Raw genomic sequence first — 57671 nt, 5'->3', positions numbered from 1 at the left:
GGCGCCGCGCCGGACGCCTGAGCCTGCGCACTGCCAAGGGGCGCTGGCAGGTGCTCCACGAGATGGGTGATGCCCCCTTCGGCTACTCCGACCTCGCCCTGCTGTCCGACGGCGACTCCGACGGCGACGCCCTCGTCGTGTGGGAGGCTCCCGCCCCCGACGGCGGCGGCGCGCTGCACCTTGGGCGGGTGCCCCTCGCCGGGGTGGGGACGGCACGGGGCTGAGTCGTGCGAGGATGACCGGCGTGGATCACCCGAGCCCCCCCGCCCTCGCCGCCGCCCGCCACGTGCGCGCCTCGGGGCTGCTCGTGCTACCCACCGACACGGTCTACGGCATCGGCTGCCTCGCCAGTGACGCCGGGGCCGTGGCCCGCCTGCTCGCCGCCAAGGGCCGCGGCCGCCAGATGCCGCCCCCCGTCCTCGTCGCCGGCCCCGAGCAGCTCGACGCCATCGTCGCCCACGTGCCCGCCACCGCCCGCGCCCTCATGGAGGCCTGCTGGCCGGGTGCCCTCACCCTCGTGCTCGACGCCGCGCCCGGGCTCGGCTGGGACCTGGGCGAGACCGGCGGCACCCTCGCCGTGCGCATGCCCGACCACCCCCTGGCCCTCGCGCTTCTGCGCCAGGTGGGCCCCATGGCCGTCACCAGCGCCAACCCCACCGGTGAGCCCCCCGCCACCGACGCCGCCTCCTCCCGCGCCGCCTTCCCCGGCCGCGTCACCGACGCCGGAGCGCTCACTGGTGCCGACCTGCCCGCTGGGTCCGGACGGCCCTTAGACGTCGGAGCGCCCACCGACGGGGCTGTGGCCGACATCCTGCTGCTCGACGGCGGCCCCACCCCCGGCCCCGTACCCTCCACCATCGTCTCCCTAGCGGGCCGGCACGCCCTGGCCCCCCTCGTCCTGCGCGAAGGCGTCATCACCCGCGCCGAGCTCGCCGATGTGCTCAACCCCGTCCTCGCCGTCGCCGGCGCCGCCCCGCTCGCCCGCGAGGAGGGCGCCCAGGAGTGAAGGTCTACCTCCTCGTCATGCTCATCGCCGCCGCGGTCACCTACATCGCGGTGCCCGTCGTGCGGCACGTGGCACTCGTGTCCAACGCCCTGACCCCCGTGCGCGCCCGCGACGTGCACTCCGTGCCCATCCCCAGGCTCGGCGGCGTCGCCATGTTCGTCGGCTTCGCCACCGCCATCACCGTGGCCTCGCGCGTGCCCTATCTGGAGGCCTCCATTGACGACTCCGGCTGGGCCGTCGTCATCGGTGCCGGCATCGTGTGCCTGCTGGGCGTCGTGGACGACCTGTGGGACCTGGACTGGATGACCAAACTCGCCGGGCAGGTCCTGGCCGCGGGCGTCATGGCCTGGCAGGGCGTGCAGCTCATCACCTTCCCCATCGGCGGGCTCACCATCGGCTCCTCGCGCCTGTCCCTGGTCTCCACCGTTCTCGTGGTGGTCGTGGCGATGAACGCCGTGAACTTCGTCGACGGGCTCGACGGGCTGGCCGCCGGCATCATCGGCATCGGCGCCGTCGCCTTCTTCGCCTACGTGTACGTGCTCACCCGCGCCACCTCGCCGCAGTCCTACACCTCGCTGGCCGCCACCGTCGTGGCCGCCCTCATCGGCGTGTGCCTGGGCTTCCTGCCGCACAACTTCCATCCGGCGACGATCTTCATGGGTGACTCCGGCTCCATGCAGCTCGGGCTGCTGTCCGCCGCCGGGACCATCATCGTCACCGGTCAGGTTGACCCCGCCACCTTCGAGGGGACGACGGCGGTGCCCGTCTTCCTGCCCGTGCTGCTGCCCCTGGCCGTCCTCCTGCTGCCCCTGACCGACATGGTGATGGCCGTTGTGCGGCGCACCCGCGCCGGGCACAGCCCCTTCCACCCCGACCGCATGCACATGCACCACCGGCTGCTGGCTGCCGGCCACTCCCACCGCCGGGCCGTGCTCGTGATGTACGTGTGGGCCGCGGCCTTCTCCTTCCCGGCGGCGGCCCTGGCCTTCCTGCCCTGGCAGCGGGTCGCCGTTGGCGCCATCGTGGCGGCCCTCGCCGCCCTGCTGGTGACCGCCGACCTCATGCCCGGGGTGCGCCACGTCCTGCGCGGCGGGCGTGGCAGGCGCTCCGCCCCCACCCATCGCGAGAAGGAGGAGCCGTGAGCCGGTCTCCGCGCCCCGTCATCGAGACCCACGGGCAGGTCTTCCGCACCGCCGCCCGGCGCGTGGCCATTGTGGGCGGTGTCCTCGTCGCCCTCAGCCTCGCCGCCGGGGCCCTGAGCGGGGCAGGGGCCTGGACCGGGGCGCTGTGGGGCGCCGGAGCCGGGGCCGCCCTGACCGCCCTCACTGCGCTCGCCCTGTGGTTCCCGTGGGAGCGCTACCCCCTGCTCGCCTCCAGTGGCGTCATGCTCTCCTTCGCGGGCAAGGTCGCCGTCATGATCGCGGTTGTGCTCCTGCTCGGACCCCACCGCGAGAGCATCGACCCGGTGTGGTTCTTCGTGCCCCTGGCGGTGGTGCTGCTGGCCGTCACCGGTGTCGAGATCGTCACACTGGCGACCGGCCGGACCCTCACCGTCGAGCCCATGTCCCGTCCGCAGGACTGAGGTCCCAGGCGTCGGCTGAACCGTCCATTCACAGGCCTGCCGCACGGACGGTTGGGCCGTCGGAGGCTGTGTCACAGGGACCTGCGACCTAGGCTATGGTTGGCGCGGGCCGCCCCGAGAGACGACAGCGCCCATGAACAAGGAGGTCTGGTGATCACGAGCGCGAGCCTCACCGCGAGCCTGACGGCGGTCGTCGGTGCCCGCCTGCCGATGTCCCACGGTGATGGTGGCTTCACCCCGCCGTCGATCGACGACTTCTACCCCGAGCCCTTCGCCTTCCTCGGCACCCCCTTTGAGATGAACCGGGTCATGATGGTCCGCCTGGTCATGGCGGTGGCCCTCGTGCTCGTCTTCGGCATCGGTGCCGCACGCGCCCGGCTCGTGCCCGGACGCCTCCAGAACGTCCTGGAGATGATGATCGGCTTCGTGCGCGTCAACATCGCCGAGGAGATCCTGGGCAAGAAGTACGGCACCCAGTACGCGCCCGTGCTCACCGCCATGTTCCTGGGAATCCTCTTCCTCAACATCTCCGGCGTCATCCCCGGCCTTCAGATCGCCTCCACCGGCGTCGTCGGCATGCCCCTGATCTTCGCCCTCGTGTCCTACGTCGTCTTCATCTACGCGGGCATCCGGGCCAATGGGGTCGGCACGTTCCTCAAGGGCTCGGTCATGCCCTCCGGTGTGCCCGGCTTCCTGGCCCCGCTCATCATCCCCATCGAGTTCCTCTCCAACCTCGTCCTGCGACCGCTCACGCTCACCATCCGTCTGATGGCGAACATGATCTCCGGGCACCTGCTGCTGAGCCTGTGCTTCATCGGCACGAACTTCCTGTTCGTCTACGCCTCCGCTGAGTTCAAGGCCGCCGGTGTGGTCACCCTCGCGGCCGGCATCGCCTTCGTCCTGCTGGAGTCCTTCATCGCCGCCCTGCAGGCCTACATCTTCACTCTGCTCACCGCCGTCTACATCGACTCGTCCGTCCACGTCCACTGACCCGGTCGGGACCCGCCCGCCGGATCCCGACCGCCACGCCTCCCGCCCCCGGGCGGCCACCACTACAAGGAGACACCATGAACATCACCGGCTCGATCACCGTCATCGGTTACGCCCTCGCCACCCTTGGCCCTGGCCTGGGCATCGGCATGGTTGTGGCCAAGACCCAGGAGGGCACCGCCCGCCAGCCCGAGGTCGCCGGCGCCCTGCGCACCAACATGTTCATCGGTGCCGCCCTCATCGAGGCCCTCGGTCTGCTCGGCTTCGCCGCCGGCTTCGTCTTCTGACCGAAGGCCCCGCCGTGACCATCGCTACCGCGGGCCCCGTGCTCGCCACCGTGCTCCCGGCGAGCGGTGCACCCGAGGGCATCGGCCTGTTCATCCCCCACCTCCCGGACCTCATCTGGGGAACGGTCGCCTTCGCGCTCATCGCCGTCGTGCTCATCACGTACGCCCTGCCCCGTTTCAACGCGGTGCTCGACGAGCGCACCCGGACCATCGAAGAGGGCCTGGCCCTGACCGAGAAGGCCAAGGGGGACCAGAAGGACGCCGAGCTCCGGGCCGCCCGCATCGTCGAGGACGCTCGACGCGAGGCCTCCTCCCTGCGCGACTCCGCTCAGGCCGAGGCCAAGGAGATCGTCGCCGCCGCGCGCACCGAGGCCCAGGCCGAGGCCGCCCGCATCGTCGACGCCGCCAAGCGCCAGATCGACGCGGACAAGCAGGCCGCCCAGATCAGCCTGCGTACCGACGTCGGTCTGCTCGCCTCCACCCTCGCTGAGAAGATCGTCGGTGAGCAGCTGACGGACACCGCGCTGTCCGGCCGCGTCATCGACCGCTTCCTCGACGAGCTTGACGCCCAGACCACCTCGGTGGCCGCCGGCGCCACGGGGGAGTCCCGGTGAACACTGGCACCGCCGCCTCCAGGACCGCCGCGAGCCAGGCGTGGGACCCCGTCCTGCTCGCCGCCGGCGCGCAGGGCCTCGAGCTCGGTGAGCAGATCCTCCTGGTCGCCCACCTCATCGCAGTCAACCCCCTGCGTGGGCCCCTGACCGACCCCGGACGCTCCGCCGATGACAAGGCCGCCCTCGCGGCGCGCCTGTTCACCGACCGGGCCGACGAGCGTGTCGTCGCGCTGCTCCAGTCGCTCGTGCGCGGACGCTGGTCCCGGCCGGTCGACCTCGTCAGTGCCCTGCACGACCTGGGCATCGAGGCCATCCTGTCCGGGGCCCGCAGTGGCGGCACCATCGAGGCCGTTGAGCAGGAGCTCTTCGACGTCACCGACGTGCTCAAAGGCAACCGCGAGCTGCGCACCGCCCTCGCCCCCTCACGCCGCACCGCGACCGAGACGCGTGTGGCCCTGGCACACCGGGTCTTCGGCCCCCACCTGAGCGCCACGGCCCTGAGCCTGTTGACCTGGTGCGTGTACCACGGCGCCGAGGGCGGCGTGCCCGCCAACCTGCGTCGCGTCACCGAGCTCGCCGCCGCCATGCAGCAGCGCGTCATCGCCGACGTCGTCACCGCGGTGCCCATGACCACGGCCCAGGAGGAGCGCCTGCGCACCCTGCTGACCCGCCGTGCGGGCACAGAGGTCGAGCTCAACACCGTCATCGATCCGCAGGTCGTCGGCGGGGTCAAGATCACCATGCGTGACACCGTCATCGACTCCACCGTGCGCTCGTCCGTCCAGGGTCTGCGCAGCGCCCTGGTGGGCTGAGCCCACCGCCCCACAGACACCCGCCACACGGCATTCCACGAAGACAAGGAGACGACAGATGGCAGAGCTGACCATCAGGCCGGAGGAGATCCGCTCCGCGCTCGACGAGTTCGTCGAGTTCTACACGCCCGCCGAGGTCGCCGCCGAGGAGGTCGGGCACGTCGTCTTCGCCGCTGACGGCATTGCCCACGTCGAGGGCCTTCCCGGCGTCATGGCCAACGAGCTGCTGACCTTCGAGGACGGCACCTCCGGCCTGGCGATGAACCTCGACGAGCGCCAGATCGGTGTGGTCATCCTCGGTGACTTCACCGGCATCGACGAGGGCCAGGTCGTGCGCCGCACCGGCGAGGTCCTGTCCGTGCCCGTCGGCGACGGCTACCTGGGGCGCGTCGTCGACCCGCTGGGCCGCCCCCTCGACGGCCTGGGTGAGATCGCCTCCGAGGGCCGCCGCGCCCTGGAGCTCCAGGCCCCCGGCGTCATGGCCCGCAAGTCCGTCCACGAGCCCCTGCAGACCGGGCTCAAGGCCATCGACTCGATGATCCCGATCGGCCGCGGCCAGCGCCAGCTCATCATTGGTGACCGCAAGACCGGTAAGACCGCCATCGCCCTGGACACGATCCTCAACCAGAAGGCCGCCTGGGACACCGGCGACCCGGCCCAGCAGGTGCGCTGCATCTACGTGGCCACCGGTCAGAAGGGCTCGACCATCGCCTCCGTGCGCGCCACCCTTGAGGAGCGCGGCGCCCTGGAGTACACGACGATCATCGCCTCCCCGGCCTCCGACCCCGCGGGCTTCAAGTACCTCTCGCCGTACACCGGCTCGGCCATCGGCCAGCACTGGATGTACGCAGGCAAGCACGTGCTCATCATCTTCGATGACCTGTCCAAGCAGGCCGAGGCCTACCGCGCCGTGTCGCTGCTGCTGCGCCGTCCGCCGGGCCGCGAGGCCTATCCGGGTGACGTCTTCTACCTGCACTCGCGCCTGCTGGAGCGCTGCGCCAAGCTCTCCGACGAGCTCGGCGCCGGCTCGATGACCGGCCTGCCGATCATCGAGACGAAGGCCAACGACGTCTCCGCCTACATCCCGACCAACGTCATCTCCATCACCGACGGCCAGATCTTCCTGCAGTCGGACCTGTTCAACGCCAACCAGCGTCCCGCCGTCGACGTCGGCATCTCCGTGTCCCGCGTCGGTGGCGCCGCGCAGGTCAAGGCCATGAAGAAGGTCTCCGGCACGCTCAAGATCACGCTCGCGCAGTACCGCTCGATGCAGGCCTTCGCGATGTTCGCCTCCGACCTGGACGCGGCCACGCGCCAGCAGCTGACCCGCGGTGAGCGCCTCATGGAGCTGCTCAAGCAGCCCCAGTTCACTCCCTACCCGGTTGAGGAGCAGGTCGTCAGCGTGTGGGCCGGCACCAACGGCTACCTTGACGACCTTGACGTGGCGGATGTGCTGCCCTTCGAGGAGGCCCTGCTGGGCTCCCTGCGCCGCAACTCCACCGTGCTCGCCACCATCCGTGAGACCGGCCAGCTCAGCGACGAGACCGAGGAGCGCCTGCGCGCCGAGGTCGAGGCCTTCCGCGCCTCCTACATCGCGGGTGACCGTCTGCTGTCGGGCGAGGTCGTCATCGACGAGGGCTCGACCCCCGCCGAGCGCACGGCCGAGCAGATCGTCCGCACGAGGGGTTGACGTGGCAGGCAACCAGCGTGTCTACAAGCAGCGCATCCGGTCCACCAAGACCCTGCAGAAGGTCTTCCGGGCGATGGAGCTCATCGCTGCGTCCCGGATCGGTGCCGCGCGCCGCGACGCGCAGGAGGCCGGTCCCTACGACCACGCCTTGAGCCAGGCGGTCGCCGCCGTCGGAACCTACGCGCACCTGGACCACCCGATCACCCGGGAGCGCACGGACACTCGGCGTGTGGCGGTTCTTGTCGTCACCTCCGACCGCGGCATGGCGGGCGCCTACTCGGCGACCATCCTGCGCGAGGCCGAGCGGCTCATCGAGCAGCTGGTTGAGGAGGGCAAGGAGCCGGTGGTCTTCACCTCCGGCCGCCGGGCCGCCTCCTACTTCGCCTTCCGCGGCCGGCCGGTCGAGTTCGCCTGGACGGGGGAGTCCGACCGTCCCACCCAGGAGGTCATCGACTCGGTCTCCTTCCTCCTGCTGGAGCACTTCCTTGCCCCTGTTGAGGCCGGCGGCGTGGCCGAGGTCCACATCGTCTTCACGCGCTACGTGTCGATGGTCTCCCAGGTCCCGGAGGTCCGCCGCATGCTGCCGCTGACCGTCGTCGACGTCGACGGCCCGGGGCAGTTCAACCGGGAGGACATCGTCGCCGGCACTGAGAGTCAGCGTGCCGAGCTCTCCGGAGCCTCACCCATCTACGAGTTCGAGCCCAGCGCTGAGCAGGTGCTCGACGCCCTGCTCACCCGCTACGTCTCCAGCCGTATCCGCAACGCCCTGCTTCAGGCGGCCGCCTCCGAGCTGGCCAGCAGGCAGCAGGCGATGCACACGGCGACGGACAACGCCGAGGACCTCATCAACACCTACACGCGCCTGGCCAATGCGGCTCGGCAGGGTGACATCACCCAGGAGATCACGGAGATCGTCTCGGGAGCCGACGCCCTGGGCGTCGAGTAGTCAGACCACACGGGGAGCCACGGCCCCCTCGCCCCACCCACACGGACACGGAAGAACGCATCATGGCTGAGACCACCACCGCCACCGGGCGCATCACCCGGATCATCGGCGCCGTCGTCGACATCGAGTTCCCGCCGGACGCCATCCCCGCGATGTACAACGCCCTCAAGACCGCCGTTCGGGGCACCGGCGAGGGTGACGAGGACCACGAGATCACCCTCGAGGTCGCTCAGCACCTGGGTGACAACATCGTGCGGGCCATCTCCCTCAAGCCCACCGACGGCCTGGTGCGCGGCACCGAGGTGCGCGACACCGGCTCCCCGATCACCGTGCCGGTGGGCGACGTCACCAAGGGTCACGTCTTCAACGTCACCGGTGAGGTCCTCAACCTCAAGGAGGGCGAGACCCTCGAGGTGACCGAGCGCTGGCCCATCCACCGTCAGCCCCCGGCCTTCGACCAGCTCGAGGCCAAGGAGCAGATGTTTGAGACCGGCATCAAGGTCATCGACCTGCTCACCCCCTACGTCCAGGGTGGCAAGATCGGCCTCTTCGGCGGCGCCGGCGTGGGCAAGACGGTCCTCATCCAGGAGATGATCCAGCGCGTGGCCCAGAACCACGGTGGTGTCTCCGTCTTCGCCGGTGTCGGCGAGCGCACCCGTGAGGGCAACGACCTCATCGTCGAGATGGATGAGGCGGGCGTCTTCGACAAGACCGCCCTCGTCTTCGGCCAGATGGATGAGCCGCCGGGCACGCGTCTGCGCGTGGCCCTGAGCGCCCTGACGATGGCGGAGTACTTCCGCGATGTCCAGCACCAGGACGTGCTGCTGTTCATCGACAACATCTTCCGCTTCACCCAGGCCGGCTCCGAGGTCTCCACGCTGCTGGGACGCATGCCCTCCGCCGTCGGATACCAGCCCAACCTGGCTGACGAGATGGGCCAGCTCCAGGAGCGCATCACTTCCGCCGGTGGCCACTCCATCACCTCCCTGCAGGCCATTTACGTGCCCGCGGACGACTACACGGACCCGGCCCCGGCGACGACCTTCGCGCATCTGGACGCCACCACCGAGCTCAGCCGTGAGATCGCCTCGCGCGGTATCTACCCGGCTGTGGACCCGCTGGCCTCCTCCTCGCGCCTGCTCGCCCCCGAGTTCGTCGGCAAGGAGCACTACGAGGTCGCCACCCGGGTCAAGTCCATCCTTCAGAAGAACAAGGAGCTGCAGGACATCATCGCCATCCTCGGTGTTGACGAGCTCTCCGAGGAGGACAAGGTCACGGTCAACCGGGCCCGCCGCATCGAGCAGTTCCTGAGCCAGAACACCTACATGGCGGAGAAGTTCACGGGCGTGCCCGGCTCGACGGTCCCGCTGGCGGAGACCATCGAGGCCTTCAAGCGCATTGCCGACGGCGACTACGACCACGTCCCCGAGCAGGCCTTCTTCAACATCGGTGGCATCGAAGACCTTGAGCGCCGGGCCGCCGAGCTCGCGGGCGCCTGAGCACGGGGGCACGCAGATGAGCTCCTCCCGCACGCTCGTAGTCGAGGTCGTCTCCCGGCACGGCGGCACCGCCTTCGCCGGTGAGGCCGCCAGTGTCTCGGTGCCGTTGGCCGACGGCGAGCTGGGCGTCCTGCCCGGGCGCCAGCCGATCCTCGCCCTCCTGGGACGCGGCACCGTGCGCGTGACGCTGCTCGATGGCACCGTCGAGCGCCTCGAGGTGGCCGGCGGCTTCTGTTCGGTGGACCACGACGTCGTCACCGTCGCTGCGGACCGCATCGGGGACGAGATCACAGGTACCGCTGCGGACTTCGACCTCTTGGCCGAGCGCGTGGTGGACACCGCGTCCGGGGACCTGGACTGAGATGGCGACGGCGGGGTGGTGCGTGCTGGGGCTGATTGCCCTTGTGCTCCTGCTCGCCGTCGCCTTCCTCGTCAGGCTCCGCATCCTGGCTTCCAGGGTGGGCTCCTTCGAGTGTGCGCTGCGCCCGGCGGGGACCGAGCGGCTCATGAGCGGGGTCGCCGCCTTCGGTGACGAGGCCATCGCCTGGCACCGGCTTGTGTCCCTCAGCCCGTGGCCGCGCTACCGCTTGCCCCGCGAGGTCTTCGAGATCACCGACTCGCGCCCGCGGGGTGCGGACGGGCGCATCATCGACGTCAGCTGCACGGTCGGCGGCCAGAGGCTCGAGCTCGCCATGCTCGAGGACTCCCACTCGGCGCTGGTTGCCTGGCTCGAGGCCGCGGCCCCCAGTCAGCCGCGGCTCTTCTGAGCGGGGGCGCCAGCCCGCCCGGTGACCCGACGTGCAGGTCCCTGCCCGTCCATCTCGTTCCCCAGCGCTCCACCCGGCCGTCCATCTCGTGCCTCAGCGTTCCACCCGCCCGTTCATCTCGTGCCTCGCCCCCGTGCCTTGCCCATCCATCTCGTTCCTCGCCCCCGTGCCTTGCCCATCCATCTCGTTCCTCGCCCGTTCATCTCGTTCCTCAGCGCTCGATCTCGTTCGGTTGAGGAGCGAGATCGACTTGTGGGGAACGAGATCAGAACCTGAGGAACGAGATCGATGGCAGTAGTCGAGTCCTTTGCGGGCCACGACGGATGCCGGCTGAAGCGTCCTGGGTTTTGTTCCGACCTGCTTCCTCAAGGAGGATCGGAGCATGCCCCAGGTGTACGCCCTCGGGTTCAGGGCGGGGGCGTTGCGGCTCGTCGAGGAACGTGTTAGTGCCGGGCAGTGCTCCGGCTGGGTTGCTTGCACCGGAGTGGGCCAGGCCCTGGGCGGGATTCTGCGCGCACACCCTGCGCAGCTGGTGGAAGCACAACCGCCTCGATGAGGGCGAGGCCCCCCTGGTGTGAGCACCGGCGAGTCTGAACAGGTGTGCCGGCCGCGTCGGCTGGGCCAGGAGGACCCAGGGCTGTGGCGCGTGGGCGAGATTGTGCGCAGGGGCACCGGTGTTGTTCGCGGCGGAGCCAGGCCGCCCCACGAGGAGATGACCCGGTTCATCGACCACTCACCGTGATCGTCTCTTGGGGCCCGGGCCGCTCTGCCGCCCGCTGGGCGCGAGGGGGGTGTGGCCTCATCACCCCCCTGTGGGTGGCGGGCTGCCAGGACCCGCGCGCCATCAGCACGGGCACTGCCAGGTCAGGTCCTCGCAGCCGGGCTGGGCGGGTCCACGCGCACAGCTGCTTGCGTGCACGGGGTGCGCCACGCGGTGCTCCGTGCTGGCTGGGGTCCCGGCCGCCACCAGGCCACCGCGCGTGCGCACCGCCGGCTCAGCCACCAGCACTCCTTCGGTTGGCAACCACCGACAAGGTAGCGGGGTTGCACGCGCCGGGCGTAGTTACGCGGCCGAGAGGGAGTGGTCGTTCAAGGGGGTAGCGGGCTGCGTGCGCCGGGCGTAGTTGGTTGGAGGCGCCTGAGTAGTCCGTCGTGGTGCAGCGGGGCTGCGTGCGCCGGGCGCCGCTGACCGAGTGCAAGCGAATTCGTCGAAGGCCTTGCGAGCAGGTGTGAGATATGCTGTACTTAACAACACCTCAGAGCACTGACCTCAGAGAAATGTTCGTGACGTGCGTCGCGGCGCATCCGATCCCGGAAGGCCCCGTCGAGAGGCCAGAGAGCGCGGAACGATGAAGATCCTCGCAGTCAATGTCAATACCACTGCATCAATGACCCGCAGCATCGGTGCCGCTGCACGCTCGGTGGCGCGCGATGACACCCAGATCATCGAACTCACCCCGGCCGTCGGGGCGGACTCGGTCGAGGGCAACTTCGAGTCCTACCTTGCGGCCGTCGCAGTCATGGACGCCGTGATCACCTACGACGGCGACTTCGACGCCGTGATCCTGGCTGGCTTCGGCGAGCACGGCAAAGAGGGGCTCATGGAGCTCCTCGACGTCCCGGTCGTCGACATCACCGAGGCCGCCGCCCATATCGCCATGCTCCTGGGGTACCGCTACTCGGTGGTGACCACCCTGGACCGGGCGGTCCCCCTCATCGAGGACCGCCTGTTGAGCTTCGGCCTGCAGGAGCACTGCGCCTCGGTGCGCTCCACCGGCCTGGGCGTCCTGGAGCTGGAGGACGCCGACCGAGCGGCGCAAGCAATCATCCTCCAGGCCCGCCAGGCCGTCGAGCAGGACCGGGCCGAGGTCATCGTCCTGGGCTGCGGCGGCATGGCCGGTCTGGACGAGCGCCTCACCCAGGAGCTGGGGGTGCCCGTCGTCGACGGCGTCACCAGCGCCGTTGTGCTTGCCGAGAGCCTGGCGGCCCTGGGGGCGTCCACCTCCAAGTCCCGCACCTACGCGCCTCCCCGACCCAAGCGGATCAGCGGTTGGCCGCTGTCTGTCCGACACTCCGCCCAGCAGTAAGCAGGAAAGGAATCCCCATGAGCTCCAGCACTCGCGCCATCGTCATCGCCGTCGGAGGCAACGCCCTGATCAAGGACCCGAAGCGGATCTCCGTGGGGGACCAGGCAGAAGCCGTCCGGGAGGCCTGCGAGCGCATCGCCTCCCTGGTTGAGGAGGGCTACACCCCGATCATCACCCACGGCAACGGGCCCCAGGTCGGCTTCCTGCTTCGGAGGGCCGAACTCGCCCAGGCCGACTTGCCTCCCCTTCCCCTCGACGTCCTGGGAGCCGACACCCAGGGCGCCACCGGGTACCTGTTCTCCCGGAGCCTGCGCAACTGCCTGGCCCGGCGCGGCATCCATCGCGAGGTGGCGGCCGTCGTCACCCAGACGGTCGTGGACCCCCAGGACCCGGCCTTCGCCTCGCCCTCCAAGCCCGTGGGCTCCTTCATGACCGAGGCCGAGGCGCGCGCGCACCAGGAGAGGGACGGCTGGGAGGTCCGCGAGGACGCCGGACGCGGCTGGCGCCGGGTGGTCCCCTCGCCCTCGCCCGTGGAGATTATCGAGCGGGACGTCGTCAAGACACTCGTGGACTCGGGGAGCCTGGTCATCGCTTGCGGAGGCGGGGGTATCCCGGTGCGCCGCCAGGACGATGAGCTCGTCGGCGTCGAGGCCGTCATCGACAAGGACCTCGCCTCCGCGCTGCTGGCCTCCTGCCTGGGGGTCAAGGACCTCGTCATCTGCACGGCGGTGGACCAGGTCTGCCTGAGCTTCAACACCCCGGATCAGCGGGCCCTGGACACCATGACGGTCGAGGAGGCCGCGTCCTATCTGGCTGACGGGCAGTTCGGCGCGGGCTCCATGGCACCCAAGATCGAATCCGCGCTCAGTTTCCTGGCTGAAGGCGGCGAGCGCGCCATCATCACCTCTCTTGAGGCCCTCCAGGACGCACTGGAAGGCAACGCAGGCACTCGAATCACCCATTGACCACAAGGAGGGCCGGGCAAAGGTGCCCGGCCTGGTCAGCGATCACCTGAAAGGACACTGCCGTGGAACACAGTACTGCGACGCCGCAGTCGGAAAATGCGCCTGCGGAGATCGACCCCCATCTGATCAATGACGATCTCGCCCCGGCCAAGAGCCGGGAGTGGGGATTCTTCTCCCTCTTCGCCATGTGGATGTCGGACATTCACTCCATTGGCGGCTACACCTTCGCCGCCGGACTATTCGCCCTCGGGATCGGAGCGGCTTACGTCTTCACCTCATTGACGGTGGGGATCATCGTCGTCTTCTTCCTGATGAACCTGGTGGGATTCGCCGGGCAGAAGACCGGCCTGTGCTACCCCGTCTTGGCGCGCATCACCTTCGGAACCGTCGGGTCCAACCTTCCCGCCCTGCTGCGAGGCTTCGTGGCGATCTGCTGGTACGGCATCCAGACCTGGCTCGCCTCGAAGGCCGTCATCGTCCTGGTCGCTGGCATCTGGCCGTCCATCTTGGAGATGGGGCAAACCAGGTTCCTGGGCGAGAGCTTGCTGGGATGGGCCGCCTTCCTGCTCATGTGGTCCCTTCAGCTACTGCTGCTGCGCAATGGCATGGACACCATTCGTAAGTTCCAGGACTGGGCCGGCCCGGCCGTGTGGGTGGTCATGTTCATCCTGACCATTTACATCCTCAAGCTCGCCAACTGGCACATCTCCCTGGACCTGGCCACTGAGCCCGCCGAATGGGGGACGCTTCACGCGGTGCTGGCCGCCATCTCACTGACCGTGGCCTACTTCTCCACCCTCCTGCTCAACTTCTGCGACTTCTCGCGCTTCTCACCCACCCGTAAGGCCGTGTGGATGGCCAACCTGTGGGGCCTGCCCGTCAACTTCATCGCCTTCTCCGTGGTCTCGGTCCTCGTGACCGCGGGATCCTTGCAGATCTACGGAGAGTACGTCTTCGATCCCATTGAGCTGGTGGCCCGCATCGACCACCCCGTGGCCATCATCCTGGGGGCGGTGACCTTCACGGTGGCCACCCTGGGTATCAACGTCGTGGCGAACTTCGTTTCCCCCGCCTACGACCTGGCCAACGCCTGGCCCTCCAAGATCACCTTCGTGCGCGGCGGATTCATCTCCGCCTGCATCGCCCTACTCATCACCCCCTGGAACCTGTTCAACAACCCGGTCATCATCAACGTCTTCCTGGCGGCATTGGGCGCCGTTCTGGGGCCCCTGTTCGGCATCATCATCGCCGACTACTACATCCTGCGCCGCGAGAAGGTCCAGGTCTCCGAACTGTTCAAGGCCAGAGGCCTCCACTCCTTCCAGAACGGATGGAACCTGCGGGCCGTGTGGGCCTTCCTCATCTCCTCGATCCCCTCGATCGTGGTCGCGGTGGCGCCCTACGACGTGTGCCGCTTCCTCAGCCCCTTCTCCTGGTTCATCGGCGCGGCGCTGGGCTTCGGGGTGCATCTGCTCATGTCGCGTCACGACCCGCACGTGATCCGGGCCGTCGAGCGCGCCGAGGCCATCGACCTCGACGCCGACCGGGACTCCGTGGCCCGATGACCCCACCCAGACAACGCTTACGCAAGGAGTGCACGTCATGACACCCACAACACCAACGACCCACGACCTGCTGATCAGAGCCCGCCGAGTCGTTCTGCCCGAAGGTATTCGGTCCGCCTGCGTCGTCGTCGACGGCGAGACCATCACCGCCATTGAGGATTACGACGTCGACCTTCAGGCCACTGAGAAGATCGACGTACCGCAGGACCAGGTCCTCATGCCCGGCCTGGTGGACTCCCACGTCCACGTCAACGAGCCAGGCCGCACCCAGTGGGAGGGCTATGAGACCGCCACACGGGCCGCCCTGGCCGGGGGCATCACCACCATCATCGACATGCCGCTGAACTCCAGCCCGCCCACGACGACGGTGGCGGCCCTGGACGACAAGCTCGCCGCCACCGAGGGCAAGCTCTCGGTCGACGTCGGCTTCTGGGGCGGGGCGGTCCCCGGCAACGTCCAGGAACTGGCCCCTCTGTGGGAGCGAGGGGTCTACGGGTTCAAGTGCTTCACCGCCCACTCGGGGATCGACGAGTACGGCTACCTCGGCTACGAGGGGGTCCGCCAGGTCCTGGAGGTCCTGGCTGGGCTCGACTCCGTCCTCATCGTCCACGCCGAGGACCCCGAGGCGCTGGCCGCCGCCCCCCAGAGCATCACGGACGAGTACTCGACCTTCCTGGCCTCCCGGCCGCGCGCCGCGGAGAACATGGCCATCGAGCAGGTGCTCGCGGCCGCCCGCTCCACGGGGGCACGGGTGCACATTCTCCACCTGTCCTCCGCCGAGGCCCTGCCCATGATCCGCGCCGCCAAGGCCGACGGGGTGCGCCTGACCGTGGAGACCTGCCCCCACTACCTCACCTTCGCCGCGCAGGACATCCCCAACGGCGCCACCGAGTACAAGTGCTGTCCGCCCCTGCGTGAGGAGGACAATCGCCGCGCTCTGTGGGAGGGGCTCAAGGACGGCACCATCGACCACATCGCCTCCGACCACTCACCATGCACCGTGGACCTCAAGGCCAAGGACTCTGGCGACTTCGGCAAGGCCTGGGGAGGGGTCGCCTCCGTCCAGCTGGGCCCGGCGGCGGTGTGGACCGCGGGCCAGGAGTTCGGCATCGAGCTGACCGACCTGGCCCGCTGGTTCGCCTCCGCCCCCTGCCGGAGTTTCCACGTGGAGGGTAAGGGGGCCATCGCCGTCGGCAACGACGCCGACCTGACCATTCTGGCGCCCGAGGAGACCTTCGTCGTCGACGTCGAGGCCCTGGAGCACAGGAACAAGATCTCCCCCTACAACGGCAGGCTCCTGCGCGGCGTCGTCAAGCGGACGCTCCTGCGCGGTTGGAGCGTCGACCGCGACACCAAGGCCGGGCGCCCGCTCTTTCGCCGGTGACCGCCGCCCCCACACCCGCTCACACCATCTGACCACCACCTTAGAGGAGAGACACCATGAGTGAGTACATGCGCTCGATCAAGGGCATGGTCGACGCCGTCGACCACGTTGGCAAGAACTTCATCTCCATCAACGATCTGACCGACGACCAGCTCTACAACCTGTTCGAGCTGGCCAAGTGCCTGGAGCTGTTCAACCGTTCCTCGACGGATCTGCTCAAGGACAACATGCTTGCGCTGCTGTTCTTCCAACCCTCCACCCGAACCCGGATGAGTTTCCAGACCGCCATGGAGCGCCTGGGAGGGCACACGATCGTTGAGGCCAACCCCAAGGTCACCTCCTCGGTGGCCAAGGAGGAGTCCATCGAGGACACCATGCGCTGCGTATCCCAGTACGCCAACCTCATCGTCCTGCGCCACTACGACGCGGACGAGGCCAGGCGCGGGGCGGAGGCCGCGACCTGCCCCATCATCAACGGGGGCTGGGGGCACTGGGAGCACCCGACCCAGGCCCTGCTTGACCTGTACACCATGTGGCGGCGCTTCGGCAGGATCGAGGGGCTCAACGTCGCCGTCGTCTCCCCCGACATGATCGAGGCCCGCACCGGGCACTCCATGGCCTACGGCCTGGCCCGGCTCGGGGCCAAGGTCACCATCTGCTCCGACTCCGACCGGCGCACCCCCGAGGAGGTCACCAAGCGCATCCGCAGCGACTTCAACTGCGAGCTCAGCGAGGAGTTCGACTTCGAGCAGGACTCCTTCAACGACTTCGTCCGCAGCCAGGATCTCATCTACCTGCCCGGCTGCTCCGCACCGGCCGGAGCCAAGGCGGAGGAGTTCAAGACCCTCATGGACCGCTACCTCGTGCGGTACGACACCCTCCACGAGGAGGCCGAGAAGGGCCACCAGATCTACGTCACCCACACTCTGCCCCGCCGCGCCGGGGAGATGGATCTGCGCATCGACGACAGCCCGCACCAGCTCTATTTCCGGGCGATCCTGCAATCCGTCTCCATCCGCATGGCCCTGATCACCGCGATTCTGGGCCTGTGACAACCTCTGATCACCGATTCGAACCAACAACCCGCAGAAAAGGAGACCTGTCATGATGCTTGAGATCAAGGCCGGAGGATTCACCTTCAAGGCCCGCTACGAGGAGGAGTCCGCTCCTCGCACCATCGCCGCCTTCCGGGAGAAGCTGCTCCCGCTGGACTCGCGGATCATCCACGTGCGCTGGTCCGGCCAGGCCGGATGGATCCCCTTCGGTGACCTGGACCTGGGTCTGGAGCCGGAGAACGGGACCTGCTACCCCCACCCCGGTGAGATCGTCATCTACCCCGGCGGTGTCTCGGAGACCGAGCTGCTCATCGCCTACGGCTACGTCAACTTCGCCTCCAAGGCCGGCCAGCTCGCCGGCAACCACTTCGCCACCATCGTCGAGGGCAACGAGCACCTCAGCGAGCTCGGCGAGAAGTTCCTGTGGGAGGGGGCCCAGGAAATCTCCTTCCGCGAAGTGTGACCCCATGAGATGACGCCGCTTCCGGGTGGGCACCCGGGTGTCCACCCGGAAGCGGCGTGAACGAGGAGACAACGATGATCAACAACGCACAGCTGCAGGAGCTGGAGGACATCGCGCGTCAGTGCCGACGGGACATCGTCCGCATGACGAACAAGGCGGGAAGCGGGCACCCGGGAGGGTCTCTCTCCGCGATCGATGCGCTCGTCGTCCTCTACTTCCGGCACATGAACATCCGCCCTGAGGAGCCCCTGTGGCCCGAGCGCGACATGTTCTTCCTGTCCAAGGGCCACTGCACCCCCGCCTACTACGCGGCGATGTCGGCACGTGGGTATTTCCCCCGCGAAGAGCTCATGACCTTCCGAGCCATGCACACCCGCCTCCAGGGACACCCCTCCAACACCCACCTGCCCGGGGTTGACTCCTCCTCCGGATCTCTAGGGCAGGGGCTGTCACTGGCCAACGGGGCCGCCATGGCCGCCAGGTACGACGGTCGGCCCTCCCGCTACTACGTCATGCTCGGCGATGGGGAGATCCAGGAGGGGCAGGTCTGGGAGGCGGCCATGACCGCAGCCGCCTACGGCCTGGACCAGGTCTGCGCCATCGTCGACGCCAACGGCATCCAGCTCGACGGCACCGTCGACAACGTCAAATCCCTGGGGGATATGCCCGCGAAATGGCACGCCTTCGGCTGGCACGTCATCGACATCGATGGCCACAACATGTACCAGGTGGACACCGCCCTGGAGAAGGCCAAGCGCACCAAGGGCAAGCCGACCGTGATCATCTCCCACACCATCAAGGGCAAGGGCGTGTCCTTCATGGAGAACACCGCAAAGTTCCACGGGCTGGCGCCCAACCCCGAGGAGCTCGAGACCGCGCTGGAGGAACTGCGATGACTGACAAGAGAGAGCCCCGCGACGGCTACGCCGAGGGCCTGCTGGATCTGGGACGCGACCACGACGACGTCTTCGTCCTGGACGGGGACTGCGCCACGCCCAACTACACGGCCCGCTTCCAAGAGGCTCACCCGGACCGCTTCTTCAACATCGGCATCGCCGAGTGCGACATCGTCGGCACCGCTGCCGGGTTGGCGGCCGCCGGCAAGGTGCCCTTCGCCAACGCCTACGCCAACTTCCTCACCGGGCGCGGTTTCGACCAGGTCCGCGTCTCTGTGGCCTACTCCGAGCGCAAGGTCGTCATCGTGGGCCACAACGCGGGAACCTCCGCCGCCCAGGAGGGGGCCACCCACCTGCCCCTGGAGGACGTGGGCCTCATGCGCGCCCTGCCGAATATGACCGTCATCGTCCCGTGCGACGCCGTCGAAATGCGCAAGGCCGTCCACGCCATCTACAACCTTCCCGGCCCCGTCTACCTGCGCGTGGGCAAACTGCCGGTGCCCGTGGTCACCGGACCGGACACGCCCTTCGAGATCGGCAAGGCGGTGCCGCTGCGCGCTGGCAGCGACGTGACCATCCTGACCACCGGCTGCACTGCATCCGAGGCCCTGGGCGCGGCGGAGCTGCTGGCCCGCGAGGGAATCGATGCCGAGGTCATCCACCTGCACACCATCAAGCCGCTGGACGCCGAGGCCGTGCTGGACTCGGTGCGCCGCACCGGCTGCGTGGTCACCATCGAGGAGCACTCGATCATCGGCGCCCTGGGCTCGGCCGTCGCCGAGCTGCTGGGCGAGCACCACCCCGCGCCCTTGGAGCGCGTGGGCACGCGGGACGTCTTCGGGCTGTCGGGAACCATGGACGAGCTCTTCGACCACTTCGGCCTGAGGGCGGCGAACATCGCCGAGGCCGCGCGCCGGGCGCGTGCCCGACGCGGCTGAGCGGCCCCTGCGGGCTCACCTCCACCGACCAGCATGACCAACACGAGCATCACGAGCATAAGGAGAGCGATCACTGTGAAGGATTCTCTGCACGACTACATGAAGGTGGGCATCGTCCACTTCATGGCCTACCCCTTCGCCCTGGGGGGTGAGGGCGAGATTGCGACGTCCGTGGCCGGGATCGTCGAGGACGAGTTCTTTGACGAGATCGAGATCACGCGCATCAACGACCAGGCCGAGCGCGACGCCGTCAAGGGCCTGCTGACCAGTTCCGGCATCGCCGTGGGATTCGGGGCCCAGCCCTACATCCTCAAGGGGAAGCTGAACCTGAACTCCCTCGACGAGGCCGAGCGCACCACGGCCATCGACACCCTCAAGTCGGCCATCGACCAGGCCTACGAGGTCGGTGCGACCAAGCTCGGCTTCCTGTCCGGCCCCAAACCGCCGGCTCAGGACCGGCAGAAGGCCCTGGAGCTGCTGGCCGACTCCATCATCCAGCTCGGTCACTACGCCAAGTCCAAGGGGGACCTGGTGCTGTCCCTGGAGACCTTCGATGACTCCACCGACAAGAAGGCGCTTATCGGCACCAACAGGCTGGCCTGCGAGCTGGCCCTGGAGGTACGCAAGGCGATTCCGGACTTCGGCCTCATGGTGGACCTGTCCCACCTGCCCATGCAGGGGGAGACCATCCGCCAGGCGCTGAGCGCCACCGAGGAGTTCATCAACCACGCCCACATCGGCAACTGCGTCATCCGCGACCCCGCAGACCCGGCCTACGGGGACCTGCACCCCCACTTCGGGCACCCCAAGGGTGAGAACCACGTGCCGCAGGTGCGCGAGTTCCTGCGCGGCCTGCTGGATATCGGCTACCTGCGCGAGGACGCCGACGAGCGCAACGTCGTCGCCTTCGAGGTCCAGCCCCTGGGAGACCAGCGCTCCGCCGTCATCATCGCCGAGGCCAAGCGCGTCCTGCGCGAGGCCTGGCGGACGCTCTAACGGGCAGGGCATGACGATGACGCACAGCGACGCCGTCGAGCCGTCTACCCGCACCGGGCCGACGGGGCGGGGCCCTGCCGCCGGCCCCCGGGGTGAGACGATCGCCTTCGTCGGCCTGGGGGCCATGGGGCTGCCCATGTCCCTCAGGCTCCTTCGGGCCGGCTACCAGGTCCGCGGGGGCTCGCGCGCCCCCCAGCGTCTGGAGCGCTTCGCGGCAGTCGGGGGCAGAGTCTGCCACAGTCTTACCGAGACCCTCCGAGGCGCCGACGTCGTCATCACCATGCTCCCCGACGGCGCCGTCGTACGCGACGTCGTCGACCGGGAGGGCGGCGTGGCACAAACCGTGCCCTCCGGCACCCTGCTCATCGACATGAGCACCGTCAACCCCCGGCAGGCGCGCGAGCTGGCCTCGCGGGGGGAGGAGCTGGGGATCGAGGTCCTGGACGCCCCCGTCTCCGGGGGCGTGGCCGGGGCCCGGGCCGGGACCCTGACCATCATGGTCGGCGGTCCCGAACGGGCACTGGAGCGGGCCCGGCCCCTGCTGGAGGCCATGGGCACCACCATCACGCACCTGGGACCGGCGGGCTCGGGTCAGGTGGTCAAGGCCGCCAACCAGCTGATTGTCGGGGCCGGCCTGGCCGCGCTGGGCGAGGCGGTCCTCCTCCTTCAGGCCGGCGGCGTTGACGCCGAGAGCGCCCTGAGGGCGTTGTCCGGCGGACTGGCGGGCTCACGGATCATGGAGCTCAAGGCCCCGGCCGTCCTCGCCCGCGACTTCTCCCCGACCTTCACCGTGGGGCTCCACGCCAAGGACATGGGAATCGTGCAGGACCTGGCCGGCTCGGTCGGCTGCGTCCTGCCCGTTCTCGACACGGTCACCCAGGCGTTCAACGCCGCTGTCGCCAACGGGTGGGCCGACCTGGACCACGCCGCAGTGGTCCAGGTGGCAGAACTGCTCAGCGGCACCCACCGTAATGATCGGAAGTGAGAAGTCATGGCACGAATGCGAGCAGTTGACGCAATCGTCCTCATCCTGGCCAAGGAGGGGGCGACACAGGCCTTCGGCGTTCCCGGGGCGGCCATCAACCCCCTGTACTCGGCGATGAAGCAGCACGGAGGGATCAGGCACGTGCTGGCGCGCCACGTCGAGGGCGCCTCCCACATGGCCGAGGGCTACACCCGCGCGTGCGCAGGCAACATCGGGGTGTGCATCGGGACCTCGGGGCCGGGAGGGACGGACATGGTCACCGGCCTGTACTCCGCCGGCGCCGATTCCATCCCCATCCTGTGCCTGACCGGCCAGGCCACCCGCCCCATGCTCCACAAGGAGGAGTTCCAGGCCGTCGACATCGCCGCGGTGGCCGCCCCGGTGACCAAGATGGCGGTCACTGTCCTGGAGGCCGCCCAGATCCCCGGCACCTTCGCCAAGGCCTTCCAACTCATGCGCTCCGACCGCCCCGGCCCGGTGCTCATCGACCTGCCCATGGACGTCCAGATGAGCGAGATCGACTTCGACATCGACGCCTACGAGCCGTTGCCGGTGGCCCGTCCCGTCATGTCGCACTACCAGGCCGAGCGCATCCTGGACATGCTCGACGAGGCCGAGCACCCCCTGCTCATCGCCGGTGGCGGCATCATCAACGCCGACGCCTGCGACGACCTGGTGGCCCTGGCCGAGTACCTGGGTGTGCCCGTCATCTCCACCCTCATGGGCTGGGGGGCCATTCCCGACGACCACCGGCTCGCTCAGGGCATGGCGGGCATCCAGACCTCCCAGCGCTACGCCAACGCCACCTTCCTGGACTCAGACCTGGTCATCGGCGTGGGCAACCGGTGGGCGGCCCGGCACACCGGCAACATCGACACCTACCGCGAGGGGCGCCGCTTCGTCCACATCGACATCGAGGCCACGCAGATCGGCCGGGTCTTCCCGCCCGACTTCTGGTCGGTCTCCGATGCCGGGGCCGCCCTGCGCACCCTGCTCGAGGCCGCCCGCCAGCGTTACGGCGCTCCCCTGGAGCGATACGGGACCTGGGTGTCCGAGTGCAACGAGCGCAAGGCCACCCTGCTGCGCAAGACCCATTTCGACAACGTGCCCATGAAGCCGCAGCGGGTCTACGAGGAGATGTGCCGCGCCTTCGGCCCCGAGACCCGGTACGTCACCACCATCGGCCTGTCCCAGATCGCCGCCGCCCAGATGCTCCACGTCTACCGGCCCCGCCACTGGGTCAACGCCGGTCAGGCCGGTCCGCTGGGCTGGACCATCCCGGCCGCCATCGGGGCCTCCGTGGCCGACCCGGACACCCCGGTGGTGGCCCTGTCGGGCGACTACGACTTCCAGTTCCTCATCGAGGAGCTGGCCGTGGCCGCCCAGTTCCAGATCCCCTACGTCCACGTCGTGGTCAACAACGCCTACCTGGGGCTCATCCGCCAGGCCCAGCGCAGCTTTGACATGGACTACCAGGTTCAGCTCTCCTTCGAGAACATCAACGTTCCCGCCACCGAGGGCTACGGCGTCGACCATGTGGGCGTGGTTGAGGCCCTGGGGTGCCGGGCCGTGCGCGTGCGCACCCCCGAGGAGCTGTCCCAGGCCCTGGCAGGCGCCCGGGAGACCGCGCTGCGCGACCGCGTGCCGGTGGTGGTCGAGGTCATTCTCGAGCGCGTCACCAATATCTCGATGGGGACGGCCATCGATGCGGTCAACGAGTTCGAGCCCACCGCCGAGGACCTGCCCGTCGACGCCCCGCAGGCGGTTGGCCTGCGCAGGGGTGAGGAGGCCCGCCAGTCCGGCTGAGCGGGCAGCACCGCCCACAGCTTGAGCCGTCCAGCGGCCCCAGGGGCACCGCCGTCGTCGTGGTGCCCCTGGTGGGCCGCACCCACCAACGACCCGACTACCCGACCGACCATCCACTGTCATTCCCATACAACGGCGTAAGGAGAAGCACGATGAAAGCTGTGGAAGTCGACCGCGACGAACTCAGTCGCGGTGACGCTGACGGACGACTGTTCAATGAGGATCTCGCTCCGGCCCGACCGGACGACCGAACCTGGAACGGCTACTCCCTGTTCTCCCTGTGGATGAACGATGCGCACAACGCCTCGAACTACACCTTCGCTGCGGCCCTGTTCATCGGGACCGGAGCGCTCATGGGCATGACGCCCCTGGCCATCGTCGTCGGTGTGCTGGTGGCCACGCTCATCATCTTCGCGGCCTGCTGCGTCTCGGGCCTCATGGGCTACGAGACCGGCGCCCCCTACCCGGTCATCTCACGGGTGACCTGGGGGGTCTGGGGCGCCAACTTCCCTGCGGTGGTGCGCGGGCTTGTGGCCATCGCCTGGTACGGCATCCAGACGTACCTGGCCTCAATCTCCCTGGAACTGCTGCTCATGCGCATGGTGCCCGCGTTCCAGTCCTGGGACTACCCGATCCTGGGGCTGCGCGTGTCGGGATGGGTGGCCTTCCTGGCACTGTCGGCCATCCAGCTGCTCATCGTGTGGCGGGGCATGGACGCGGTGCGCCACTTCCAGGGGCTGGCGGGCCCCGTCATCTGGGTCATCATGATTGGCCTGGGCGTGTGGATGCTGTGGCAGGCCGACTGGCAGTTCGACTGGATGGTCAACGCCGACGGCGTCACCCCGTCGGCGGGCCACCAGGTCTACCAGGTGCTGGTCACCGTGGGACTGACCGTGGGGACACTGGCGACCCTCATGCTCAACTTCTCCGACTTCGCTCGCTATGCGCCGTCTGCCCGCTCCATGGTGCTGGGCAACGTCCTGGGCCTGCCCCTGAACTGGACGGCCTTCGCCATGACCTCGGTGCTGTGCTCGGCGGCTGCCATCAAGGTCTACGGGGAGGCCTTCCACGACCCGGGCGACCTGCTCGCCCGCATCGATAACAACGTGGTGTTCTACGTGGTGAGCCTGGGCTTCATCGTGGCGACCATCGGGGTCAACATCGTGGCCAACTTCGTCTCGGCGGCCTTCGACCTGTCGAATGTCAATCCCAAGAGGGTGTCCTTCCGGGTGGGTGGGATCGTGGCTGTCGTCGCCTCCATCGTCGTCACCCCCTGGAACCTGTACGGCAGCCCCACCGCCATCACCTACTTCCTGGGGTCCTTGGGCGCCCTGCTGGGGCCCTTCTTCGGGATCCTGGTGCTCGACTACTTCTACTACAAGCGCGCGCGCATCGACCTGCGAGACCTGTACTCCCCGGCGCCGGACGGGCGGTACTACTACCACAAGGGCGTCAACCTCAACGCCGCGTTCGCCCTTATCCCGGCCGCCATCGTGGCGCTGGCCATCGCGCTGCTGCCCTTCGAACTGTGTCGGGCGCTGGCACCCTTCTCCTGGTTCATCGCCGCCCCGCTGGGGGCACTGTGCTACTGGGTGGTGATGCGGATGCGAGGGGAGGAGGCCGCCCCCGTGCCCGGCGCTCGGGCCCAGCAGACGCAGGGGTGAGGCCCTGCCGATCCGGGCGCGGGCCAGGTGTGCTCGGCCAGTACCTCGTTGTCTGGGGCTGAGCAGATGATGCGCTGGGCGTCCCACACCTGCTGGGGTGTGGGACGCCCAGACGGCGCCTGGTGGGGGCGGCCGGTGTTGTACAGGCGATCGGTGGTGGTGCGTCTCTTTGCTGCGTCTTGGCAGTCTGTGCGCCGTGCCCGCCCCGAGACTGCGCTTGCGCCGCGTGTGTCAGGCGAGGGCGGCGAGGGCGGCGTCGTAGTCCGGCTCGTCACCGGTCTCGGCGACCTGCTCGGTGTGGAGCACGACGCCGTCGGCCCCGATGACCACGACCGCGCGCGCCAGCAGGCCGGCCAGCGGCCCGTCGGCCATGGTCACGCCGTAGTCGTCCCCGAAGGAGGAGCGGAAGGCGGAGGCGGTCACGACGTCGGACAGCCCCTCGGCCCCGCAGAAGCGCGCCTGGGCGAAGGGCAGGTCCTTGCTCACGCACAGCACCGTGGTGTTGTCCAGCGAGGATGCCCGCTTGTTGAACTCGCGCACCGACTGGGCGCACACGCCCGTGTCGACCGACGGGAAGATTGAGACCACGACGCGGCGCCCGGCCAGCGACTGGCTGGTGACCTCAGCCAGGTCAGCACCGACGAGCGTGAAAGCCGGAGCAGGCGAGCCGACAGCGGGAAGCTCACCGACAGTGGAGACAGCAGCACCGTGCACCATGATGGAAGCCATGGGCCGATAGTCCCACACGCGGCCCTGCCAACGCCAGGGGCTTTGTCGCTCTTCGCAATCGAGGGTGTAGTGGGGGTGGGCGCGCCGTGACCCTTTCGACAAGGCGCGCCCGGACTGGGCCACCGCCAGGCCGGCCCGCAGTGGGTTGTGGCGTGCGCGGTGCGTGTTCCTCGGGATGGGGGCGCCGTCGGGCGGCGACGACGTGACATGATTCGGGTGCGCCCGGCTCCTGTCATCATCCTGTCTGTGGCACGCCACGCGCGGCGACCATTGACCGCTATCTCGCACCGGCCAGGGCCAAGGACCGGCTGCGTGGCAAGAGCGCCACGAAGGCCGGGCCGCTGCTGCTCAGCTCCATCGCGATCCGCAAGGACGGTGACGAGGTCGAGCAGTCCGCTGGGTTCTTCGAGGTCGATACCGTCGCCCACCGCGGCCCGGTGCTCAAGGGTGAGCTCGCCCGCACCCTGAGCATGACCGACATGCTCACCGGCTGGAGCCTCACCCGATCCATGCGTAACAACGCCGACAAGCACGTCAGGGCAATCCTGGACCAGGCCGTGAAGGTTATTCAGTTGGTGGCGTAGGTGAATAGTGAGAGGGTGGCTGTGATGATTTCTTTGTGGGTGTGATGGGGAGGGCGGTAACTGGTGGCGAGTATACGGCAGTTTTTCAGGTGCGCGATAAGTCGTTCGACAACATATCTGATTTTGTTTATGTCGCGTGCGTGTTCCTTGTCTAATTCACTGCGTTGAGTGTTGGAGGTTTTCTTTGGCGGGGTGATCAGACCGCGCCCGATGTAGCCTTTGTCAGCGATGATGGTGGCTGGGTCCAGCACCTCCAACAGGCCCGAGACGTCTAGAGCGCGCACGTCGTGCGCACTGCCAGGCAGTGGGTCCGCGGCCCACACAAGTCGTCCATCCAGGGTGACTAGGACCTGCAGGCTCAGGCCAGTGCGCCGGTGCTTGCCGCTGTAGAGGCCGTTGTGGTCCTTCCAGGCCCAACAAGGAAGAGGCGTGCCGTCCAGCACGTAGGACTGGCGTGGGTCTATCTCTTGCGCCGTCAACAGCCAGCCCTCCAGGGCCTGGCCTGTCAAGGCGGTAAGCGCACACACGGCCCGACTGATCGTGGGCTGCGAGACTCCCATCATCTCGCCGACATAGGCCTGGGACAGGTTGTGGCGCACGTAGATCAAGCACGCACGCACCGCTCTCCCCAACCCTAAACGAGGCGGGATGTACTGACCATCGAGTCCTCCCTTGACCCAAGTCACCAGGTTGGCGAATTGCTCCTTGCTCAGCCCTGTACTAAACTGTCATGATGACAGCTCGTTGTCTTGAGGAATTTGATTGCTCATAAACAAATTATCTCAAGAAACGAGCTGTCACTCTACTGCAACACGTCAAAACTCAAACATGACCCTGAATAACCTTCTTTGACTGGCGCGACTTCGATGGTTCATTCGGGAGAAGGGGTGGAGATTTAGTGCAAGTCGGATGGAGTTAACTGGGAGGGTTGGAGACGTTGTCTATTCTGGCGGCCGAGAAAGTTGTTGTCGTATGGTGATGGAGTGTCGTGATGTGAGTAAGTCGTACGGTTCTGTGCGCGCCCTGAAGGGGGTTTCCTTCACGGTCCCGGATGGAGAGGTATCCTGCCTCGTGGGGCGGAACGGGGCGGGAAAAACGACGGTCATCAAGGCGCTCCTGGGGCTCATCGCCGTGGATGCGGGAAGCTTGCGCATGAATGCACGTGAAGGGGCTCGACGGATCGGCGTCGTATTCGGTCCGGAGTACTGGGTCGGCTCACGCACAGGGGAGCAGAGTCTCAAAGCGCTCGCGTTGGCGATAGGGGCCAGCACCTCTCGCGTACCGGTTTGCTTGGACGAGGCGGGGCTGGGCGACGCTGCTCGGCGGCGGGTGAGATCGTACTCCCTCGGAATGCGGCAGCGGCTGTCGATCGCTGCGGCACTGCTCGGAGAGCCGGACAACCTGATCCTGGATGAGCCGTTCGTTGGCTTGGACCCGGAGGGTGTCCGGTGGCTTGGCGACCTGCTGAGGGATCTCGCTCGCGAGGGGCGGGCGGTGCTGGTCTCGTCCCACCTGCTGGCGGAACTGGAGTCGGTGGGCGATCGCGTAATCGTGCTCAACGACGGGCGTGTTGTCGCAGACAGACCCGTGGCGGACCTCCGGCAAATCCAAGGAGTGCGGCTGCGGGTCCATGATTCGGAGCGCTTCAGCGATGTGGCGGCTCGGCGGGGCTGGCAGGTTGAGCGGGCGGGGCGCGACTCCTGGTTCGTCATCGGCGTGAGCCTGGACGAGGCGATCCGTGCCCTGGCCGAGGCGGGGGTAGGTATCGAGGAGGCAGCCGCCTCGAGGGGAACGATTTCCGACTTCTACTTCGATGCGGTTGCGCGGAGCCGCGAAGGGGATGTGGCACGATGAGGGTCACGACGAGGCCAGGTTTTGGGCGTGTGTTTCTCGCGGAGTTGTACAAGGCCGCGTGCTCGTTGACGGTCTGGGTCGTTATGGGCGCCACGGTGGTTGCCGTGTGCGTGTTCTCCTACGCCCTCGGAGTGCCGGGGCCGCAAACGGCATCAATGCTCGCCATGCTCCTTGGGGTATGGGTCATGGGGGCGGAGTACCCGTCTGGGGCAATCATGGCGAGCTTGGTCGCGGCCGCCGACCGGCGGCGTCTGCTGGGTGCTCAGGTGTGCTGCGTGGCGGTGATGGCCGCGCTCCCCGTGGTAGTGGCCATGCTGGTGATGATCGCGGTGAGCAATCCCTACACGAGCTTTGAAGGGACGCCGCTCAGCGCAGCGGAGAGCGTTGCGCTGGCAGCGCGGATGGGGCTGTTGCTGACCCTGGTCGCACTCGTCGGAGGGTTCTTAAGCGTGCTGCTCCGCTCGGCGCTCAGCGCCATGATCCTGGCCGTGCTCGTCATCGGCGGTGGGCAATTGCTGCTCATCTTCGTGCCGTGGATCCTAACGGGCGGCGGATCGGGGGGTCTTCTCCTGCCAGAATGGGTCAACGCGGTGCTGCCGAACGCTGTGTTCACCCGGCTGCTCGGAGGAGACTTCGCGATATGGTCTTCGTGGTGGGATAGTCCCGGGATGACGTACGTCGAGGCCCTTGCCTGGGTGGCCCCTGCGGCGTGTGGGGCCTACTGGCGGATGATCCACGCTGACTTCTGACCTGGATTCGACGTCTTGGGATGTGGGGTCTTACCGGCTCTTCCAGCTTGAGGGTGTAACCGGGGTCGGGGGCCTGGGCGATCATGGAATTGCTCAAGATTCACCATGATGCCGAGGATCTCGACGACGATTCACACTACCCTCCTGGTCAAGTCCTTGGTGGTGGTGTGGGGTGTGGGGTTGTGGCGGCAGCGGGCGAGGACGTCTAGGCCGAGGTAGCGGCGGCCTTCGGCCCGCTGGTCGGTCTGCTCGGCCGGGACGGCTTTCGACCAGGCGGATGATGGCTTGGCGGTCGGGGAAGATGCCGACGCTGTCGGTGCGTCGGCGGATCTCCTTGTTGAGGCGTTCTTGGGGGTTGTTGGACCAGATCTGGGTCCACACGTCCTTGGGGAAGGCGTTAACTGGCAGCAGGCTTTGCCGGGCTGGTGCGCGGACGCCGGCCCCGCACCACGACCCCTGCACCTGTTGCTGCCCCACGGCCCGGTCTGGACTCTACGCAGTCACGGCCGATGTTCTGAACCAGCTGTGGGTCGTCGGTACCACTTGTGCGCGTACCGCCGCGCGGTGGAGCCTGCACCGCCTTCGTGACCGACGCGTTCTGCCGTCGGATCGCTGGCTGGTTCACACGTTCGACGATGACCACCGAGGCGTTGGCCTGGAAGCCCTTGAGCATGCCCTGGATGACGCCGGTCAGGCTCCGGTAGAGGGGCAGGGTGACGTCGATGTTGTCGACGTAGACCTGGGCGAGGACGCAGACGATAGCGGGGTCGGCGGAGCGGGCGGAGTCATCGGCGTGGGCTGTCATGCCCGCGCAACCCGCCCCTCTTCCGGGGCGCCGGGCGCAGGTCCCTGCCCGTCCATCTCGTTCCCCGCCCGTCCGTCTCGTTCCTCAGCGCTCGATCTCGTTCGGTTAAGGAGCGAGATCGACTTGTGGGGAACGAGATCAGAACCTGAGGAACGAGATCGATGGCAGTAGTCGAGTCCTCTGTGGGCCGCGACGGGCGCCGACCGCGCTCAACCAGGCCCGAGCACGCCCGCCGCGCTCAACCAAGCCCGACCACGCTCGACCATGCCCGGAGCCTGGCCCGGTTTCTCGGACGGTTTGTGTTGGTTGAATCATGCTGTCGTGACGGTGGTGTGGTGGGCTTCGAGCTCGTGGGGCGACGGGATCCCGATCCCGGAGTGTCGGTATCGGGGGTTGTGCCGGCCCTTGATCCGCTCGAACGTCGCCGATTGCGCACCCCGTAGACGCCGTGGTCCTCGGCATGGACCGGCGTGAGCTCCTCCACGAGGGTCTCGTCCGTGCAAGGCCCGGGTGCAGGCCGGGCGCATCCTCGCGGCCCGGTAAGCCGAGCGAAGGTGATGAGACCACACCTCTGTCGCGCCCAGCACCCGGCAGAGCGGCCCGGGCCCCGAGACGATCACGGTGCTGGTCGATCAACCGGGTCATCTCGTCATGGGGCGGCCTGGCTCCGCCGCGAACAACACCGGTGCCCCTGCGCACAATCTCGCTCACGCGACGCAGCTCGAAGTCCTCCCGGCGCAGCCAGCGGATCTCCTCAGACCCTCAGGTGCTCACACCAGGGGGCCTCGCCCCCATCGATGCGACTGTGCTTCCATCAGCTGCGCAGCGCGTAGGGGCCAGACCCCGCCAAGAGCCTCACCCACCGCGGTACAGGCAACCCAACCCGAGCACTGCCCGCACTGGACCCTGTCCTCGATGAGCCTCAAGGCACGAGCCCTGAACCCGGGGGAGTACCCAGAGCGATGTGCCGTGCCATCACAGGCTCCCGGCCCGAGCCTTAAACCGTGGGGCGTACGGGCGTACACCTCTGGGGCACGTCCCGACCCTCCCTTGAGGAAGAAGGCCCGAACAAAACCCCGAACACTTCAGTGCGCCGTCGGGCGGCGACGACGTGACATGATTCGGCTGCGCCCGGTTCCCGTCATCATCCTGTCTGCGGTGCGCCACGCGCGGCGATGTCCGTAGCGGTGCGTGATGGGAGCCCGTGTCTGCGCCGCCACGCGCGGGCGGGGGTGCGAATCATTAACCCGTGCCGGTGGGCACGTGCGAGTTAGGAGGCCTGGATGGCCAACGATCTGGTGGAAGGGGCCGTTGAGGGCGTCCTTGACGCGATTGTCGACAGGACGTTCGTCGAGGAGGAGCCGCTTCCAGCCGAGGCCGAGCTCGCCCGTTTCCTACGGGTCTCCCGTCCGACCATGAGGGAGGCGGTGAGGAACCTGTCCATGGGCGGGGTCCTCAACGTGGTGCACGGACGGGGCACGTTCCTCCTTCCCCGCTTCCGCTGGAGGGAGCTGCGCTACCTCATGTACGTGGCTGCCCACGAGGGGCGCGTGCGGGAGGTCGAGCTGGACCTGATCGGTGTCGAGGAGATGCTGGAGGTCGGTGCCGTCCGCCTGGCTGCGAGGCAGCGCTCCGAGGCGGACCTCGATGAGATGCGCCGCTGCTTGGAGGAGTACAAGATCGCGGCCAAGACCGATGACATCCAGGCGCTGGTCGGCTTGGATCACGCCTTCCACGACGTGATTCTGGGGGCCACGGGCAATCAGTTCGTCGCCTCGACGATGCACCCCTTCCGGGACGCCCTGCTGGGCGCCAGATTTCGTGCCACGGAGTCCGGTGAGGTCCGGGTCAAGGTGATCTCGCAGCACCGTCGGATCCTGGAGGCGGTGGAGGCCCAGGATGCCGAGCGGGCCGCCGAGCTCATGCACGAGCACATGGCGCAGATGCGCAAGGACCTCCTCACTGCCAGGGAGCGCCGCGGTGGGGAGCTGTCGGAGAACCTCTGAAATCTCTCGCCCCGGCAAGGCGCGGGCGGGGCGCCGGAGGGTGTGTTCAGGGGCACACCCTCGTGGTAACCTCTAAGACCTCAGAGGTCTAAGTTCCGCGGTGAAGGAGAGCAGTGTGGCTACCCTCAGCGAGATCGTCGCGCCCTATCCGGCCGCCCCCGCGCTTACGGCGCTCGACGTCAGGGAGGCGGCCCGGGCGGTGGGAGCCCCCCAGCCGTTCTTCGTCGTGCTCGACGACGACCCCACCGGGACCCAGTCCGTCTCGGGGCTCCCGGTCCTTACCTCGTGGGCCCAGGAGGATGTCGCCTGGGCCTTGGGCGGGGATGCCCCGGCCGTCTACGTCATGACCAACTCGCGCTCCCTGCCCCCCGAGCATGCCGATCGCATCACCCGTGAGGTCGTGGCCGCGGCCACGACGGCGGCTGCCGCCATGCGACGGCGCCTGGCCTTCGTCAGCCGCTCCGACTCCACCCTGCGCGGCCACTTCCCCCTGGAGCCGCAACTCATCGCCGACCTGCTGGAGGAGGCTGGCCAGCCGGTCGATGGGATCATCCTGGCGCCCGCCTTCCCCGAAGCGGGCCGGGTGAGCGTGGGAGGCATCCACTACACGCGCATCGGCGAGGACTTCCTGCCCAGCGGCGAAACCGAATTCGCCCGCGACGCCACCTTCGGCTACACCGCCTCCTCGCTGGCCGCCTGGGTCGAGGAGAAGACGAGGGGCGCCATTAGGGCGGACGAGGTCCTCACCCCGGACCTGACCGAGCTCCGCACCCGCCCCGAGGCACTGGTGGGGCTGCTCATGTCGGCCAAGGACCAGCAGGTGATCGCCCCCGACATCGCCTGCGAGCAGGACCTGCTGGCGTTGTCCCTGGCGCTCATCGCCGCCGAGGCCCGGGGGCGCACCTTCGTCTACCGGGTCGGACCTCCTTTCATGCGGGCGCGCCTGGGACAGGAGGTGCGCGCCCCCCTGTCCGCCCAGGAGGTCGAGGCGCTGCGCTCGCCGGAAGAGGGTGCCGACGGCCGGGGTGCCGCGAAGCCCGAGGCGGTCGGCGGCCTAGTGGTCGTCGGCTCCCACGTGGCCCTGACCACCAGGCAGCTCGAGCGCCTCGTGGCCGACTCGGGGGTGCCGGTCCTGGATGTGGAGGTGGGCAAGATCCTCGACCCGGTCAGCAGGGATGACCACCTCAAGGACGTCATCGCTCAGGCCGTCGAGCTCCTGGGGCAGGGCACGCTCGTCGTGCGCACCTCGCGGACCCTGGTCACGGGCATCAACGCCGAGGACTCCCTCGAGGTCTCCCGCCGGGTGTCCACGGCCGTGGTGGAAACGGTGCAGGGGATCATGGGACGGATCCGCCCGCGCTTCGTCCTGGCCAAGGGCGGGATCACGTCCTCCGACGTCGCATCCCGGGGGCTGGGCATCCGGCGCGCCCAGTGCGTGGGCCCGATGCTGCCGGGGATCGTCTCCCTGTGGGCGGCCCAGGACGGTCCGGCGCGGGGCGTGCCCTACATCGTCTTCCCCGGCAACGTCGGCGATGAGCACGCGCTGGCGGCGGTGGTCAAGGTGCTGCTCGGACAGGACTGAGGCCCCGGTCCACCTCCCGTCGGTGTTCCAGCGCCCGCCCCGCGGGTGCCGCGTCCGGGCGGTGGTGAGGAATCTGACACTGCTCAGTGCTCTGAGGTGGTACACTCTCGCCGCAGGTCTCCACGAGAGACGCACAGGGCCGTGCAGGGGCACGGCCTGTTGGTGGAGCTCCTGCCGCATCGAATGATGAGAAGCAGGAGCAGTCATGTCGACAATGGTCGAATCCGTCAGTACCCCCGTCCTCGAGATGGTCCGCAGCCCCCTTGCGGACAACACCGTTGAGGAGCGCCACGAGACCACCGGCGGTTGCGCCGATGTCTCGGTGGTGACGACCGTGCTCGCCGTCCTCGCGATCCTGAGTATGTTCACCGCCTTCGCGGCCGTTGCCGGGTCCATGCCCGTGGTGGTCATCACCGCGCTGCTCTCGACAGTGGTGTGCGTGGCGACCGCCTTCCGTGAGCTGCGGCGCGCCGGAATGTGAAGCATCGTGCGCCGACGCCGACGCCGCTGGTGACGCAGTAGCTGGGATCGCCGCGGTAATCGCCGCCGTGCCACTGGCACGGCGGTGATTCCGTCTCAGGGGGCGCCTCTATGTGGTGTGTCAAGCGGCGGTGGGTAGTTGCTGGGCTGGTTGGGGGTCATAGAGGGAGCCGTCGCGGATCATGGCGTACAGGGTGAGGATGCGGCGGTGGGCGAGTGCGAGTATTGGGGTGGGTGGTGTTTCTTGGACAGGGGGAGATTTTCGTCTTCCTTTGATTCGGTAGGATGGATCCATGTCAAGGGCGAAGTACTCGGATGAGTTCAAGGAGCAGGTGGTGCGCGAGGTGATCGAGAAGGATCGCACGATCGCGTCGGTGGCAGCCTCCTGCGACCTGGTGCCCCAGACGGTGGGCAATTGGGTCGCGAGGTACAAGAAGGAGCACGGCAGCCAGAAGGAGAGGCAAACAGCCGCCGAGTCCGCTGCGATGGCCAGACTACGAGCGCAGAACCGCGAGCTGCGCCAGGAGAATGAGTTCTTGAAAAAGCGGCGGCCTGGCTCGCGAAGGAACAGCAGTGAGTCGGAAGTACGAGCTCACCGGTCGCGAGGAAGGAAACTACCCGATCTCCTCAATGAGCCTTTCTCACCGGGTGTGTTTGTTGAGGTTGCTGATGACGAGGGCTGTGGCGGTGATGTGGGTGATGGTGTGTGGGTCGAGGGTGAGGTGCTGGAGGGCCTTGAGGTGCTTGAGCATGGCGTTTGCCCTCTGGGCGGGGGCGCGCAGGGCGGTGTGGATGTGGTTGTGGGTGGCGTCGTCGGGGCAGGGGCTGGCGCCTTTGACGGGTGTGAGCACGCCGGTGCCGGTGCCGGGTGGCCTTTGTCGGCCAGGGTGGGCATGCCCTGGGAGGCGGCCTTGTCAGGGCGGGCAGCGCGTGGGCGCGCGCGGCGATCAGGTCATGGGTCGGTCCCGGCTCGACCGGCGAGACCCATACAGGCAATCCGGTGTGGTCGGTGACGACCTGGACGTTGCCCCCGAAGGCCTTGTGCTTGCCCGGGTACCACGAGTGGTTGCCCCGCTCGGTGCGGGCTACGACCCTGTCGGTGCGGATAAGAGTGCCGTCGAGGCACACGAAGGGCTCACCCTGGTCGTGCAGGTCCCTCAGGACGTCGGGCAGCTGTGGGGCGTGGCGGACGACGACCTGGAGGGCCTCGTGCAGGGACCTGTAGGCGGTCGCCGGGGACACGCGCGCGCCTGGTGCGAGGGTCGCCACGCCGGTGGCGTCGATCAACCAGCGCAGCAGCATCACAGCCTGCACCCAAGGCGTGGCGGCACGCTGGTGAGGCCTGGTGCCGTGAACGCGGCGGTGGGCGGCCAGCCAGGCCGACACGGTGCGCACGGGTAGCGGACGCAACGTCCAGGGTGGCACGACAGGACACCCGCGCGGAGCCTGCTTGCGAGCAGGTTTTCATTGGTCGAAAACAACTCTGACGCACGGCTCCGCGTGCCTTCGCCTACGACACACCCACATTCCCCCACCACCCCAACGATCCCCACCCCGGTGAGAAAGGCTCAATGTATGATGGAGACGTTGCGCGAGTTCGATGCGCGTGTGGAACTGTTTCAGACAAATTCTGTCCCTGATGAAGCCGAGTTCGGCCTTCCTGAATCACTGCAAAAAAAGTGTCCCCACGGGATGGCGTGTTGCTGCCCTTCCATGGGGCCACAGTTGCTTATTTTCTGGACGGTCAGGCTCGGGAACTCGTTGGAATGCTGGCTGACGACCTCCACGCTCAATTTGGCGGGTCGCTATCAGTTCCGCTGCCATTGGCGATGGCGCACGTCACACTCCATGATCTCCATGCCAGTCCGGAGCTAAGAACAGTGCGGCAGATGATGATGAACAGCGCAAAACCAGTTGCGGATCTCGTCGCTCAGGCGCGCGATATCGGATCTATTCAGACCACATGTACCGCGGTATTCAACATGATGAATACAAGCGTTGTCATTGGGGTCCGTGCTGCTGACGAGGGAGAACATCGTAAGCTGTTCGCGGCTCGAGCTCTATTTGATACGCTTGTTCCCTCTGGACCATTCACCCCTCACATCACTATTGCATACTACAGGCCAGCGGCTCCCACGCCATTGTCGCCGAACGAGTTCCGTCAGGCGCTTAGTGCCTGCATCGCGAAAGTTCATGGCAAGCCGGTCCTGCTTGCGCCGGAGCGTCTCCACGCCCTGCACTTCGACTCAATGGGTAACTATTGGGTGGTCCGGCCGTGACTCGAGTGGGAACATCCGGTATCGCAGTGGATGGAGTGTTCGCAGCGAGCCTAGTTGTGCAAGGTAGAGAGAACCTTGACTTGAAGCAGGAGGTAATTGCGAAGTATGTAAAGTCAGGCGAGCCTATTCGTTTCGAATATGATGAACCCTGCGGATGGCTATTTGTCTATGTTGTGGTGGTGTGGCCTGGGGTGTGTTGGCGGCGGGGTAGGGGTCGAGATCTTCCGATGATGGGAGCTCGTCATTGCGCCCACCCCAGTCCACGACTTGCGGGCAACCCCACGCCCACCCTGCGGGCGGGGGGTGGGGAGGTGGTCTGTTCGTTTGTTTGGACCACCTGCCGTCATTTGGACCACCTACGGACGCGTCTGGGGTGGTCCAAACGATCGAACGTGGTCCAAACTGATCAATGGCGCTCCACACAGCGTAACGCGGCCCCAGTGCTGTGATGAGGACCAGCCCGTCCGGGCCGGTCCACATCGATACCAACACGCTCGGCCGCATTCGCGACGGTGGAGGCTGGAGGGCTCACGGGCGTGGCTGGCGGTCCGCGTCGACCGCGCAGTGGGCCAAGGACCGGAACCCCGCCGCAAGGGGACGGGCCTAAGGACGCTGACCTCGATACGCCTAGCGGAGACCGGAACCCCGCCGCAAGGGCTCGGGCCGCCGGCGGCTACCGGTTGCCCGCACCACGCCACCGACGCCATCGACGAGCACTCGCGCCTGGTCTGCTGCGAGATCCCGGACGACCAGACCCCCGCCAGTTGCGTCCACAACCTCACGGGGAAGCACACCTAACCTGCCCATGGGTTCCAGAACGATCCGCGTCGTCGACCTCTTCGCCGGGGCGGGTGGCCTCACCACGGGGTTCCACACGGCGTCGTCGCGCTTCCGCAGCGTCGCCGCCGTGGAGATCGACCCGTATGCGGCCGCTTCCTACGAGGCCACCTTCGGGAAGAACTCCGTCTTTTCCGGTTCCCTCCTCGACTGGCTTGCCCAGGGCGACATGCCCCGGAACGTGGACATCGTCGTCGGCGGCCCGCCCTGCCAGGGCTTCAGCACACTCGGCAAGCAGGACGTCGAGGACGCACGCAACCACCTGCGGGAGCAGTATGCGGCAACCCTGATCGCGGTCGAGCCCAGGTACTTCGTCGTCGAGAACGTCCCCGCCTTCGGCAAGTCCCCCAGTACCGGGACTACAAGGCCACCACCGCGACCTGGCGGCCCCCGGGTGCCCAGAGCCCACGCACGGCCCTCACGGGACAGACGGGCTGACCCCCTACAGGACGGTGCACGACGCCCTGCTCGGCGTGCCCCGGTACCCGACATGGACGAGTGCTTCACCCAGGTCCGCACACCGGTGGGCCCACGGCAGGTGCCAGGGTCGTTCTCTCGACGCGAGCTGCACATCTCGCGGGACTACAGCGACATATCGCTCAAGCGCTTCGCGACGATCCTCGCTGGCGGCAACCGCTCCGACCTCCCGGACGATCTCAAGGCGCCATGCTGGCGCAGGCACACCACCGGATCGATGGACGTCATGGGCAGACTGCACTGGGACAGACCGTCGGTCACCATCCGCACCGAGTTCTTCAAACCTGAGAAGGGCCGCTACCTGCACCCCGTCGAGAACCGCGCCATCACCCACTACGAGGCAGCCCTCCTCCAGGGCTTCCCTGAGGAGCACCGCTTCATCGGCTCCGCCATCGCCCGCCAGATCGGCAACGCCGTGCCCATCCCGCTCGGCACCGCCATCGCCCGGCAGATCCTCAAAGAGCTCTGAACCGCAAGCACATCTGCACCGCTCACGTTGACCTTCGACCCCAGGGTGATCGAGCACCTGGGCTCGGTCACGTCCTTGGGTGTGCCGCAGCACTCCTTCGTCACGCCGTCGCCCTGCCGGTAGGCTGCCGGGGTGCGTGTCGTCATTGCCTCCTGCTCTGTGGACTACTCCGGCCGCCTGGACGCGCACCTGCCCCCAGCGCGCCGCCTCATCATGGTCAAGGCCGACGGCTCGGTCCTCGTCCACTCCGACGGCGGCTCCTACAAGCCGCTGAACTGGATGAGCCCGCCCGCGCGGCTGACCGAGGTTGAGCCCGACGAGGAGGACCTGGAGGTCGGCGTCACCGCCCGCTGGGAGGTGCGCGCCGCCAAGAGCGACGACCGCCTCGTCATCCGGCTCTTCGAGATCGTCTCCGACTCCAGCGTCGACCTCGGCGTCGACCCGGGCTTGACCAAGGACGGGGTGGAGGCCCACCTGCAGGAGCTGCTGGCGGACCAGCCCGATGTGCTGGGAGCCGGCTGGCACACCGTGCGCCGCGAGCACCCCACGCCCATCGGGCCCGTCGACCTGCTCGTGCGCGACGCCGACGGCGGCTCCTGGGCCGTGGAGGTCAAGCGCGTGGGCGGCATCGACGGCGTCGAGCAACTGACCCGCTACCTCAACATGCTCGAGCGCGACCCGCTGCTGGCCCCCGTGCGCGGGATCTTCGCCGCCCAGACCATCAAGCCGCAGGCCCGCGTGCTCGCCGAGGACCGCGGCATCCGCTGCGTCGTGCTCGACTACGACGCCATGCGCGGGCTCGACGACCCCGGCTCCCGGCTCTTCTGACGCGCCGGACCACCCCTCCGAAGGGATCCCCTGTGCCTCAGCCCGCCCCGGCCGCCTCCGCTGCCCCGGCCTCTTCTCCCGGCAGCACCCGGCTGGACCCCTCCTTGCTGCGCATCGTGGCCCAGGGCCTCGTGCCCGCCACGAGCGCGTCCGACGTCGCTGAGGCGGTGCGCCGCCAGCTGGCCGTCCAGGGACAGCAGGTCTCCGCCGTCCCGCACGCCCTGCTCTCACGCACCACGGGCACCCGGATACCGGACGTCGAGCGGGCCTTCGCCGACGGACAGCTCGTGCGCTCCTGGCCCATGCGCGGCACGGTCCACGTCACCACGGCTGAGGACCACCACTGGCTGCGCGAGGCCCTGGTGCACCGCTACGAGAACGGGATGTCCAAGGGCACCTCCTGGCTGGGGCTGACGGAGGCGGACATCGACCGGGCCGGCGAGACCGCCCTGGCGCTCATCGCCGCCGAGGGGCCGCTGCCGCGAGCCCGCCTCATCAGCGCCTGGGAGGAGGCCGGGCTGCTGGGATCGGGCGACGGCCAGGACTCCTCCGAGGTGGTCTCAGGGCGGCGCCGTCACCTCATCGCGCGCCTGCACTGGCAGGGCGTCCTCGTCCAGGGGCCTCGAGCGGCCAACGAGCACCTGGTGGTGGACGCCAGCGCCCTGCCGGGCTCCGAGACAGGACCGGGCGGCAGCGGTGGCAGCGCCCGTGGCAGTGACGGACACCGGGCTGCGCTGGCGGAGATCGCCCGCCGCTACGCCACGAGCCACGGACCGGTGACCGCAGCCGACCTGGCCCGCTGGACCACCCTGCCCGTGGGGCAGGCCGCCCAGGCCCTGGAGGACGCCGTCGAGATGACCAATGCCGTGGACTACGCGGCCGACGAGCCCGACGCCGCCGCGCGCGGGCTCGTGCCCCTGACCCGGGCGCGGGTGGGGGAGGGGACCCGTGGTGCACTGACCGTCACGGGGGCTGGAGGCTCGGCCTCGCCGTCGGCACGCGAACGCGGCTCGACCCTCTATCTGCGGGCCGACCTGCCCGACCTGCTCGCCGTCTCGTGGCGCCAGGCGCGTGCCACGCTGTTCCTGGCCTCCTTCGACGAGCTGCACGTGGGCTACAAGGACCGCAGCTGCCTGACCGATGAGGCGGGCGAGCGGCTCATCTGCCCGGGGGCCAACGGCATGTTCCGGCCGCTGCTGGTGGACCGTGGGCGTGTGGTGGCGGTGCGGCCGGTGGGGCAGGGGCTCATCTGGGACCCGGCGGCGCGGCGCTCGGCGCGTCTGGAGGCCGACGTCGAGCGGGCGGTCAGGCGGATGGAGAAGCGGCTGGCCGGGCGCGCGTAAGGGCGACGGACCGGATCCGGGGCCCGTGTGCACCCAGACCCCGCCGCCGGGCGCGCGTAAGGGCGACGGGCCTGACTCACAGCGGTGCGACTGGCTGGGCACGCGGCGGCCTGAGCTGACGCGTGCTGTGCGCGCCTCGTCGGCACCTCTCGGCGGTCCCGTCGCCCCTCGGCGGGACCCTCACCACGGGGCGTCAGACGTCAGATAACGCGTGGTTGGTGGGCGTATGCTCGCCACATGAGCACCGCTGCTTTCACCGGCCGAGTCGTCACCCCCTTCCAGATCATTGAGGACGGTCTCGTCGTCCTCTCCGGCTCCCACATCGCGTGGGTCGGCCCCTCCGAGGACGCCGAGCGCTTCGGCTTCGCCGAGGCCCTGGCCGGCGCTACCCCCGCCCCCGAGGGCGGCTGCATCCTGCCTGGCCTCGTGGACGTGCACTGCCACGGCGGCGGCGGCGAGTCCTTCCCCAACGCCGAGACCCCCGAGCAGGCGATGGTCAGCGTCCTCGAGCACCGTCGCCACGGCACCACCAGCCTCGTCGCCTCCTGCGTCACCGCCGCCCCGGACGTCCTCAAGGCGCGCACCAAGGTTCTGGCCGACCTGTGTGACGCCGGGGAGCTCGCCGGCATCCACTTCGAAGGCCCCTTCGTCTCTCACGAGCGCTGCGGCGCCCAGGACCCCACCTACATCATCGACCCCGACGCCGACCTGACCCGCGAGCTCATCGAACTCGGCCGCGGCCACGTCGCCACCATGACCATCGCCCCGGAGAAGCCCGGCATCACCGGAGACGACGGCGTCGTCGCCGCCCTCATCGACGGCGGGGCCCTGCCCTCCTTCGGTCACACCGACTCCGAGGCCGCCCCCGTGCGCGCCGCCATGGCCGATGCCTCCGAGCGCATCGGCGAGCGCATCGCGGCCGGGCTGCCCGTACGCTCGGGCCGCTCGACCGCCACCCACCTGTTCAACGGCATGCGCCCCATGCACCACCGCGCCCCCGGCCCGGTCCCGGAGTTCCTGGCCGCCGCCGTCAACGGCGACTGCATCCTGGAGATGATCGGCGATGGCACCCACCTGAGCCCCGCCATCGTGCTTGACATGTTCGAGTTGCTGGGGCGTGAGAACGTTGTCCTCGTCACCGACGCCATGGCCGCCGCCGGTATGGCCGACGGCGACTACGTCCTGGGCCCGGCCGCCGTCAAGGTCGAGGACGGGTGCGCTTACATTGCCGGCACGAACACCATCGCCGGTGGCACCGCCCACCTCATCGACGTCGTGCGCACCACCTGGAAGGGCGGGGTCGAGCTCGTCGACGCCGTCTTCGCCGCCTCCTGCCAGGGCGCCGAGATTCTGGGTGACGACTCCGTGGGTGCCCTCGAGCCCGGCATGTGGGCCGACGTCGTCGTCACCGACGCCGAGCTGCGGCCCGTGACCGTCGTGCGCCGCGGCGAGACGGTGGTCTGAGGCGGCACCGCCTGATCGCACTCTCCCCCTCATCGACACCGGCTGCCTACCGGTCTCGATGAGGGGCAGAGGTGTCATCCGGTCAGGCCGAGGAGGCGGCGGGCGTAGACAGCCTGGCCGGAGTGCTGGGAGGCGTCGTCGATGATCGACACCAGACGCACTCCGAGCGTCGTCGGTGGATCCCAGGCCTCATCGATGACCTCATCGAGCCGCGCCGCGTCCAGAGAGCCCAGGAACTCCGCGGCGACCGCGTAGACGGCGTCGAGGTAGCCCGTGAGCACGGACAGGTCACTGACCGTCACCTGCGCGGACTCCTCGGGCGTGTGCCGCCAATCCTCGGTGTCATCGGGCAGCGGTAGGCCGAAGCGCGTCGAGTGCCCGCCCGCCGTCCACTCCGGCTCCCGCCCAGCCAGGGGCGCGATCTGCAAGTCGATCGCCCGCGCCGTGTGCCAGGCGAGCCATGTGAGTGAATCGATCCGCGGTGCGAGCCCATCCACCGGCCGGGCATTGGCCTGCTCCACGCTTACGCCGTCCAGGGCCCGCTCCAGGCGCTCGCGCGAACGTCCCAGGGCGTCGATGAGCATCTTCCGCAGGACTTGCGCGTTCTGGTCTCCAGTCTCAACGATCATGACAACCTCCTCGCCCCCTCGCCGCGCCGAGTGCGCCGCACGGGATCAGGTCAAGGATATGGCGTCGATGCTCGTCACGATGAGCCCGTCTCAGCGAGGTGCGGACTGTTGATCAGGCGGGCTTCCGATCAGGCACGTACCTCGGTGAGGGTGCCGCGCGGTGCTCCTCAGGCGAAGACAACCGTGCGTCGGCCGTTGAGCAGCACGCGGTGCTCGGCGTGCCACTTGACTGCTTGCGCCAGGACCCGGCGCTCGACGTCCTGGCCCTTGCGCTGGAGCACGAGGGCGGAGTCGGCGTGCGAGGCGCGGGTGACGTCCTGCTCGATGATGGGGCCCTCGTCCAGGTCCTCGGTGACGTAGTGGGCGGTGGCGCCGATGAGCTTGACGCCGCGCTCGTGGGCCTGGTGGTACGGCTTGGCGCCCTTGAAGGACGGCAGGAAGGAGTGGTGGATGTTGATGACGTTGCCGCGCAGGCGCGTGCACAGGGCGGGGGAGAGGATCTGCATGTAGCGGGCCAGGACGATGAGTTCAACGCCCAGTTCCTCGACCAGCCGCAGCAGCTCGGCCTCGGCGGCCTCCTTGGTGTCGCGCGTGACGGGGACGCAGTGGAAGGGGACCTCGTAGAACTCGGCGACGTCGCGCAGCGTCTCGTGATTGCCGACGACGCCGACCACCTCGATCGGTAGGCCCTGGCTCTTGGCGCGGAAGAGCAGGTCGGACAGGCAGTGGCCCTCCTTAGACACCATGAGCAGGGTGCGCACGCGGCGGTCGGCCTCGTCCAGGGCCCAGGTCATCTCGTAGGTGGTGGCAAGCTCGGCAAGGTCGGCCTCGAGCTCGCCGCGCGGCACGCGGGTGAGGACGGCCACGCGCATGAAGAACAGGCCCGTCTCGTCGTCGCCGTACTGCTGGGACTCGGTGATGTTGCCGCCGCGGCGGGCGAGCGCGCCGGTGACGGCGTGGACGATGCCGGGGCGGTCCGGGCAGGACAGGGTGAGGACGAGGTGCTGCGCGTCGGGCACGGCGCCGGCCGTGGCGGGGGAGGCGGGGGATGCAGCGGAGGCGGCGGGGGAGGCGGAGATGGTCATGGCCGCAGGGTAGCCGGAGCGCGCGCCGGGCATCCGGAGCGCCCGCGGGGTAGCCGGAGTACCCGACACCCAGATGACCCCGCCGTCTATTGCGGGGGGAGCGCCCGCCGGGTAGCCGGAGCACCCGCCGGGCTGGGTTGTCCACAGGTGGTGGGTTTGTGGTGGTGGTTGTGGTGGTGGCGCGGTTAGGCTCGGGGTGTTCCTGACCCGGGGGCAGGGGCGGGCGACGGTGCCTCCCGTGTGTCCCCCGGGTGTCCCTCTTTCTTTTTGACGCTCCCCCCCTGGTGGTGATCCCTGATGAGCCTTCGTTTCCTGCGGCCCGGCCCGCACGGTAGGGCCGACGAGCCCGGCCAGGCCGGCCAGGCTGGCGTGGCCGACTCGCCTGGCCTGGCCGGCCTGGCCGGCTCGTGCGGTCTGGTCGTTGACGTGCGTGGTGGGCAGGCCGACGACGTCGAGGCCGTGGCTCAGGCGCGGCGTGCGTGGCGGCGGTTCCTGGTGCTCATGGTCGTGCTCGTGGTGGTGTGCGCTGCTGCTGGGGCCGGGGCGGCGCGCTGGTGGAGCAGCCACCGGCCGCGCGATCCCTACCCGTGGGAGACGTCGGTGGCCTCCAGCTACCGGCCACCCACCACCACACCCACGCCTGAGCTCACGCCTGAGCCGACGCCGACGTCGACGTCGTCGTTGTCAAGCCTGCTGTCGGCTGAGGAGCAGGCCCTGCGCGAGGCGGCCCTGGCCACGCCCGCACCCGAGCGGCCCGCCACCATCGACCAGTTCACCCCCGAGGGCGCCATCGCCGCCGCCGAGTACTACCTGTCCCTCTTGCGCTATGTCTACGCCACGGGAGACCTGAGCGCCTGGCAGGCCATGAGCGAGCCCAACTGCATCTTCTGCACCAGTGTCACCGACTATGCAATTGAGCTACACGACGCCGGTGGGTGGACCGACCCCTGGGAGCAGGAGGTCACCCCCACCACCTACGGGGCCGCCGACACCGACCTCAACATCTGGCTCATCACCCTCCACGCCACCCATCCCGAGACCGTCGAGCACGACGGCTCCGGGGGCACTAGCACCCTCGCGGCCGAGGACATCACGTTCGTTCTCCAGCTGCGCTGGGACGGAAAGACCTGGATCGTCGAAGCGGGTGAGATCCGATGACGTCACTGCCCTGGCTCACCGTCCCGACCGTCCTCAGCCTCATCCTCGCCACCCCGGTACCACCCGCAGACGACGACACCGTATGGTCAACTCACGCCGAAGGGGACCGGGCGACTGTCACCTCGACGACCCAGACCACGGTTCCGGCTCCGGGCTCTGGTGCGCCTGCGCCGGTGTCTGGGGGTTATGTTCCTCTGGCGCAGGATGCGGCCGCGGTGTCTGCTGGTCGCGGGTGGAGTGCGTGCACGCCTACCGCCGGTGAGGTCCAGGTCGGTGTGCTGACCAAGGCTCTGGGACGGTTGTGCCCGCCGGCCCCAGAGCCTGCTGGGCAGCCAGCCGCCGCTGAGGCCGGCGCGCCCGTAAGCCTGACCGCCTCGGACGTGTCCACCCTGCTGGTCGGCGGCTCGGGCCTGGTGCGCCAGCCACCCGGGGACCAGGTGATCGTGACCATGGACCTGATCGTCTACACCGACCCCTCACCCCGGACCCTGACCACCACCATCGCCGGCACCGGCGTGACCATCACCGCCACGCCCATCTCCTACACCTGGAGCTGGGGCGACGGCACCAGCACCACCACCACCGACCCGGGCCGGCCCTACCCCCACCAGAGCGTGGTCCACCGCTACCACAAACGCGACAACAACGTCGTCGTCAGCCTGACCACCACCTGGGCCGCCACCTACACCATCGACGGCCAGAGCACCACCAGACCCGTGACCGGCACCATCACCACCACCGAGACCTCCACCCCCTTCACCCTCATCCGCCTGACCTCCATCCTGACCGACGACGCCGAAGAAGCCATGGGCCACTAACCCCACCAACCCCGCCGAACACCTCGCCTCGCTGCCAAACACAACAACCACCCACCGCACACTCCAGAGCAAAACGACAGCCTCCGCAGGCACGAGGACGCCGGTCAAGGCAGACAGTAGGTCCCACCACCATCACCAGTGCTGATAAGCCCATCAGCAAGCAAACCAGCCAAGACCCGATCTGTGGCCATCCGTGTGTGACGCCTGGCCGTGTTTCACCCTGCCGGACATGCGCTGTCCCTCGTGGGGCGTGCTTGTGCACAGACAGGTCGTATTCGCCGTGTGCTTGACCTGTGGCCTGCTGTCATCACCAGAACGATGTCCACCGGCGGCGCCTCGCCTCCAGAGATAAGATGTATGATGTCTGTGATGCAGGCCAACGTTGTCGTGCATCGCAGACACATGCACGATGTCGTGCTCCCCGCAGTCCTAGGCAATGGCGCCTCTTCAGAGACAGGACAGATGATGACTCCACCCCGTTCCCGGGCCCTCTGGGCTCCTACCTTGATCACGACCCTCGCACTGACGGTCTCCGGTGCCCTTCTGGTCCCCACGGCGCAGGGCGCGCCCGAGACGCCGGACGCCACCGTCACGAGCGGGGAGACCGGGGCCGATGCGCCAATGACGGTTGCCCAATGGGCCATTCGCAACCAGGGGCTTGAGGACTATGCGAGCCTGCAGCAAGGAGTCTCGCGCCCTGAGCCGATGACCTGGGTGCTGACGGGGGACTCGATCACCCAGGGCGTCCTGCACAGCCACGGACTCAACCGCTTCGCGGACTATGTCCACGCCTATGTCCGTACCGCTGGCATGCACGGGCAGCCTCGTGCCCAGGACACCATCATCAACACGGGTGTCTCCTCAGCCACCAGTGGCAATCTCATGGACTATTTTGACTCGTGGGTGCTCGGGCACCACGCCCAGGTGGTCATCATGTCGGTGGGCATGAATGACGGTCGCATGCGGCCCGCACTCACCCCGATCGAGCAGTATCGGGAGAACCTGCGGTCTGCAGTCTCCCAGGTCCGGGCGCAGGGCGGTATCCCGGTCCTGCAGACCCAGAACTACACCGCCAAACCCGAGTACAACACCAACCTGGATGAGTACTTCGCGGTGATGCGCCAGGTCGCGCTGGATACTGACACGATCCTGGTGGATGTGGCCCGGATGTGGACCGAGACCAATGACGGGCAGCAGATCAACGCCGCACTCATGGGTGACTCCATCCACCCCAACGAGCGCGGGCACCTCATGTGGGCGCAGTTCCTGCTGGGTAATCTGGGGCTGCTCGACGCCTCCAGCCCGCTGGCCCAGTTGAGTGCGCAGGCCCTGACCCTCGACCGGCTGAGTTGGGCCGATCCAGCTGTAGTAGCCGACGGTGACACCAGTGCGCCCGCCGACGCGCGTCTAGGCCTGAACCTTGACCGGACAATGACCGGTGACGGCAATGGAGTCGACACTCATCAGGTGCCGTGGCTCGCGGAGGCCAGCGAGACGACCTTTGTCATGAGGGTGAAGTTGGGAGCCTCAACCACCGAGGAGGTGCTGCTCAGTGCCGTGGACCCGAGTAGCTCCAAGAAGGTCGAGCTTAAGGTGCTGAGCGACGGGCGGCTGCGTATCAACGGCAATGTGGGCCAGCAGGACGGCTGGTACACCGTGGGAGGGGCCCTGCGTGACGGGCGCTGGCACACGGTCTCTGTGACCCTGACTCACTCCGCGATCCAGCCCTACGTTGACGGCTCCCCGCTACGGGCGTTGTCCCTGGCTGAGAACGCTGCCCTGGCACCTGACCTCTTGGGGGTCCGCGAGCTGACCGTTGGGGCGAGGAAGGACCAGGCCTCGCCCGGAGGGACCCTGTTCCTGCATGGGGAGGTCGACTACGCAGCGGTCTATGACCGGCAACTCAGCGCCGAGGAGCACCAGATGCTGCCAGGCGCGGGCACGGGGGAGACGCCGCTACAAAGGGACCTGCGCCCGCTGGTTGCCAATGACGTTCCCAACACCTGGCTCTACCTGGGTGGACGTGCGACCCAGGGAGTGCCCGAGGCGGATATGCCTGCTTTCACACGAGGGTACGTCGAGCTCCTGGATGAGGTGCTCAGATGGGACTACGACCGGACGTCCCTGGTGCGTCGGATGAAGTTTGTGGTCAACCGTGGCCGTGCAGGCGCCTCCAGTGCGGACCTGCTGGCGGAGTATCGCTCGTTGGAGGAGTCCCAACGGCCCGCGGTGCTGGTGGTGGCGCCCGAGGTGCTGGATCATGGAACGCTCACCGAGTCCTCGGTTGAGGACTTCCGTTCCCACCTCGCCTCCCTGGTGCAGCAGGCGACGGGTGACGGAGCGGTAGTGGTCTTGGTGACCCCACCGCAGCTAGGGAAGCAGGTAGTTCCTTACGCCCAGGCAATGCGTGAACTGGCTGCGGCCGAGGACGTTCACCTGATTGACGCCTCCCAATGGATGGCACAGATGAGGCACAAGTACACGACGCTGGACTCGCTGTGGTGGACAGATGGCGTGCTCAACCATGCCGGGCACCTCATGCTGGCGCAGTACCTCGCTGAGCAGATGGGGGTGAGGCCCTCCACATCCCAGTTGTATGGCCTGGAGAGTCTCTACTTTGACAAGAGCAGTCCGGCTCCTTCTCATCCGGAAGGCGAGACGCCGGGCGCGACTGAGACGCCGAGTGCGACTGAGACGCCGGGCGGGACTGTGACGCCGAGTGCGACTGTGACGCCGAGTGCGACTGTGACCCCGGGCGGGACCGAGACGCCGAGTGCGACTGAGACGCCGGGCGGGACCGAGACGCCGAGTGCGACTGTGACCCCGGGCGGGACCGAGACGCCGAGTGCGACTGTGACCCCGGGCGCGACTGAGACGCCGAGTGCGACTGTGACCCCGGGCGCGACTGAGACGCCGGGCGCGACTGAGACACCGAGTGCGACTGTGACGCCGGGCGGGACCGAGACACCGAAGGTGCCTGAGACGCCACAGGAGCCACAGGGGCCCTCTCATGAGGCGTCGGGCCAGACCATTCCTACTCCCACCTCTTCCCCCTCTGCCGTGTCCCCTCACCAGGCACCGTCCGCGTCACAGCATCGCAACCTTGCCCGCACGGGCTCATCGGTGGCGCTTGTGATGACAGCGGGCCTGCTTGCGGCCGCTGGAGGGCTGGCGCGCCAGCGTCGTTCCCGTCAGTGACGCATGGTCGCTGGATGTGAATGCCATTCACACCGTCCCTGTCGCTGGAGGGCTGATGGACCCCCTGGTGACAGGGACGGTGTCTGCGTCGGGCCTGGCCTGTGAAGGCAACGTCCAGTGAACCTCGCCCCTCAGAGGGTGAGTGCCCGACAAGCCGACCGCTGTGCTTCCCAGCGATGACCCCGCCCGGACTCGCGGACGAGCGTGTCACTCATCCCTAGTCAGAGCCCCTCGTGCCCGCAGGGGCGCCACAGAAACCGCAGGATTCCGCGGAACCGCTAGAATGCGAGTCTTTCTGACTAGAGATGCGTGACAGCCACCAGCCCCGCCGTCGGCTCACAACACCTTTACCTGCCCAATACCCGCCCAACCCGTCTAGCATGGGCTACGTCGTCGTGACTGGCGCAGGTGGGCCAACCACCGGGGAGCGGCGGCGCTGCCGGGCCACCGGCAAGGAGCAGATGGTCGCCCGCCTGGGCCGATGCCGCAGCTGCCGACGCTCGACGTCGGCAAAGTCCGGACACCAAGGAGAAGCATGACCGCCCCCACGACCCTTAACGCCATGCCCCTGGCGCAGCTCGACCCCGAGATCGCTGCCGTCCTCGACGGCGAGCTCGCCCGCCAGCGCGGCACCCTCGAGATGATCGCCTCGGAGAACTTCGTGCCCCGCGCCATACTCCAGGTCCAGGGATCCGTGCTCACCAACAAGTACGCCGAGGGCTACCCCGCCAAGCGCTACTACGGCGGCTGCGAGGTCGTCGACATTGCCGAGTCCCTGGCCATCGAGCGCGCCCTGGCCGTCTTCGGCGGCGACTACGCCAACGTCCAGCCGCACGCCGGCGCCCAGGCCAACGCCGCCGTCCTGCACGCCCTGGCCAGTCCCGGCGACACGATCCTCGGCCTGGCCCTGCCCCACGGCGGCCACCTCACCCACGGCATGCGGATCAACTTCTCAGGCCGCCTCTACAACGCCACCGCCTACGGCGTGGACGAGACCACCCACCGCATCGAGATGGACCAGGTGCGCGAGGCCGCCCTGCGCGAGCGCCCCAAGGTCATCATCGCCGGCTGGTCCGCCTACCCCCGCCACCTCGACTTCGAGGCCTTCCGCTCTATCGCCGACGAGGTCGGTGCCTACCTGTGGACGGATATGGCGCACTTCGCCGGCCTCGTCGCCGCCGGCCTGCACCCCAACCCCGTGCCCCACTCCGACGTCGTGTCCACCACCGTACACAAGACCATCGGCGGTCCGCGCTCGGGCATGATCCTGTCCAGCCGCGGCGAGACCCTGGGCAAGAAGCTCGACTCCGCCGTCTTCCCCGGCCAGCAAGGCGGCCCGCTCATGCACGTCGTCGCCGCCAAGGCCGTCGCCATGCGGATCGCCCAGACCGACGAGTTCCGCGACCGCCAGGCCCGCACCATCGAGGGTGCCGCGATCCTCGCCCAGCGCCTGCTCGCCGACGACGTGCGCGCCGCCGGCATCAGCCTCGTCACCGGCGGCACCGACGTCCACCTCGTGCTCGTGGACCTGCGCGAGGCCGCCCTCGATGGCCAGCAGGCGGAGGACCTCCTCCACGCCGCGGGCATCACCGTCAACCGCAACGCCGTGCCCTTCGACCCGCGCCCCGCGCGTGTGACCTCCGGTCTGCGTATCGGCACCCCGGCGCTGGCCACCCGCGGCTTCGGCGCTGCCGAGTTCACCGAGGTCGCGGACATCATCGCCACCGCCCTCGTGGCCGGTGCCGCCGGCCGGGCCGACGACGATCTGCTCGCCGGCCTGCGGGCCCGCGTCGCGGCCCTGACCGAGGCCTTCCCGCTCTACGACGGGCTCGAGCAGTGAGAGTCCCCTGGGCCGGGACCGCACAGGTCCTGGACGGCACCGCGACGGCCGCCGCGATCAAGAGCGAGCTGAGGCAGCGGGTCGACGCCCTGCGTGCACGCGGCGTCGTGCCGGGTCTGGGCACCGTGCTCGTCGGCGCGGATCCCGGCAGCGTGCGCTACGTGGCCGGCAAGCACGCCGACTGCGCTGAGGTCGGCATCGAGTCCATCCGCGTGGACCTGCCCGCCACCGCCACCCAGGCCGAGGTCGAGGCGGCCATCGACCGCCTCAACGACGACCCTGCCTGCACCGGCTACATCGTCCAGCTGCCGCTGCCCCGGGGCATCGACACCAACGCGGTGCTTGAGCGCATCGACCCGGACAAGGACGCCGACGGCCTGCACCCCACCAACCTCGGGCGCCTTGTCCTGCGCGGCAGCGAGCCCATCACCTCGCCCCTGCCCTGCACGCCGCGTGGCTGCATCGAGCTGGTGACCCGTCACGGCATTGACCTGGCGGGCAAGGACGTGTGCGTCGTCGGGCGCGGCGTCACCGTCGGTCGCTCCATCGGGCTGCTGCTCATGCGCAAGGACGTCAACGCCACCGTCGACGTCTGCCACACGGGCACGGCCGACCTGGCCGAGCACGTGCGCCGCGCGGACATTGTCGTCGCGGCCGCCGGCAGTGCCGGGATCATCACGGCGGACATGGTGCGCCCGGGCGCCGTCGTTCTCGACGTCGGCGTCTCCCGGGTGGTGGACCCGTCCACCGGCAAGGGCCGCATCGTGGGCGATGTTGCCGACGGCGTCGACCAGGTGGCGTCGTGGCTGTCGCCAAACCCGGGGGGAGTGGGTCCGATGACCCGCGCGCTGCTGCTCGCGAACGTCGTTGAGACGGCCGAGCGCCTGGCCGCAGGGGCTGAGGCCTCCTGAGCTGCCCGCTTTCTCGCTGACTGAGGCCGACGGGCCCGGACCTGCGAAGGGTTCGGGCCCGTCCCGCGCGCCGCGCCAGTCGAGCGCTGCGGACTATACGTCCGGTCGCGCGGCTCATGACGCATGGGATGTTCCACGGCCTGCGGCTCCGCGCCCGGGGCTGAGAGCGAGGACCGCAACGACGATCGTCGGCGCGTCGACTCAGATGACATCCCGACGCGCTCCGGCGCGCAGCCGGGTGACGGCGTGCCGGGTGGCTGCCAGGCCCGCGCCCGCCCACACGAGCGCGACCAGCAGGTCGCGGGTCAACAATGCTCCAACGCCGTCGGCACTGGCGTCGAGCGCCGTCACGGTGCCGCTTAGCGGCGCTAGTGCGCCGAGCACACGCACCCATGCCGGACACAGCGACAGCGGTACGATGACGCCGGTCAGCAGCGGCAAGAACGTGGAGACGATGGTCGCGCCCAGGTAGGGGTCGGGCAGGTCGACGCCGATACCCGCCGCGCCCACCCCCAGCAGCAGCCCGCAGACGACGGCGATAGGCGCCAGGGCGATGACCCGCCCCAGCATGGCCAGGTCGTGGGCGGGGGAGAGGACGGCTACCGCGCCGATGGCGGCGGCCCCGGTGAGTACCGCCAGCAGCGAGGGCACGGCGGCGATCGCCAGCCAGTACGCCACGTCCAGACGGCGACGCGTGTGCACCTCGTGGAAGACGCCCAGGTTGCGGTCGGTGGCGGCGGTGCCGACGACCCCGGCGCACACAGAGCTCGCCAGGGCCACCAGTGCGGCAGCGTAGCCGGTGCGCACCAGGTCGGGCGCGGACAGGTCCGCGCCCAGCAGCACGTCGTAGGCGATGCTCAGCAGCGGCAGCACCAGCAGCGTCACCACGGCCGTGCCTACGGTGGCGAAGGCCGTTGACGAAGCCCACGTCACGCGCACCCCCGAGCCGAGCCTGGCCAGGAAGGCTCCCATCAGATGACCTCCAGGGTGCCGGCGCGCGTGGCCATGCGTAGTGCCCGTCGCCCCAGAAAGGCAGCGAGGCTCAGCCAGGCGGACACGCACACCAGCCAGCCGACCACGTCCACGGCGGTGACAGCGCGCCCCAGCAGCAGGTCAAAGGGCATGGATAGGGGCAGGAGACGGCTGAACCCCGCTAGCCAGGGCGGTGGCGCGGTGGAGGTGAACAGGATGCCCGAGGCGATAAACACCGGCACCAGCAGCAGCTCCTCATAGGCGATGGCGTTGGGCGTGAGCACGAACAGCGCCGCGATCACGAAGCTCAGCGCCAGGCAGCCTGCTAGTAGCAGGAGTGCAGCCGCGACCATGCGGCCCGCCCCCATCCACCCGGGGAGGGTGAAGTCCACTGACCCGGAAGCCGCCGCCCACGTGCACCATGCCACTGGTAGTGCCGCCAGCCCGAAGGAGGCCGCGGCGGAGATGACGGCCGCCAACGAGCGCAAGGTGCCGATTGGTGCGATCACCAGGTGCGCCAGGGTTCCCTTGAACCGTTCGAATCCAATGATGCCGGCAGCGCACGTGGCCGTGGTCCACATGCCGATCACGCCGCCGCGCACCCAGCCCTGGGTGGGGGTGATCCCGCCCCAGGCGCGGGCGGCGAGGAACTGCACCAGCGTGGTGACGATGGTGGTGAAGACCATGAGCTGGATGAAGTAAGGGACGGACACGAACTGGCGGACGTGGAAGGCCGTCATACGCAGCTGCCGGATCATCGCCTGAGCCTGTCGGCGAGGGCCAGATAGGCCTCCTCCAGCGACGCCGGGCGGGTGACCAGATCGACGGGCGTCTCGGTCCCGATCTCGGCCAGGGCGGTCGCCAGTACGGTGTCGCGGGCCTGGCGATCCGCGTGCGAGTCGTTCGCAGCCCAGTAGACGGTCACCGTCCAGCGGCTGGACACGGGGCGCTGCACGACGACGGCGCCCTCCCCCAAACACTCTTGCAGCCGGACGGCTGCATCCGCATGGCGGGCGGGCAAGGAGAAGCCGCTGGTCATGCCGATGCCCGCGTAGGCGGCGACGTCGCTCACAGTGCCGCGGATGACGATCCGCCCCGCCCCGATGACGCTGATCGTGTCGGCGAGCTCCTCCACCTCCGGCATGGAGTGGGAGGTCAGCAGCACCCCTGTACCGTCCATGGCCAGTTCCCGGATCATGTCGCGTACCTGCGGGGCGACGTCGGGATCCAGGCCGGTGGTCGGCTCATCGAGCAGGAGCAACGGGGGAGAACCGAGCAGGGCGCGCGCCAGGTGCAGGCGCTGCAGCATGCCGCGGGAGAACGCACCGGCCTTGCGAGTGGCCACGTCGGCCAGGCCCATGCGCTCCAGCACCGTATCCACCGCCTGCTGGCGGCGGCGTTGATCCAGGCCCTGCAGGTCGGCGAAGAACAGCAGATTGTCGCGGGCGGATGCGCGCGGATAGACGCCGAGCTCCCCGCCGAGCACCAGGCCCAGGCGGGCGCGTGCCGCCTCGGGACGACGGACGGCGTCAATGCCGTCGACCCGGATCTGGCCGGCGGTGGGCGCCAGCAGGGTGGCGCACATGCGCACGGTGGTGGTCTTGCCGGCACCGTTGGGACCCAGCAGGGCGTGCACCTGACCGGGATCGACGCTCAGGGAGAGGTCATCGACGGCGACGAAGCCGTCCTTGCCGAAGGTCCGCAACAGCCCAGAAGTCATGAGAACTGTGGTGTCATCACACAAGATTGTCTCATCCCTAAATTCCTAGAGGGTCGGTCTCGCTGAGCTCAGCAATATGCTCTGCCTCGTCTCACGAGTTCTGCTTGTATAGGCACGCTGTAACGATGTTGTGCGGTGCCCGAATTCCTTGAATTGCACCGATTTGTTGGTGTCGCCAAAAGGCTTCTGTTGCGTAATGAAATAGCGGACTGAAGCGTCCTGGGTTTTGTTCCGGTGGTTTATGGTGTCAGGGCTGGAGTCCTTCCTTGATGGTACAGGGTTTCGATTTCTTGGGGCGAGGGTCTCGTGGAGTCGGTGGTTGTTCCACCGGCCGCCCCAGCACATGGTGTGGAGCTCGACCCCGGTGACGCTGGGCCATGCGGCTGTGGCGTGGATGAGCTCGGTCTTGTTGAGACCATTGGTGGTCTGTGCCAAGGGCGTTGTCGTGGCAGTCGCCTCGGGACCCGACGGAGGCTTGGACCCCGGCACCGGTCAGGCGCCAGGTGTGACGCGTGGACACATACTGGTAGCCACGATCGCTGTGATGGGTCAAGCCCTGGAGGGCGTGGTCCTTCGCGGTGATGAGGGCATGCTTGAGGGCTTTCCAGGGCCAACGCCTCGGTGGTCATCGTCGAGCGTGTGGACCAGCCGGCGATCCGACGGCAGAACGCGTCGGTCACGAAGGTGGTGCAGGCTTTATCGCGTGGTGGTACGCGCACAGGTGGTGTCGGCGACCCGCAGCTGGTTCAGGACATCGGCTGTGACTGCGTAGGGTCCAGACCGGGCCGTGGGGCAGCAACAGGTGCAGAGGTCGTGGTGCGGGGCCGGCGTCCGCGCACCAGCCCGGCAAGGCCTGCTGCCCGCGTCACCCGGACGGATCTGGTTGCCTACCGACCTGCCAGCCCGCTCGACCCACCGCTGCAACGTCCCCCACGACACACCCAACTTCGGCGCGATGCCACGCACCGCCCGACACTGACTGACCCCTTTCTTCTCGGTTGTCGTAGCGGATGAGTGACACGAGGGGAGAGCCCCGTAGGTCGCCGCGTGGACACGTGGTGGCGCTTTCCGCGGTGACGCGCGGGCCTGCCCCGGGTCACCGGGTGGGTGTTGCACGCTCATGTGACTGGTGTGATTTGACCGATTCGGACTTTTCGTTGGTATTCCGCGGATTGTGCCCTGTAGCCGAAAACCGCTGTCAACGCTCCCATGTGCATGGGCAGTGCTCACGCACATGGGAGCCGAACGACTCGAGGGCGCCAAACCAGAAAGCCGCGGGATTCCGCGGATTCTGTCCGAGGTCGGTAGGCGTGAGCGTGCATGAGCGTGCGACCCGGACGGCCACGTGCGCGAGTGAACCGCCGTCGGTGGGCAGGGGGTCGGTGGTGGTGTGCCTGGTGGTTGTCTCTCGGGTGTGTGATGTCTCAGGTCATCGGTGGCAGTTCTGTGTCAGGACATTGGTGACGCTTGGGGTTGGGGGTGTGGTTGGACATGTATGTGGTGACGGGTTCGGGCTGGGTGTGTGTTCGGTCAGGGCCTTGGCCGTCTGAGCGGAGTCTCGACGCTTCTGGGGTGCCGGTGGCCGCGAGGAGGTGGGGCTCTGGATCCAGGCGTGTCCACGGCGCGGACATGACCGACCTGGGTGTTCGACCCGCGGGGAGGAGTACGGCGTGATCGCGCGCCTCTGGGCTGGGGTGTCAACGGCATCCCCGGTTCATGCCCGCCGCGTGGACGCCGGCGGTGCGCGAGCGGCGGCCCGGGCCCGTGCGCACCTGCGCGGCGACGGGGTCCGGGCGCGAGGGGGCCGAGCCCCGGCCCCGCGGGTGTCCGCGGCGCGGACATGACCGGCCCACACGCTCGACCCGCCGGGAGGAGTACGGCGTGATCGCGTGCCTCTGGGCTGGGGTGTCGACGGCGGCCTCGGTTGATGTCCGCCGCGTGGACGCCAGCGGTGCGCGAGCGGCGGCCGGGCCCGTCCACACCTGTGGGACAACGAGCTGGCGGCAGCACCAGGGCCTCCAGGCCGGCGACTGCCACGGGCCCAGTGGACGAGAAGCCGGAGGACACCGCCCCCGAGGCCACCCGGACGTGTCACCTACGCAGACACCCCAGGTGTCACCGACGTCCTGAGACACCGCTGTCACCGAGCAGCTGGAGGGTGGCAGCGCGCCGCGCGCCCGCCGAGGGGCCACGAGCACACGCCAGGATGGGCGCGTCTGGTCGCGGCGCCCGGAGGACCCGACGACGACCGGCGTCCGGCGTCGATCTCGTTGCCCAGGTCCTGCTCTCGTCCCTCACACGTCGACCTCGCTCCCCACACGTTGATCTCGTTGCGTGAACGAACGAGATGGAGGGCTGAGGAACGAGATGGAAGGTAGAGGGACGAGACCGAGGGCCGACGGACGAGATGGAAGGTAGAGGGACGAGACCGAGGGCCGACGGACGAGATGGAAGGTAGAGGGACGAGACCGAGGGCCGACGGACGAGATGGAAGGTGGAGGGACGAGGTGGACGGGCTCGGCGTGCGCCGTCCAGGCCCCTGCCCCGAAGACCATGACGTCAGGCCATGAGCCGGGGTGCCGTCGGGGAGCTGACGCCCGTGTTCGCAGTGTGGTCACGGGCGGCGCGCGAGCGGCGGCCGGGCCCGTGCGCACCTGTGGGACGACGAGCTGGTGGCAGCGCGGGGGCCTGAAGGCCGGCGACTGCCACGGGCCCGGTGGGCGGGCGGCCGACCGGAGGAGACCCCCTGACACCAACCCGAAGTGTCACCCCTGCAAACACCCGAAGTGTCACCGATGTCCTGAGGTAGAACTGTCACCGATGTCCTGAGACATCACGGTTGTCTCCCGGGGGGGCTGGCAGGGCAAAGGCCCCCGGTCGTGTGACCGGGGGCCTTTGGGGTGGTTGTTGTCAGGAGTTGTTGGTGGTGTTGGCTGCCTTGCGGCGGCGGACGGTGGCGATGGCCAGGAGGCCGGCGGTGCCTAGGACGCCTGCCCCGGTCAGCAGGGCCGTGACGTCGGCGCCTGTGCGTGCCAGGGAGGGCGGGGTGGTGACGGTGACGGTCTGGCCCTTGTCGTTCAGGTCCTCGTGGGAGGCCAGGACCTCGGTCTCGGAGCCGGGGACGTAGGCCGTCTCGAAGGCGACCAGGTCGTGGCCGGGCAGGTTCGTGGTGTCGACCTGGAACGGGATCACGGCGCAGTCCTGGGCGGTCTTGGGTGTGAAGGTGGTGCGCACCTGGGTGCCGGGCACCTCCTTGCCGGTGGCGCGGTCCATGAGGCGGCCGGCGATGATGTACTCACGGCCCGGCTCGAAGGTCAGGTCGTTGGTCGGGCAGACGGTGTCCTCCAGCTCGACGGTGCCTGGGTCCACGACCTTGTCGCCGTCAGCCTTGTCGGTCAGCGTCGTGCCGATGCCGGGGGTGGTGCCGCCCTTGACGGTCTGGCCCTCGTCCTTGGTGTCCTCGTGGGTGGCCACGACGTGGCCGCCCAGGCTCACCTTCTCGAACATGACGACCGAGCGGTCGCGGATGGCGGCCGCGGGCAGGGTCACGTCCACCAGGCCGCAGTCCTGGGCGGTGTTGGGTGTGAAGGTGGCGGTGCCGGTGTAGGGGTTGCCGTCGGCGTCGGTGTAGGGCTCGCCGGTGGCGGGGTCCACGGCCGTGGCGGTCAGTGTGTACTCGTGGCCGGGCACCAGGGGTGCGTCGGGGTCCTGGCAGACCTTGTCGGTGATGGTCACGGGGCCGCCGGAGGACATCTGCTTGTCGCCGTCGAGCTGGTCGGTGGCGGTGGTGCCCACGCGCGGCTGGCGGACGGTGACGGTCTGGTTCTTGTCGGTCACGTCGGCGTGGGTGGCCACCT

Annotated in this window: 50 protein-coding genes, 3 pseudogenes and 1 riboswitch (2 of these 54 only partly in view); of the genes and pseudogenes, 42 read left to right on the top strand and 11 right to left on the bottom strand. The window is 68.5% G+C overall.

Annotated features, from left to right (window positions below; translation table 11 throughout):
• The 26 genes from ID810_RS08915 to ID810_RS08790 all read left to right on the top strand — a co-directional run.
• Positions 1-70: the end of an exo-alpha-sialidase gene (locus ID810_RS08915; protein ID WP_166855852.1), read on the top strand. The gene continues 1082 nt to the left of window position 1, outside the view; 70 of the gene's 1152 nt are visible here — the last part of the coding sequence; the start codon falls outside the window, past its left edge; the stop codon is at positions 68-70.
• On the top strand, positions 63-224 hold the full coding sequence (locus tag ID810_RS08910) for a hypothetical protein (RefSeq protein ID WP_166855850.1): 162 nt from the start codon (positions 63-65) through the stop codon (positions 222-224). Before ID810_RS08915 ends, ID810_RS08910 begins: the two co-directional genes overlap by 8 nt.
• An 11-nt stretch (positions 225-235) precedes the next feature.
• Positions 236-1006, top strand: a complete 771-nt coding sequence (locus ID810_RS08905) for an L-threonylcarbamoyladenylate synthase (RefSeq protein ID WP_166855848.1) — start codon at positions 236-238, stop codon at positions 1004-1006.
• The gene (locus ID810_RS08900; RefSeq protein WP_166855846.1) at positions 1003-2148 is read left to right on the top strand and encodes an MraY family glycosyltransferase; all 1146 of its coding nucleotides are present in this window, start codon (positions 1003-1005) and stop codon (positions 2146-2148) included. The genes ID810_RS08905 and ID810_RS08900 overlap by 4 nt, the downstream gene beginning before the upstream one ends.
• Positions 2145-2588 carry a hypothetical protein gene (locus ID810_RS08895; RefSeq protein WP_235931468.1) on the top strand — a complete coding sequence of 148 codons (444 nt, stop codon included), beginning with the start codon at positions 2145-2147 and terminating at the stop codon, positions 2586-2588. Before ID810_RS08900 ends, ID810_RS08895 begins: the two co-directional genes overlap by 4 nt.
• 150 nt (positions 2589-2738) lie before the next feature.
• Positions 2739-3578, top strand: a complete 840-nt coding sequence (gene atpB / locus ID810_RS08890; RefSeq protein WP_235931469.1) for a F0F1 ATP synthase subunit A — start codon at positions 2739-2741, stop codon at positions 3576-3578.
• Between the two features lie 83 nt (positions 3579-3661).
• Entirely contained in the window at positions 3662-3865 is a 204-nt protein-coding gene (atpE, locus tag ID810_RS08885; RefSeq protein WP_166856146.1) for an ATP synthase F0 subunit C, read from the top strand.
• A gap of 14 nt (positions 3866-3879) precedes the next feature.
• A complete protein-coding gene (locus tag ID810_RS08880; protein WP_166855844.1) occupies positions 3880-4479 on the top strand; it encodes a F0F1 ATP synthase subunit B in 600 nt (199 codons plus the stop codon).
• The gene (gene atpH, locus ID810_RS08875; RefSeq protein ID WP_166855842.1) at positions 4476-5291 is read left to right on the top strand and encodes an ATP synthase F1 subunit delta; all 816 of its coding nucleotides are present in this window, start codon (positions 4476-4478) and stop codon (positions 5289-5291) included. The genes ID810_RS08880 and atpH overlap by 4 nt, the downstream gene beginning before the upstream one ends.
• A 58-nt stretch (positions 5292-5349) precedes the next feature.
• A complete protein-coding gene (gene atpA / locus ID810_RS08870) occupies positions 5350-6981 on the top strand; it encodes a F0F1 ATP synthase subunit alpha (RefSeq protein ID WP_166855840.1) in 1632 nt (543 codons plus the stop codon).
• 1 nt (position 6982) lies between these two features.
• Positions 6983-7927 (top strand): F0F1 ATP synthase subunit gamma, encoded by a 945-nt coding sequence (locus tag ID810_RS08865; RefSeq protein WP_166855838.1) that lies wholly within the window; start codon positions 6983-6985, stop codon positions 7925-7927.
• Positions 7928-7989: 62 nt separating this feature from the next.
• On the top strand, positions 7990-9426 hold the full coding sequence (gene atpD, locus ID810_RS08860; RefSeq protein WP_166855836.1) for a F0F1 ATP synthase subunit beta: 1437 nt from the start codon (positions 7990-7992) through the stop codon (positions 9424-9426).
• Between the two features lie 16 nt (positions 9427-9442).
• Positions 9443-9787, top strand: a complete 345-nt coding sequence (locus tag ID810_RS08855) for a F0F1 ATP synthase subunit delta/epsilon (RefSeq protein ID WP_166855834.1) — start codon at positions 9443-9445, stop codon at positions 9785-9787.
• 22 nt (positions 9788-9809) lie between these two features.
• The gene (locus ID810_RS08850) at positions 9810-10193 is read left to right on the top strand and encodes a DUF2550 family protein (protein WP_235931470.1); all 384 of its coding nucleotides are present in this window, start codon (positions 9810-9812) and stop codon (positions 10191-10193) included.
• Positions 10194-11542: 1349 nt separating this feature from the next.
• Complete coding sequence (locus ID810_RS08845) at positions 11543-12280, top strand: aspartate/glutamate racemase family protein (protein WP_166855830.1); 738 nt, start codon at positions 11543-11545, stop codon at positions 12278-12280.
• 17 nt (positions 12281-12297) lie between these two features.
• Positions 12298-13245: a carbamate kinase gene (arcC, locus tag ID810_RS08840; protein ID WP_166855828.1), complete on the top strand. Its 948-nt coding sequence runs from the start codon at positions 12298-12300 to the stop codon at positions 13243-13245.
• Between the two features lie 62 nt (positions 13246-13307).
• Positions 13308-14810, top strand: coding sequence for an NCS1 family nucleobase:cation symporter-1 (locus ID810_RS08835; protein WP_166855825.1), 1503 nt, complete (start codon positions 13308-13310; stop codon positions 14808-14810).
• 37 nt (positions 14811-14847) lie between these two features.
• The gene (gene allB, locus ID810_RS08830; protein ID WP_166855823.1) at positions 14848-16194 is read left to right on the top strand and encodes an allantoinase AllB; all 1347 of its coding nucleotides are present in this window, start codon (positions 14848-14850) and stop codon (positions 16192-16194) included.
• A 56-nt stretch (positions 16195-16250) separates the two neighbouring features.
• On the top strand, positions 16251-17246 hold the full coding sequence (locus ID810_RS08825) for an aspartate/ornithine carbamoyltransferase family protein (protein WP_166855821.1): 996 nt from the start codon (positions 16251-16253) through the stop codon (positions 17244-17246).
• A gap of 52 nt (positions 17247-17298) precedes the next feature.
• Complete coding sequence (locus ID810_RS08820; RefSeq protein WP_235931472.1) at positions 17299-17712, top strand: DUF3830 family protein; 414 nt, start codon at positions 17299-17301, stop codon at positions 17710-17712.
• A gap of 74 nt (positions 17713-17786) precedes the next feature.
• On the top strand, positions 17787-18608 hold the full coding sequence (locus ID810_RS08815; RefSeq protein WP_166855819.1) for a transketolase: 822 nt from the start codon (positions 17787-17789) through the stop codon (positions 18606-18608).
• Positions 18605-19546, top strand: a complete 942-nt coding sequence (locus ID810_RS08810) for a transketolase family protein (RefSeq protein ID WP_166855817.1) — start codon at positions 18605-18607, stop codon at positions 19544-19546. Before ID810_RS08815 ends, ID810_RS08810 begins: the two co-directional genes overlap by 4 nt.
• Positions 19547-19621: 75 nt before the next feature.
• Positions 19622-20542 (top strand): sugar phosphate isomerase/epimerase family protein, encoded by a 921-nt coding sequence (locus ID810_RS08805; protein WP_166855814.1) that lies wholly within the window; start codon positions 19622-19624, stop codon positions 20540-20542.
• A 10-nt stretch (positions 20543-20552) separates the two neighbouring features.
• Positions 20553-21527 carry an NAD(P)-dependent oxidoreductase gene (locus tag ID810_RS08800; RefSeq protein WP_243856564.1) on the top strand — a complete coding sequence of 325 codons (975 nt, stop codon included), beginning with the start codon at positions 20553-20555 and terminating at the stop codon, positions 21525-21527.
• A 6-nt stretch (positions 21528-21533) separates the two neighbouring features.
• Complete coding sequence (gcl, locus tag ID810_RS08795; RefSeq protein WP_166855812.1) at positions 21534-23333, top strand: glyoxylate carboligase; 1800 nt, start codon at positions 21534-21536, stop codon at positions 23331-23333.
• Between the two features lie 152 nt (positions 23334-23485).
• Entirely contained in the window at positions 23486-24997 is a 1512-nt protein-coding gene (locus ID810_RS08790; RefSeq protein WP_166855810.1) for an NCS1 family nucleobase:cation symporter-1, read from the top strand.
• A 231-nt stretch (positions 24998-25228) separates the two neighbouring features.
• Here the strand turns inward: ID810_RS08790 and tpx are convergent, their stop codons facing one another.
• Positions 25229-25726 (bottom strand): thiol peroxidase, encoded by a 498-nt coding sequence (gene tpx / locus ID810_RS08785; protein WP_195858781.1) that lies wholly within the window; start codon positions 25724-25726, stop codon positions 25229-25231.
• Positions 25727-26294: 568 nt separating this feature from the next.
• On the bottom strand, positions 26295-26909 hold the full coding sequence (locus tag ID810_RS08780; protein ID WP_235931480.1) for a transposase family protein: 615 nt from the start codon (positions 26907-26909) through the stop codon (positions 26295-26297).
• A 394-nt stretch (positions 26910-27303) separates the two neighbouring features.
• On the opposite strand from ID810_RS08780, the gene ID810_RS08775 reads away from it, so the two are divergent.
• Entirely contained in the window at positions 27304-28164 is an 861-nt protein-coding gene (locus tag ID810_RS08775; RefSeq protein WP_166855806.1) for an ATP-binding cassette domain-containing protein, read from the top strand.
• Complete coding sequence (locus ID810_RS08770) at positions 28161-28913, top strand: hypothetical protein (RefSeq protein ID WP_166855804.1); 753 nt, start codon at positions 28161-28163, stop codon at positions 28911-28913. Before ID810_RS08775 ends, ID810_RS08770 begins: the two co-directional genes overlap by 4 nt.
• 131 nt (positions 28914-29044) lie before the next feature.
• On the opposite strand, the pseudogene ID810_RS08765 reads toward ID810_RS08770, so the two are convergent.
• A pseudogene (locus ID810_RS08765) lies at positions 29045-29312 on the bottom strand (transposase); the annotation flags it as partial.
• A complete protein-coding gene (locus tag ID810_RS08760; RefSeq protein WP_166855782.1) occupies positions 29311-29718 on the bottom strand; it encodes a hypothetical protein in 408 nt (135 codons plus the stop codon). The gene ID810_RS08760 and the pseudogene ID810_RS08765, both read right to left, overlap by 2 nt.
• A 1283-nt stretch (positions 29719-31001) precedes the next feature.
• Here ID810_RS08760 and ID810_RS08755 point away from each other — a divergent pair.
• The 4 genes and pseudogenes from ID810_RS08755 to ID810_RS12845 form a co-directional block, all read left to right on the top strand.
• Positions 31002-31724, top strand: coding sequence for a FadR/GntR family transcriptional regulator (locus ID810_RS08755; RefSeq protein ID WP_166855802.1), 723 nt, complete (start codon positions 31002-31004; stop codon positions 31722-31724).
• A gap of 115 nt (positions 31725-31839) precedes the next feature.
• A complete protein-coding gene (locus ID810_RS08750) occupies positions 31840-33306 on the top strand; it encodes a four-carbon acid sugar kinase family protein (RefSeq protein WP_166855800.1) in 1467 nt (488 codons plus the stop codon).
• Between the two features lie 205 nt (positions 33307-33511).
• Positions 33512-33787, top strand: a complete 276-nt coding sequence (locus tag ID810_RS08745; RefSeq protein ID WP_166855798.1) for a hypothetical protein — start codon at positions 33512-33514, stop codon at positions 33785-33787.
• Positions 33788-34079: 292 nt separating this feature from the next.
• A pseudogene (locus ID810_RS12845) lies at positions 34080-34304 on the top strand (transposase); the annotation flags it as partial.
• A 123-nt stretch (positions 34305-34427) separates the two neighbouring features.
• Here ID810_RS12845 and ID810_RS08735 read toward each other — a convergent pair.
• Positions 34428-35254, bottom strand: a pseudogene (locus ID810_RS08735) (transposase family protein).
• A 421-nt stretch (positions 35255-35675) separates the two neighbouring features.
• Here ID810_RS08735 and ID810_RS12500 point away from each other — a divergent pair.
• The 5 genes from ID810_RS12500 to ID810_RS08710 all read left to right on the top strand — a co-directional run bounded on the left by ID810_RS12500 (position 35676) and on the right by ID810_RS08710 (position 41483).
• Positions 35676-36065: a 2'-5' RNA ligase family protein gene (locus ID810_RS12500; RefSeq protein ID WP_243856563.1), complete on the top strand. Its 390-nt coding sequence runs from the start codon at positions 35676-35678 to the stop codon at positions 36063-36065.
• An 805-nt stretch (positions 36066-36870) separates the two neighbouring features.
• Positions 36871-37848, top strand: a complete 978-nt coding sequence (locus ID810_RS08725) for a DNA cytosine methyltransferase (protein ID WP_166855796.1) — start codon at positions 36871-36873, stop codon at positions 37846-37848.
• Positions 37849-37980: 132 nt separating this feature from the next.
• A complete protein-coding gene (gene nucS / locus ID810_RS08720) occupies positions 37981-38676 on the top strand; it encodes an endonuclease NucS (RefSeq protein ID WP_166855794.1) in 696 nt (231 codons plus the stop codon).
• A 32-nt stretch (positions 38677-38708) separates the two neighbouring features.
• Complete coding sequence (locus tag ID810_RS08715) at positions 38709-40019, top strand: winged helix DNA-binding domain-containing protein (protein WP_166855792.1); 1311 nt, start codon at positions 38709-38711, stop codon at positions 40017-40019.
• A gap of 237 nt (positions 40020-40256) precedes the next feature.
• Complete coding sequence (locus ID810_RS08710; protein WP_166855790.1) at positions 40257-41483, top strand: N-acetylglucosamine-6-phosphate deacetylase; 1227 nt, start codon at positions 40257-40259, stop codon at positions 41481-41483.
• Positions 41484-41557: 74 nt separating this feature from the next.
• Here ID810_RS08710 and ID810_RS08705 read toward each other — a convergent pair whose 3' ends face one another.
• Positions 41558-42112 carry a DinB family protein gene (locus tag ID810_RS08705; protein WP_166855788.1) on the bottom strand — a complete coding sequence of 185 codons (555 nt, stop codon included), beginning with the start codon at positions 42110-42112 and terminating at the stop codon, positions 41558-41560.
• Between the two features lie 167 nt (positions 42113-42279).
• A complete protein-coding gene (gene purU, locus ID810_RS08700) occupies positions 42280-43197 on the bottom strand; it encodes a formyltetrahydrofolate deformylase (RefSeq protein WP_166855786.1) in 918 nt (305 codons plus the stop codon).
• A 297-nt stretch (positions 43198-43494) separates the two neighbouring features.
• Between purU and ID810_RS08695 the strand changes: the two genes are divergently transcribed.
• The 5 genes from ID810_RS08695 to ID810_RS08675 all read left to right on the top strand — a co-directional run bounded on the left by ID810_RS08695 (position 43495) and on the right by ID810_RS08675 (position 51122).
• A complete protein-coding gene (locus ID810_RS08695; RefSeq protein WP_195858780.1) occupies positions 43495-44355 on the top strand; it encodes a DUF6318 family protein in 861 nt (286 codons plus the stop codon).
• A gap of 380 nt (positions 44356-44735) precedes the next feature.
• A complete protein-coding gene (locus tag ID810_RS08690; RefSeq protein WP_195858779.1) occupies positions 44736-45173 on the top strand; it encodes a zinc transporter in 438 nt (145 codons plus the stop codon).
• 504 nt (positions 45174-45677) lie between these two features.
• A complete protein-coding gene (locus ID810_RS08685; protein WP_166858814.1) occupies positions 45678-48371 on the top strand; it encodes a GDSL-type esterase/lipase family protein in 2694 nt (897 codons plus the stop codon).
• Between the two features lie 385 nt (positions 48372-48756).
• A riboswitch (ZMP/ZTP riboswitch) is annotated at positions 48757-48857 on the top strand.
• Positions 48858-48906: 49 nt separating this feature from the next.
• Positions 48907-50211 (top strand): serine hydroxymethyltransferase, encoded by a 1305-nt coding sequence (gene glyA, locus ID810_RS08680; RefSeq protein ID WP_166858816.1) that lies wholly within the window; start codon positions 48907-48909, stop codon positions 50209-50211.
• Complete coding sequence (locus ID810_RS08675; RefSeq protein WP_166858818.1) at positions 50208-51122, top strand: bifunctional methylenetetrahydrofolate dehydrogenase/methenyltetrahydrofolate cyclohydrolase; 915 nt, start codon at positions 50208-50210, stop codon at positions 51120-51122. Before glyA ends, ID810_RS08675 begins: the two co-directional genes overlap by 4 nt.
• 201 nt (positions 51123-51323) lie before the next feature.
• On the opposite strand, the gene ID810_RS08670 is transcribed toward ID810_RS08675, so the two are convergent.
• The 4 genes from ID810_RS08670 to ID810_RS08655 form a co-directional block, all read right to left on the bottom strand.
• Positions 51324-52094 carry an ABC transporter gene (locus ID810_RS08670; protein WP_166858820.1) on the bottom strand — a complete coding sequence of 257 codons (771 nt, stop codon included), beginning with the start codon at positions 52092-52094 and terminating at the stop codon, positions 51324-51326.
• A complete protein-coding gene (locus tag ID810_RS08665) occupies positions 52094-52852 on the bottom strand; it encodes an ABC transporter permease (RefSeq protein WP_166858822.1) in 759 nt (252 codons plus the stop codon). The genes ID810_RS08670 and ID810_RS08665 overlap by 1 nt, the downstream gene beginning before the upstream one ends.
• Positions 52849-53814 (bottom strand): ABC transporter ATP-binding protein, encoded by a 966-nt coding sequence (locus ID810_RS08660; RefSeq protein ID WP_166858824.1) that lies wholly within the window; start codon positions 53812-53814, stop codon positions 52849-52851. Before ID810_RS08660 ends, ID810_RS08665 begins: the two co-directional genes overlap by 4 nt.
• A 2910-nt stretch (positions 53815-56724) precedes the next feature.
• Positions 56725-57671: the 3' portion of a VaFE repeat-containing surface-anchored protein gene (locus ID810_RS08655; RefSeq protein ID WP_195858778.1), read on the bottom strand. The gene runs 1309 nt beyond the window's last position; only the last 947 of its 2256 coding nucleotides appear in the window; its start codon lies off the right edge, out of view; it ends in the stop codon at positions 56725-56727.

This window comes from Actinomyces respiraculi, assembly GCF_014595995.2.
In the GTDB taxonomy this organism is placed as follows: Bacteria; Actinomycetota; Actinomycetes; order Actinomycetales; family Actinomycetaceae; genus Actinomyces; species Actinomyces respiraculi.
This window is presented reverse-complemented; position numbering and strand designations above follow the sequence as displayed.

Coding starts and splice junctions, on each gene's coding strand:
- ID810_RS08910 (WP_166855850.1), top strand. CDS start 63: ATGGGTGATGCCCCCTTCGGCTACTCCGACCTCGCCCTGCTGTCCGAC.
- ID810_RS08905 (WP_166855848.1), top strand. CDS start 236: ATGACCGGCGTGGATCACCCGAGCCCCCCCGCCCTCGCCGCCGCCCGC.
- atpA (WP_166855840.1), top strand. CDS start 5,350: ATGGCAGAGCTGACCATCAGGCCGGAGGAGATCCGCTCCGCGCTCGAC.
- atpD (WP_166855836.1), top strand. CDS start 7,990: ATGGCTGAGACCACCACCGCCACCGGGCGCATCACCCGGATCATCGGC.
- ID810_RS08855 (WP_166855834.1), top strand. CDS start 9,443: ATGAGCTCCTCCCGCACGCTCGTAGTCGAGGTCGTCTCCCGGCACGGC.
- ID810_RS08845 (WP_166855830.1), top strand. CDS start 11,543: ATGAAGATCCTCGCAGTCAATGTCAATACCACTGCATCAATGACCCGC.
- arcC (WP_166855828.1), top strand. CDS start 12,298: ATGAGCTCCAGCACTCGCGCCATCGTCATCGCCGTCGGAGGCAACGCC.
- allB (WP_166855823.1), top strand. CDS start 14,848: ATGACACCCACAACACCAACGACCCACGACCTGCTGATCAGAGCCCGC.
- ID810_RS08825 (WP_166855821.1), top strand. CDS start 16,251: ATGAGTGAGTACATGCGCTCGATCAAGGGCATGGTCGACGCCGTCGAC.
- ID810_RS08820 (WP_235931472.1), top strand. CDS start 17,299: ATGATGCTTGAGATCAAGGCCGGAGGATTCACCTTCAAGGCCCGCTAC.
- ID810_RS08815 (WP_166855819.1), top strand. CDS start 17,787: ATGATCAACAACGCACAGCTGCAGGAGCTGGAGGACATCGCGCGTCAG.
- ID810_RS08810 (WP_166855817.1), top strand. CDS start 18,605: ATGACTGACAAGAGAGAGCCCCGCGACGGCTACGCCGAGGGCCTGCTG.
- ID810_RS08800 (WP_243856564.1), top strand. CDS start 20,553: ATGACGATGACGCACAGCGACGCCGTCGAGCCGTCTACCCGCACCGGG.
- gcl (WP_166855812.1), top strand. CDS start 21,534: ATGGCACGAATGCGAGCAGTTGACGCAATCGTCCTCATCCTGGCCAAG.
- ID810_RS08790 (WP_166855810.1), top strand. CDS start 23,486: ATGAAAGCTGTGGAAGTCGACCGCGACGAACTCAGTCGCGGTGACGCT.
- tpx (WP_195858781.1), bottom strand. CDS start 25,726: ATGGCTTCCATCATGGTGCACGGTGCTGCTGTCTCCACTGTCGGTGAG.
- ID810_RS08770 (WP_166855804.1), top strand. CDS start 28,161: ATGAGGGTCACGACGAGGCCAGGTTTTGGGCGTGTGTTTCTCGCGGAG.
- ID810_RS08760 (WP_166855782.1), bottom strand. CDS start 29,718: ATGACAGCCCACGCCGATGACTCCGCCCGCTCCGCCGACCCCGCTATC.
- ID810_RS08755 (WP_166855802.1), top strand. CDS start 31,002: ATGGCCAACGATCTGGTGGAAGGGGCCGTTGAGGGCGTCCTTGACGCG.
- ID810_RS08745 (WP_166855798.1), top strand. CDS start 33,512: ATGTCGACAATGGTCGAATCCGTCAGTACCCCCGTCCTCGAGATGGTC.
- ID810_RS12500 (WP_243856563.1), top strand. CDS start 35,676: ATGATGATGAACAGCGCAAAACCAGTTGCGGATCTCGTCGCTCAGGCG.
- ID810_RS08725 (WP_166855796.1), top strand. CDS start 36,871: ATGGGTTCCAGAACGATCCGCGTCGTCGACCTCTTCGCCGGGGCGGGT.
- ID810_RS08710 (WP_166855790.1), top strand. CDS start 40,257: ATGAGCACCGCTGCTTTCACCGGCCGAGTCGTCACCCCCTTCCAGATC.
- ID810_RS08705 (WP_166855788.1), bottom strand. CDS start 42,112: ATGATCGTTGAGACTGGAGACCAGAACGCGCAAGTCCTGCGGAAGATG.
- purU (WP_166855786.1), bottom strand. CDS start 43,197: ATGACCATCTCCGCCTCCCCCGCCGCCTCCGCTGCATCCCCCGCCTCC.
- ID810_RS08695 (WP_195858780.1), top strand. CDS start 43,495: ATGAGCCTTCGTTTCCTGCGGCCCGGCCCGCACGGTAGGGCCGACGAG.
- glyA (WP_166858816.1), top strand. CDS start 48,907: ATGACCGCCCCCACGACCCTTAACGCCATGCCCCTGGCGCAGCTCGAC.
- ID810_RS08670 (WP_166858820.1), bottom strand. CDS start 52,094: ATGGGAGCCTTCCTGGCCAGGCTCGGCTCGGGGGTGCGCGTGACGTGG.
- ID810_RS08665 (WP_166858822.1), bottom strand. CDS start 52,852: ATGATCCGGCAGCTGCGTATGACGGCCTTCCACGTCCGCCAGTTCGTG.
- ID810_RS08660 (WP_166858824.1), bottom strand. CDS start 53,814: ATGACTTCTGGGCTGTTGCGGACCTTCGGCAAGGACGGCTTCGTCGCC.